Here is a 45,140-nt window from a genome sequence, read left to right on the forward strand (position 1 = left end):
TTCGGTCACGATCAACCCGGCGGTCACCTGGGAACCGGCCGTGGGCCTGTATCTCAACGGGGTTTATATCGCCAAGGCGCAAGGCTCGATCTTTGACGTGGCGGATCTGGAGCGGGTCGAAATCCTGCGTGGCCCGCAAGGCACGCTCTATGGTCGCAACGCGCTGGCCGGCGCGGTGAACCTCGTGCCCAAGATGCCCAGCGGCAAACTGGGCCTGAAGGCTGAGGCGACGTATGGCAACTACACTACTGGAAGGGCAAGGTGGTACTCGATCTGCCCGCTTTCGGCCCGTTTTCGCTGAAGCTGTCGGGTCAGGTGCAAAAGCGTGACGGTTTCATCAAGGTCGTCCCCAACCCCTATCCGCAGGCGTTTCTGGCAGGGCCTCCGTCGGGCGACCGGACCAACGATCTCGATGGCAAGAGCGCGATGGTGCAGTTGCGCTTCCACCCCGAAGGCAGCGCCTTTACCGCTGATTACATGTTCGATTACAGCAAGTTCGATCAGCGGCCGGACTATGCCCAATTGGTGCGGGTGAACAAGAACGGGTTGCCGCAGGACATCTTCGACCCCAATTCGCCCGGTTATGCGTTCGGCGGCGCGTTCTTCCCGCTCAACCTCTACGTGAACCCGCAAAGGCAGTCGTCCGCGTCGATCGACGGCAATCCGCTTTACGAACGGTCGCGGACGTATGGCCACGCGCTGACGATGGCGCTGGATCTGGGTGACGCCACGATCAAGTCGATCACGGCCTACCGCAACCTGAAATGGAGCGACCGGCTCGATCTCGACGGTTCTCCGCTGCCGGTTGCCTATACCGGACGCGATACCAGCTTCTACAGCTGGAGCCAGGAACTGCAGGCGACGGGCAAGGCGCTGGACAACAAGCTGAACTATGTCACCGGCCTGTTCTATTATAAGGAAAAGGCCGAAACGCTTGGGCCGCAAAGCTTTTTCGGCGGTGGTTCGGCATTCCAGTCGGACTATGGCTCGCACACCGAGGCATTCGCCGCCTATGCACAGGTCGATTACAACCTGACCGACGCCTTCAAGGTTACCGTCGGGGCGCGGTACACGCATGAAAAGAAGGATGTCCGCCGCTATCTGCAGGTGTTGAACAACCCGGCTACCCCGGCGGTCAACCTGCCTTATGGCTCGGTGCCCGATGCGAAGTACAACAACTTCAGCCCGGCGCTGACATTGGCCTATCAGGCGACGCGCGACATCAACTTTTACGCGCGGTTCGCGCAGGGCTTCAAGTCGGGCGGTTTCAATGGCGAAACCAACGATTTCCGCGCGCCGACCGCCGCCTGTCCCACCGGTGCGATCGAACTGTGCAATCCCTATCGCCCGGAAAAGGTCGACAGTTACGAGATCGGCCTCAAGACCAAGTTCGCCGATGGTCGGGTCATCCTGAACTTTGCGGCGTTCTGGGACGAGCACAAGGACATCCAGCTTTCGGTGTTCACGGCCAATGGCGCGGCCTCCTCGATCGTGAAGAACGCGGCCAAAGCGCGCATGCGCGGTCTGGAAATCGAAACCGTGCTGCACCCGGTCGATGCCCTGACGATCAACGGCTCGCTCGCCTTCCTCGACCCCAAATACAAGAGCTATATCGAGGCGGTGAACGGCGTTGACACCAACGTGGCCGACAACCGCGCCTTCCCGCATACGCCCAAGACCACCGCGTCGGTCGGCGCGGACTTGCGCGTGGCGCGCGGTGACTGGGGGCGCCTCAACCTCAATGGCGATCTGAGCTATGTCGCCAGTTACTACACGTTCCCTTATGCGCTGGTGACGGCCAATCCGTCGGACCAGAATGCCAACAACACCCGGTCGAAGGGGCGCACGATCGTGAACCTGCGTGCGGCGGTATCCGATGTTCCGCTGGGCGGGACCAAGGCCGAGTTCGCGTTGTGGGTCAAGAACCTGACCAAGGAAAGCAATCCCACCAACTTCATCGACTTCGGTCCCGGCTTTGGTGGTCTGACCGTCGGCTATTTCCCCGATCCGCGTACGTACGGCGTCACGGTCGGCGTCAAGTTCTGACCGAAATCGTCCGGCTGCCTCGTCCTGGTGGGATGAGGCAGCCTGACCCATCACGATAAAACAAGCGGGAGAGGTCGATGTTGTTTGAAGGCAAGAAGGTTCTCATCACCGGCGCCGCATCGGGCATCGGACGCGCCACGGCCATCCGCTTTGCAGCCGAAGGAGCCAGCATCACGATCGGCGACCGCAACGTTGCCGGGCTTGAGGAAACGGCGGCGTTGATGGCTTCTGCACCCCGGATCCAGCCGTTCGATGCGCTTGATACCACATCCTGCCGGACGCTTGTCGACGTTGCCGCAAGCGACGGGCTTGACGTCCTGTGCAATATTTCCGGCGTTCTCAAATGGGGCAAATCCGAAGACTTCTCCGTCGAGGACTTCGAGATGGTCATGCAGGTGAACACGGTTTCGGTGTTCGCGCTATGCCAGGCGGCCTTGCCGCACCTCGTCGCCAGCCGCGGCAACATCGTCAACACGGCGTCGACGGCGGCGCTTCAGGGCATCGCCTACACGGTTGCCTATGCGGCATCGAAGCATGCGGTGGCGGCCATCACCAAGAGCTTGGCGATCGAGTTCGCCTCGCGCGGGGTGCGGATCAATGCGATCTGCCCCGGCCACGTCAATACCCCGATGACCACGCAGACCGCTCCGCCCGAAGGCGTGGACTGGGCGCTGGTCATGCGCAACGTGCCCAAGCTGCTCGACGGCGTTTGCGACCCCGAGGACATTGCCGAGATGTTCGCGTTCCTTGCCAGCGACAAGGCGCGCAAGATCACGGGCGCACTGTTCACCGTTGATGGTGGATTGCTCGCGGGGTGACGCGCTGCCGGATCATGACGCCCTGCCAAGCAACAGGCGTGCGGCCTCTGTGCCGTCGAGCAGGGCGTTGGCGCGATGGGTGACACGCCAGCCTTGAGGCGTGCGCCGCAAAGACCAGCGATTGGCCGAAACCCGATGGGCGGCAAACCCTTCTCCATCATGCCGGAACACAACCGAGTGGCCGCGCGCCTCGGCCTCGTCACCATGCAGCGCTATGCTGACCGGGCCGAGCAGGTGGGCGCAGCCATCGGCCATCAGCGCCTGATGAACCGGGCCATCGATCAGGCCGGCAATTTCGGCATGTCCAACCGCCTTGGAAAATCCGACGATCTCATAAATGCCATCTTCGGTCCAAAGTGCAGCCAGTTCGTTTGCCATGCCGGCATCGGCAAGCGGGCCATAGCGGGCGATCAGTTCGCGGATCGCCTCGCGATCTTCCAGTTGGCGCAAGCGTCGATCAAGAATTTCCAATTCGCTCAAGGTTCTTTCCGATCTTACCAAGTCATTGAAGGAAAACGGCCATGACCACCGATTCGCAGCATCTCGATCATGTCTGGCGCAAGTTTTGTGCAGCGCTTGCCGAATGTGGCGAGATCCTGGCCCGGCCGGAAACGCCGACCACACCGCTCGATCAGGCGGAGGGGTTGCGGTACCTCAGCAGGCTGACCCGAACCGCGCTCAACATGCTGGTCGATAGCGCTGATCCGGATTTCCCGAGGCTGTTCCTGCTGTGTGATGACAAGATCAAGATCGGCGCCGACAACCCCGACAACCTTTACCAGCAATGCGTGATCAGCCCCCAGCGCGAATACCGCATTACCGGCAAGCGCAACAGCGTCCCGTATTTCTCGATCGGCAGCAAGGCCAACCGCTATGCCATCGACGGCACGATGGCCTCGACCGGCGAAATCGAATTCGCACAGATGGAATTTGGCCCCGACGGCGCGTTCGAGATTATCGTCAGCCGCCAGCCGAAGCCCGGCAACTGGCTGCCATTGGCCGACGATTCCTCGTTGCTGATCGTGCGGCAGACCTTCGATGACAAGCGCACGCAAGTCGCCGCTGACGTCGCGATAGAGCGGATCGGCGATGGACCGGCGGTACCCGCCTTGCTGACGCCCGAGACGATCGAGCGGCAATTGCTGTCCGCTGCGCAGTGGGTGCGGGGCACCACCGGCACGTTCGCCAACTGGTCGCAATGGTTCAAGGCAACGCCAAACCGCTTCCATGAAGCCGACCAGTCGACCTGGTACCGCGCGGGGGGCGATCCAAACATCTGGTATGCGCACCTTTACTATGAACTGCAGCCCGGCGAGGCGCTGGTGATCGAATCGCCCGTTCCCGAATGCCGCATGTGGAATTTCCAGATCGACAACTGGTGGATGGAATCGCTCGATCACGTTCATCAGAAAGTTTGGATCAACAACAGCCAGGCGCGGTACGAGCCCGATGGCAGCGTCGTGGTAGTGTGTGCCGATACCGATCCGGGGTTCGGGAACTGGGTCGATCTTGCCGGACATCGCGCGGGTACGGCCTTGTGGCGCTGGATCGGCGCGGAAAGCACGCCGACGCCAAACATTCGCGTGGTCTCGCTTTAGTTTGTAGAGCTGATGCGCGGCAGGCACAGGGGTGATGCTTGCCGCACGACCCATCAAAGTTCGACGACCGACAGGATGTGGCTGGCCGCCCCCGGGAACACGTAGTCCAGTTCGAAAACCATGCTCTCGCCAAGCTGGCCTGCGCGGACCAGATCGGTCTCGACGAATGCCTGCACGCCATTGCTGCCATAGGCATAGCGGCTGCAACTGCCGTACACCGGCGAGGCGTCAAGCCGGGCGTCGATTGCGGCATCGCCGCGCCGGGCGCGGTTCAGGCCGATATTGAGCCGTCCCTTGAACGCAGGATCGTTGTCGTTCAGGTCACGCAGGCGCAGGACCACACGCTCCAGTTCATCGAGAGATTCGAGCAGGAAGCCGAAGTGAAAGCTTGCCTCGAAATCGGTCGCCATCATCGCGCGGTAGGCTTTGACCGCATCGTCTTCGAGAGCGGTGCCGACCTTGAGCGCGGCATGGATCGCTTCGATCAGTTTCACCTGCGGTTCGGGCAGGGCCGACAGATAGACGATCCCGTCACCCCGCGCGAAATGGCCGGAATTGACGACAAAGCGATAGAAGTTGCCATTCGGCAGTGGCAGGACTTGCGTTTGCTCCAGTCCCAGCTCCAGCAGCAGCCGCGCGGCCGCCGGCCCGTCTTCTGCCTGGCCATAGTGAAGGGCAAGGTGTCCCATGCTGAGTTCGGCACCTGAAGCATTGGTCATATCGCGGGTTCCTGTCCCATCAATGGCGCCGGCGTTGCGTGACGATCACCTGCCGGTTTCGGGCGCAAGTCTATCAGCGGGCGTGGGTCGGAACAATAGAGTTAGTGAACACTTACAAGAAAATCACCCATCTTGCGTAAAATTTTAAGCAGGTCTGGACGCAATGGTGGGGGAAAGGGTAAAGTGCATAAAATTTTGCGCAATGACCGCTTTGCCGCAGATTGCGGCTGGGCTAGGCACGTCGGATCATGCAACGCCTTGCCCTCGACCACATCACCGCAATTGACAGCGACCCTTTCGCCCTCACACTTGCGGCCCGTGCTGCGGGCTGCGATGCTGTTTGCCTGTTCATGCAGCCGATGGACGTGCTGCCCTTGATGCCCACGTTCGACATATACAAGGATTTGGCGGCCCGTCGGGATTTGCAAAGGCGCATGGACGACCAAGGCGTGGTGCTGGACGTGGCCTATCCGTTCACGCTGGCCGGGCGCACCGAGGTGCAGGACTTCTGCGTGGCCATGGAATGTGCCGCCGATCTGGATGCCATGCTGCTCAACGTGCTGGTTTATGACCGCGATCCGGCACGCCGGGTCGATCGGTTCGGTGCGTTCTGCGATCTGGCGGCCAGCTTCGGACACAAGGTCGGTGTTGAGTTCTATCCGCCTTCGCAGGTCGGATCACTGGCGTCGGCGCTCGAACTGGTCCAGACGATCAATCGCCCCGGCGAGGTGGGTATCAACGCCGATCTGCTTCACCTGATGCGCGCGGGGGAGCGCGTCTCCGATCTGGCAGCGGCGCCAAAAGGGACGATCCTTTATGGCCAGTTAGCCGATGGTCCGGCACTGGCACCGGCCAACCTTGACTATGAGGCATCGTCCGAACGTCTGCTGGCCGGGGAAGGCGGCTTCGACCTTGTCGGGTTTGTCCGCGCGCTGCCCCCAGACTGTCCGCTGAGCGTCGAAATTCCGCGCGATCGCGCGGTAACTGCCGGCGTGTCGCGGGCCGAGCGCGTTGCACTTGCTGTCGATAGTGTACGTCGCGCAATGGGTTGGAGCACCACGCACGCTTAAAATGGCGGAGAAGACAGTGTCTTCTCCGCCATGATCCCTCGCCCGACTGGTGGCGATCAGGCTGCGCGCAACTCGGAGAGTTCCGCTTCGGTCAGTTTGAGCGCCGCTGCTTTCACACTGCCTTCAATCTGCTCGACGCTCGATCCGCCAAAGATCGGGACTGTCGCATTGGGCTGGCACAGCAGGTATGCGAGCACGACTTCATTGATCGACACACCGTGCTTTTCGGCCAGCGCCTTGGCAGCAGCGAACCGCTTTTCATTGGCGGGGTTGCCATACCGTGCCGCAAGCTGCTCGTTCACGTCGCCCCTTGCCAACTTGGTGAAATAGCCACCGCTTTGCGCGGCATAGGCGATGATCGGCAGGCCCGAGGCATGGAGCGCTTCGTATTCGCCTTCGTAGTAGTGCTGGTAGCCTTGCGCTGCTGCCGCGGCCACGTCGGGCTTGGCCAGCCCCCAAAACGTCTCGGATGCGACAAAGCCGGGCTTGCCGATGGTCGCAGCATAGGCATTGGCAGCGATTATGCGGTCGGCCGCCCAGTTCGATGCGGCGAAATGGCGGATTCGCCCGGCTTCCTGATGGCCGACAAGCGCGTCGATCAGCGTTTCGACCGCAATCTCGGGATTGTCCATGTGCAGGAAATACAAGTCGATGGTGTCGATGCCGAGGTGATCGAGGCTTTGAGCCAAATCCTGCGTCACGTCCTCTGGCGTGCAGCGATTGCGATAATCACCGACCCGCATGTCAAAGAAGCCGCCCTTGGTGGCTATGACCACATCGGCGCGGTTGCGCGTCTTCAGCCAGGCCCCGATTGCACGCTCACTGGCGCCAATGGGGCCATCGGGAATCCAGTCGCCATACGAACGGGCAGTATCGATGAAATTGCCGCCGAGTTCCGAGAACCGATCGAGGATGGCGTTGGACTTTCCCTGATCGAGCATCCAGCCCAGCATGTTCGTGCCATAGCACAGCTGACTGACCGAAAGGTCGGTGCCAGCAAGGTTCAGTTTGGAAAGCATCGGACGAATTCTCCACGGTTTGGGCAGGCAACGACCGGGGCGGTCGTCATTCGTCCCAATGGATCAGATGGCTGATATCGGTGCGTTCGTCGGGCTTGCGCCCGGTCGTGGCGAGCCGTTGCACGCTGACCCGGCCATTGGTCAGACTGAACTTGGTCAGCACCTCGATCACGCGGTCATAATGCGTCGACGCGATCTTCCAGGCTCCGCCTTCGCGACGATAGGTGTCGGTGTAGATTGCCGTGCCGAAGGTGTGATCGTCCTTTTCAAGGTCGATGAACACGTCCTGCAGATACCAGATGCCGGTGGCCGAATTGTCGCCGGTGATGGCGATCTCGGGCATCAGGCCGACGTGCATCGCTGCGGCGCCCGAATGGAACGAATTGGCGATGAATTCGAGCATCGCCTCGCGCCCTGCCAACGACACCCGGTAGGTGCCTCCGTCGTAAACAACCGCCACATCCTCGGTGAACAGACCGCCAAGCAGCGCCATGTCCGCCGTGTCGATGCCACGGAAATAGCGATGCTTGAGTACCTTGATCTCTTCGATGTCGGACAGGTTTTGCAGTGTATAAGCCATCGTTTCAGGCTCCCTTTTCGGCGGCAAACAGCGCTTCGGACCGGGCCTTGAGAGCATGGGCGCTGTCATCGAAGGCGCGCTTGACCCACGGCCCGGCAAATCGGAACACGTGGATGCCGTTGGCGCCAAGGAAAGCATCGGTCGAGAAATAGCGGCACGATGCGGGTCCGGTCGCCTCGATCACCTGATCGCGCCGCGCCGGGTAGGGCCAGAAGTCGCTATGCACCATTTCCCATGAAATCAGGCGCTCGGGCTCGATCGCGCAGATGAACTCGCAGTTGGGAACCAGCGAGCCGGGAACGGCATAGTTCATCAGTGTCATGTTGACCGCTGCGCCCAATTCAAGCGTCGATTCCGCGCGCACGCAGAACGGGTTCCATTCGTTGTAGCGCGGCATGTCGGTCAGTACCTGCCAGACCACGCGGGCGGGGGCAGCGATCTCGACAGTCTGGCTGACGGTCACCGCATCGGGATCGAAGCCTGAAACCGGGTCTTGCGCCAGGGAGGGTGCGGTTTTCATCCATTCGAGCAGCACGGCTTTGTCCCCTTTCTGTGGGTATGGGCAGGTTATCAGGCGGCGGCTTTGCGGCCTGCCTGTCGGCCGAAGAACGTGCAGTCGGCAAGGCTCATGCCCGACGAATAGCCATGCCCCCAAGCGGGCAGGCCCGAGGTGCAGCGCCCTGCTGCAAACAGGCCGGAGATAGGCTGCCCGGCGCGGTTCAACACTTCGCCATCGGTCGATGTCTTCAAGCCACCCAGCGTGAAGAAGCTGAAATAGCTCGTCTCGAAATTGAGTTCGAGCGCCACGAACGGTGCCTGATCGAGCGGTTTCAGGATCGGCGGCTGCTTGTCGAACAGCGGATCGCTGCCGTTGCGGGCGTGCGCGTTGTAGACCGCCATGGTGGCGGACAACGTGCCTGCGGGCATTTCAAGCTCCGCCTCGACTTCTTCCCACGTCGCGCCGGTTGCGGCGATGGTGATTCCGGCCAGATCGAGCGGCTGAACGAAGTGCGCGACGTCAAGCAGCAGGTAGACTTTGCCGCCCGGCTGGTCGACCGCGCAACGGCTGACGCGACCGTGATAGCAGTCCTCGTTGATGAACCGCTGGCCTTGCACGTTGACGAAAACGCCATAGGCGTGGCTTTCGGGCATGGTCCAGGGGCAGGTGGTGAAGAACTGGTCCATGTGGATGGCATCGCCGCCCACCGAAACGCCCAGTTCGATGCCGATACCGTCATCCTTGTCGCCGATCGGGCTGTTCACCCGGAAGCTGTCGGGGCAGTACTTTCGCCGCATCGCCTCGTTGAACACGAAGCCACCGGTGGCCAGCACCACGCCCTTTTCCGCCTTCACGAAGCGGTTCTGGTTGTCGATGCGCACAATCGCACCGACGATCCGGTCACCGTCGGTGATCAGCGCCGTGGCGCGGGCATCGATGTGGATGTCGGTGCCAAGATCGCGCGCGCGCGCCTCCAGAATATCGACCAGCGGTCGCCCACCGCCCCAGCCCATGTGCTGGATCACATGGCCGCGCGGTGCCGGTTTGGCCTTGTGGCAGAACGGTGCTGCGGCTTCGCTGCCTGAAAAGATCAGGGTTGAATCATCGGTCGGCTCGATGTGCTTTCCGGGCAGGAAGTTGCCGCGATAGGGCACGCCCTGATCCTTGAGCCACTGGTAGTGGTTGAGGGCCTCCCGGCCATAAAGCTCGCATTTGGCATCATCTGCGCAAGGTCCACCGGCCAGCTTGAGGTATGTGGTGAAATCTTCGACGGTATCGTCGAAACCGGCGGCCTTCTGTACGTCGGTGCCCCCGCCGACATAGATCTCGCCACCGGAAAGGGCCGACGCGCCACCGCTGCCCGAACTGCGTTCGAACAGCATGACCCGCGCGCCGGCATTGCGCGCCTCGATCGCGGCGCAGGCCCCCGTCGCCCCGAAGCCGATCACGGCGACATCGGTCTCGAAGTCCCAGCCCGGCACTTCAGCAACGGGGAAGGGGTGGTAAAGCGACACCTCGGTCATGCAAATGCTCTCCTGCGGCGCCGCCCTGTCGTTTGCGGGGCTGGCGCGAAATCGTCGGGTCAGGCCTGTTGCGCTTTCAGCATGTCCAACGCGACGTCCACGATCATGTCTTCCTGTCCGCCGACCATCTTGCGACGGCCAAGCTCGACAAGGATGGTGCGGGTATCGAGCCCATAAGTCTCCGCCGCCTTTTCGGCATGGCGCAGGAAGCTGGAGTAGACCCCGGCATAGCCCAGCGCGAGCGTTTCGCGGTCGACGCGGACCGGACGATCCTGCAGCGGGCGCACCAGATCTTCGGCGGCATCCATCAGCGCCATCACGTCGCACCCGTGGTTCCAGCCTTTGCGGTCGGCGGCGGCGATGAACACTTCAAGCGGAGCATTGCCCGCGCCTGCACCCATGCCGGTAAGGCTGGCGTCGATCCGTACGGCGCCGCATTGCGCCGCGACGATGGAGTTGGCCACGCCCAGCGCCAGGTTGTGGTGCGCGTGCATGCCGCGCTGGGTTTCGGGCTTGAGCACCCGGTCATAGGCTTCAAGCCGCGCCCGCACGCCGTCCATGTCCAATGCGCCGCCGCTGTCGGTCACATAGACGCACTGCGCGCCATAGCTTTCCATCAGTAGCGCCTGCTGCGCCAGCAGTTCGGGCTCGATCATGTGGCTCATCATCAGGAAGCCCGCCACGTCCATCCCCAGATCGCGGGCGATGCCGATGTGCTGGCGCGAAACGTCGGCTTCGGTGCAGTGGGTCGCGACCCGCACCGATCGAACCCCGATGTCATAGGCGCGGCGCAGTTCCTCGACCGTGCCCAGACCCGGCAGGATAAGCGTTGTCAGCACGCTGTTTTCCAGCACTTCGGCAACCGCTTCCAGCCATTCCCAGTCGGTGTGTGCGCCAAAGCCGTAGTTGAAGCTGGTACCCGACAAGCCATCGCCGTGGGCCACCTCGATCGCGTCCACGCCCGCCTTGTCGAGCGCAGCGGCGATCGCCTTGACGTGATCGATCCCGTACATGTGACGGATGGCGTGCATGCCATCGCGCAAGGTGACGTCCTGAATGTAAAGCTTGTCGCCCGCTTCCACGTTGAAGGTCGAGGTCATTGTGCGGTCTCCACGGCGGCGGCCATGCGGCGTGCGGCAAGCAGTTCGCCGGTCGCCTTGGCGGCAGCGGTCATGATGTCGAGATTGCCCGAATAGCTGGGCAGGTAATCACCCGCGCCTTCGACTTCGAGCAGGATCATGGTCTTGATCCCGGTGAATTCGCCTTGCCCCGGAATCTTCAGCTTGGTGTTGTCGCCATAGCGCTCAAACTGCACTTCCTGTTTCAGGCGATAGCCGGGGACATAGGCCTGCACTTTGGCGACCATGTCCTTGACCGACTGGCGAATGGCGTCCTCGTCAGCGCCTTCGGACAGGGTGAACACCGTATCGCGCATGATCATCGGTGGTTCGGCCGGGTTGAGGATGATGATCGCCTTGCCGCGCGTTGCGCCGCCGACCTGCTCGATGGCGCGCGCCGTGGTGCGGGTGAATTCGTCGATGTTGGCACGGGTGCCGGGGCCCGCCGAGCGCGACGAGACCGAAGCCACGATCTCGGCATAGTGGACCTTGGCCACCTGGCTGACGGCGGCGACCATCGGGATCGTCGCCTGTCCGCCGCACGTCACCATGTTGACATTGGATGCGCCAAGATTGGCTTCCATGTTGACCGGCGGCACGATGAACGGACCGATCGCGGCCGGGGTCAGGTCGACAACCTGAATGCCGTCGGCGCGCAAGGCCGCATCGTGGACTTTGTGCGCATAAGCCGACGTGGCGTCGAAGGCGATGCCGATTTCGGGATAGAGCGGATGGGCGCGCAGCCCTTCGAGCCCTTCGTGCGTCGTGGCGATGCCATGTTCGCGGGCCATGGCCAGACCCTCGGAGGCGGGATCGATCCCGACCACGATCGCCAGTTCCATGTTCTGGGGGTATTTGATCATCTTCATCATGAGATCGGTGCCGATATTGCCCGATCCGATGATTGCGGCCTTTATGCGTGCCATTGCAGCAGTCCTTACACGAAGTTGGCGACGCACGTGCCCAACGGGCCGGTATCGTCGCTCAAGGTCATTTCGAAGCGATCGCCCTTTGCCGCCGGGGCCAGCGGAACGAGACTGCCCGACAGGATCACGTCCCCGGCATCGAGCGTCACGCCATAGGCGCCGAGCGTGTTGGCGAGCCACGCCACTGCCTGCGCAGGATCACCCTGAACGGCGTGGCCGTATCCTTCGGACAAGGGCTCGCCATTCCTGGTCACCGCGACGTGCAGGTTGGGCAGGTCCAGTCCGGCCGGATCGAGACGCTCTTTGCCGACCACGTACACACCGCAGGACGCATTGTCGGACACTGTGTCGACGATGCCGATCTTCCAGTCGGCGATACGGCTGTCGACGATCTCGAAACAGGGAGCAATGGAGGCGGTGGCCGCCAGCACATCGGCTGCGGTCACACCCGGACCGTTGAGGCTGCTTTTCAGGATGAAGGCGATCTCCGCCTCGGCGCGCGGCGCGATCAGCGCCTTGCCGTCGATATCGATATCGCCGTCAACCTGCATCCAGTCGGTCAGGAAACCGAAATCGGGTTGGTGCACCCCGAGCATGTCCTGCACCGCCTTGCTGGTGACGCCGATCTTCTTGCCGACGATCCGTTCGCCATCGGCCAGGCGACGCGACAGGAAGTTCAGGCTGATTGCATAGGCATCATCGATGGTGAGCGCCGGGTCCTGCTGGATCAGCGGTTGCAACGTATGCCGTTGGCGCAGTGCGCGATACAAGGCGCCACCAAAATCTTCGGCTTTGCTCACAGATAGGCCCCGTCCTGATAGATGAGTGGCGCAACGGTCTCGCTGACTTGCGCCTCAAGCACGCGCGCGATCACGATGCTGTGGGTGCCATAGGCCAGCATCGCATCGACCACGCAGCGCAAGTTGGCCTGTGCCTCATCCAGCAAGGGCAAGCCATTGAGCCCGGTGCTCCACGTGCCGACCTTGAAGCGTTCGCTGCGCGGAACGCCGCCGCCAAAGGCTGCCGATACGGCCTGCTGGTGGCGGGACAGCAAGTTGACCGACAGCGGTGCCGTCGGTTCGAGCAGGGCATGCAGGCTGGTCGCGCGGTTGACGCAGACCAGCACGGCCGGCGGATCGACGGTCAGCGAGGTGATCGAAGTCGCAGCCATCCCGACCGGACCGTCCGCACCTTGCGCGACCACGATTGCGACCGACGCTGCCAGCCGGCGCATCGCCGCGCGAAACACCGCTGGCAGGGTATCAGGGTTAAGCGGATACCCTTCAGCCATTGAGAAAATCGATCGCATAAGCGTTGAATTCGGCTGCGCGCTCCACCTGCACCCAGTGGCCGGTGCGGCCAAACGTGACGGTACGCACATCGCTGCAGTGATCGAGGAACAGCCGTGAATGTGCTTCAGGACAGAATTCGTCGTTCAGACCCCACAACACGAAGATCGGCTTGTCGATTTCGCCAAGACGCGGCGAAAGATCGGGCGTGCGCATCCGTACCAGCACGTCCTTGGGCTGGGTGCGCGCAACGGCAAAGCGTTCCTCGACCAAAGCATCGGTGACGTTGGGCGCGAAGTCCGGGTGCACCAGATTGGACACCAGCCGCTTCTGTTCGGCCAGATTGAAGTCCGGTCCGCCGAAGTTGGACACCATCTTGGCGATGCCGGGCATGACGAAATAGCTTTCGCGTTCGGCCACGCAGCCCGGCGCCATCAGCACCAGTTTGTCGGAAAATTCGGGATGGTCCAGCGTCAGCAACAAGGCGATCCCGCCGCCCAGCGAATTGCCGACCAGATGCGCCTTGCTCACGCCGTGCTGGCGCAGGGCATCGTAAACCGTATTGGTGAACAATTGCAGCGTGTAATCAATGCCTTCCGGCTTTGATGACGCGCCATAACCGATCAGGTCGGGCAGGATCACGCGGTATCCGGCTTGTGCGAATGCCGCGATGTTGCCGCGGAAGTTCGATGCGCCCGATGCCCCCGGCCCGCTGCCGTGCAGGAATACAACCGCCGGGCCTGCCGGATCGCCAGCCTCGCTCACATGGATGTCGTAGCCGCCCGCAACACGATAGGTTGCCTGCCGAAGTTCAGTCATGCCTCAGACCTCATCAAAGGAACGTGAAGGTTGGCGCCTGACCCAGTATCCCGCCGACCAGATCGGTCGTGCGGTTGTTCGGATCGTTAGCCACGTGCGCACGACCGGCGTTGAGATCGAGCCAGGGCTGGATGATCGCGCTGGAGGTGTAGATCGCCCGACCGCCCAGCAACTGCACCATGTCATCGACAAGATCGGCCATGCGGCGCACGACGGTGGCGGAATTGTAGGCAAACAGCGTGCGCTTCTCCATCGGGATCGGTTCCCCCCGGTTCGCATAAGCCATCAGGTCGTCAAAGGTCAGACGCAGGGTCTGCTCCATCTCGACCACTTGCGCGTGCGCCTTCGAGATCGCCGCGAGCAGGAAGGGATCGCTTTTCGACGCCTTGCCGGTGTTCGTCGAAACGCGGCTTTGCGCGATGTCGATGGCGGCATTGATCGCCGCGCGTGCGCCCCCGAATGCGGCGGTCGAGACCGAGCGCATGAACACTTGCGCCCAAGGCAGCGTGTACAGCGCGCCGGTATTGGTCTGCTGGCCGGGGTTCCGGCAGAGGAAACCATCGATCGAGCGGTGCGTGCGATGGGCAGGCACGAACACGTCGTCCACGATCACGTCGTGGCTGCCGGTGCCTTGCAGGCCAAAGACATGCCAACTGTCGAAGTCGATCGTATAATCGCTGCGCGGCAGCAGAAACGCCCGCATATCGGGTGCACCACCCTGTTCAGCAGGCGGGACCAGCGCGCCGAGCACGACCCATTGGCAATGGACCGAGCCGGTGGAAAAGCCCCAGCGGCCCGACAGGCGGAAGCCGCCATCCACCACCGTCACCTTGCCGACCGGCTGATAGCTTGAGGATACCAGGGTCGAGGCATCGTCACCCCAGACTTCGGCCTGCGCTTCTTCATGGAACAGCGCGATCTCGTAAGGGTGGCAGCCGACCACGCCGTACATCCAGCCGGTGGACATGCAGCCTTCGGCCAAAGCCTTCTGCACATCGTAAAAGGCGTTGGGATGCATTTCATAGCCGCCCCAGCGCTTGGGCTGGAGGATCCTGAAGAAGCCCGCCTCCTGCATCTCGGCGATAGACTCGGCCGGAACATCGCGCTCGGCCACGCATTTGCGGGCTCGCTCCTTGAGCGTGGGGACCATCGCGCGGGCGCGATCAAGCAACTGCCCGGGGGTGGGGATGCTGATCTCCGCAACTGGCAAAGTGGCTGCGCTGGCCATCTTCGTTTTCTCTCCCTCGGTCGAATCATTTTGCAGCAAAATCTTGCTGCTCGCGTAATTTGAATTGCCATGTGGTACGCAAATCGTCAATTGAAAAGCTATACGGCTTTCGATATGTGCAAATTCGAATCCGCTGCGGAATGAATTTCAAGTGCGGCGATGGTGGGAGAACGGGCCCCGTGACGGGCATAGGAAACACGGATATGTCGATTGACCTTGCGGGGCGGGTGGCCATCGTCACCGGCGGCACCCGCGGGCTTGGCGCGCGCATCGCGCTGGCGCTGGTCCAGGCCGGGGCGCGCGTGATCGTGTGCGGTCGCAATCGTCCCGACGACCTGCCGGCGGGTATGGACTTTCATGCCGTCGACGTGCGCGATGCCGAACAGGCCAAGGCCTTTGTCGACGCGGTGGCGCGCGATCACGGGCGGCTGGACATTCTGGTGAACAATGCGGGTGGTTCACCACAAGCCGCCGCCGCCACGGCCTCGCCACGCTTCTTCGACGCGATCCTGAAGCTGAACCTGCATTCGGCGATGTATCTGTCACAGGCTGCATATCCGCACTTGCTGGCAGCAGGCGGCGCAAGCATCGTCAACATCGCCAGCGTTTCGGGCATCCGCCCCTCGCCGATGACCGCCGCTTATGGTGCGGCCAAGGCCGGGCTGCTCAGCCTGACGCAAAGCCTCGCCCAGGAATGGGGACCGGACGGCATCCGCGTCAACGCGATCATCGTCGGGCTGATGCAGACCGAGACCAGCGACGAGACTTATGGCGACGAGGCCGCGCAGGCCGCCGTTGCGCGTTCGCTGCCGCTGCAGCGCATGGGGCGCGGCGACGATGTAGCCGGGGCCGTGCTGTGGCTGTGTTCGGGTCTTGCGTCATGGGTAAGCGGTGCGCGCATCAACGTCGATGGCGGCGGCGAGCGACCCTACTTCCTCGATCTTGTGAAAGGAAACTGAAGGCCATGGGCATCAAGGCTCTCGGCTATGTCGTGATCACGACGGCCAAACAGGCGGAATGGGACCGCTTTTTGACGCAAGTCGTCGGCGTGATGGCCGCCGGCCACACCCCGGATGGCGCGGCACTGTACCGGATCGACGACCGGCCGTTCCGCTTTCGGATCGAAGCTGGAGCCGACGAGCGGCTGTTTGCCGCCGCTTACGAAGTGGACGACGCTGCCGAACTTGAGGCGCTGCGCGCGCAGATCGTCGCGCTGGGCCGACCGGTCGTGGCTGGAACCGCCGACGAGGCCGCGGGGCGCGGCGTTGCTGCGTTCTTCCGCACGAGCGACCCGGCGGGCAATGGGCTTGAGTTCTTCCACGGTGATCGCCGCGATGATGTCGCGTTCGTCTCGCCAGCGGGGGTAAGCGGTTTCGTCACCGGCGAAATGGGCATGGGCCACGCGGTGTTCGCCGCGCCCAACTTCGACGAGACTTATGCCTTCTACAAGGCCATCGGATTTGGCGACACCGACGTGCCGCGCTTCCATTTCAGCGATGATCCGAACGATCCGGGCATGGGCTTTGCCTTCATGCACGCGCGCAATGGCCGGCATCATTCGGTCGCGCTCGGGCAGATGCCGGTTCCACCTTCGGGCTGCGTCCATCTGATGCTCGAGATGAAGACGCAGAGCGACGTGGGCAAATGCCATGACCGCATGCGGTTGAACAAAGTGCCGGAAAGCGCCTCGATCGGTCGGCATGTCAATGACCAGACGTTCGGCTTCTACATGCAGACCCCGTCGGGTTTCGACCTTGAGATCGGTGCCGATCCGCTGGTCATCGATCCGGTGACATGGGTGCCGACCGCCCATCTTCAGCCGAGCGAGTGGGGGCATGTCTGGGCTTGGCAGAAAGCCATGGAAGAACAGGCGGCGCAGCAAGAACAAGCCTCACAAGGAGAAAAGGCGTGACACTCGACAAGCGGATGAGCGCGGCCGAGGTCGTCGCGCAATTGTCCGACGGCATGACACTCGGCATTGGCGGGTGGGGGCCGCGGCGCAAGCCGATGGCGCTGGTGCGCGAAATCCTGCGGTCCGATCTGAAGGATCTGACGATTGTGGCCTATGGCGGCGCGGATGTCGGCATGCTGTGCGCGGCGGGAAAAGTGCGCAAGGTGGTGTTCGCCTTCGTGTCGCTGGATGCGATCCCGCTTGAGCCATGGTTCCGCAAGGCCCGCGAGACTGGCCAGATCGACGTCCTCGAACTGGACGAGGGCATGTTCCAATGGGGCCTGAAGGCGGCTGCGTTCCAGTTGCCGTTCCTGCCGACGCGGGTCGGGCTGGGCACCGACCTTGCCGAACTTGGCGGGCTCAAAACGGTGCAAAGCCCCTATGCCGATGGCGAAACCCTGATCGCCATGCCCGCGCTGCGGCTCGATGCGGCGCTGATTCACGTCAACCGCAGCGACTGGCGCGGTAACGTGCAGGTGTTCGGGCCAGACGTCTATTACGACGAATGGTTCGCCCGAGCCGCCACCAAGTCCTTCGTCAGTTGCGAGGAACTGGTCGACCGGATGGAAGACCATTATCCCGACAATGCGCAGGCCAACCTGTTCGAGCGCTGCTTCGTTTCGGGTGTGGTCGAACTGCCGTCCGGCGCCCATCCCAGCTCGATGCCGCCGCACTATGGCTGGGACATGAAGGCGTTCAAGGCTTACGCCGACGCCGCGCGCGATCCGGGCGACTGGAATGCGGTCAAGGACCGCTTCGTCGGGGCGACCGAGGCCGATTATCTTGCAACTTTTGGCGGAAAGGAGGCGGTCGCGGCTTTGCCGCTGCCGATTTTCTGATGAGCGACATCACCCTTGCAGAGCTGTGCATATTCGCGTGTTCGGAAGCGTTTCGCGGCAATGGCGAAATCGTGGCGACCGGGGTTGGCCCCGTGCCGCGCCTTGCCGCTGGCCTTGCCAAGCTGACCCACAGCCCCGAACTGATGATGACCGATGGCGAATGCTATCTGGTCGAACAGCCGGTGCCACTGGGCCCGCGCCGGTACGATGACCGTAAGCCTGCGGGCTACCTGCCGTTCTCGCGCTTCTTCGATGCGGCGGTCTGGTCGGGACGGCGCCATGCGATGGTCACGCCTACCCAGATCGACCGGTTCGGCCAGATCAACCTGTCGTACATGGGCGGCACGTATCGCCAGCCCAAGACCCAGATGCTGGGCGTGCGCGGCTTTCCGGGCAACACCATCCATCACCCCAATTCGTTCTTTTTCCCCGCACATGGGCCGCGCGTGTTCGTGCCCGGTGAAGTCGACATGATTTCGGGCGTCGGTTACAATCCGGCCAAGCGCGTGGCTGGCGGCAATTATTCCGCCGTCAACTTGCGCACCATCGTCACCAACTTGTGCGTGATGGATTTTCAGGGGCCGCAGAACGCCATCCGCGTCGTTTCGCTGCACCCCGGAGTCACGTTCGAGGACGTGCAGGCGGCCACCGGATTTGCGCTCCATCGCGCCGACACTCTGCCCGAAACGCCTCTGCCCGACGCCGAGGCTCTGGCGATCATTGCCAGCCTTGATCCGCACAACATCCGGTCCGGTGTCATCAAGGACAATCCCGTGGCCCGGCCCAGCGAGGTGACGTCATGAACGATCTTGTCGAACCCAAAGCCGTGGACATCGCCTACGAAACCGACAGCCCCGTTCTTTACGAGGTGGACGGCGCAGTGGCGTGGATCACCATGAACCGCCCGGCGTTCAACAATGCCCAGAACGGCCAGATGACCTATGCGCTGGACGATGCGTTCAACCGCGCGGTTCAGGACGATGCGGTCAAGGCGATCGTGCTGGCCGGCAATGGCAAGCATTTTTCCGCCGGGCACGACATCGGCACACCCGGCCGCGACCTGCACCACGAATTCGACAAGCGGCTGATGCTGCCTCCGCACACCAACAAGCCGGGCGCAGAGCTGCTCTATACGCGTGAGCAGGAGCAGTATCTGGGCATGTGTCGCCGCTGGCGCGACATTTCCAAGCCGACCATTGCCATGGTGCAGGGTGCCTGCGTTGCCGGAGGGCTGATGCTGGCGTGGGCCTGCGACCTGATCGTGGCGAGCGAGGACGCCTTCTTTCAGGATCCGGTGAACCCGCTGATGGGGATTCCCGGCGTCGAATACTTTGCCCATGCGTTTGAACTGCCGCCGCGTGTGGCCAAGGAATTCCTGCTGTTGGGCGAACGCATGCCAGCGTCGCGGGCCTACAGCTTTGGCATGGTCAACAAGATCGTGCCCCGCACCGAACTGCGCGCCGCGACCGAGGCCTGGGCCACAAAGCTCGCCGGGCAGGGGCGATTGGGCAACTGGCTGACCAAACAGGCGGTCAACCATGTCGAGGAACTGCGCGGAAAGCGCGCGGCAATGGATGCGGTGTTCCACATGCATCACTTCGCCCATGCCCAGAACGATCTGGTTACCGGAAACTCGATCGCCGGGGTCAGCGGGGCGTCTGCCGCCGCCGCCAACAAGCGGGAATCGGGCGCAAGTTGATGGCCGATCCGCTGCATACGATACTGGTGGAACGGCTCGGTTGCGCCGTCCCGATCATCCAGACCGCGATGGGCTGGGTGGCGGAGCCGAGCCTTGTCATCGCCAGCAGCAATGCCGGGGCCTTTGGCTTCCTTGGCGCGGCGGTGATGACGCCCGATGAATGCCGCGAGAAGCTGCTGGCCGTGCGCCGGGGTACGGACAAGCCGTTCGGGGTGAACTTCCATTCGTTCCAGCCCGGCGCCGACCAGATCGTCGACCTGATCCTGGCCAACAGCGAACAGGTTCGCGCGGTCAGTTTCGGTCGTGGCCCGAACGCCAAGATGATCGGGCGGTTCAAGGACGCCGGTATCCTGTGCATCCCGACCGTCGGCGCGGTCAAACACGCGCAGAAGATGGTCGAACTGGGCGTCGACATGGTGACCGTGCAGGGTGGTGAAGGTGGTGGTCACACCGGTTCGGTGCCGACCACGATCCTGTTGCCTCAGGTGCTCGACGCGGTGCAGGTTCCCGTAATTGCGAGTGGCGGTTTCGCCGACGGGCGCGGGCTTGTCGCCGCGCTGGCCTATGGCGCGGTGGGTATCGCGATGGGCACGCGCTTCTTGCTGACGCGCGAAAGTCCGGTGCCCGACAGCGCCAAGGCCGTCTATCTCAAGGCGAGCACAGACGGCATCGTGGTCACGACCAAGCTTGACGGAATTCCGCAGCGCATGGTGCGCACCGCGCTGCTCGACCGGATCGAGAAGTCGGGCACGATCGGCATGTGGCTGCGCGCGTTCGAGGCGGGGCGCGAGATGAAGCGCCAGACCGGCGCGTCTTGGCTGCATTTCATCAAGGCCGCGCGCGGCATGACCGGCCACGGCGATGTGCCGCTTCGGCAGGCGATCATGGCGGCGACGATGCCCATGCTGATCCAGAAAGCGGTGGTCGATGGCGACATCGAACACGGCGTGATGGCCACGGGCGTCGTTGGCGGACGGATCACCGAAGTGCCGACCTGTCAGGAACTGGTCGATCGTATCATGGCCGAAGCGCGCGACCGGCTGGCCGCGCTGCGCGTCGGCGAAGATTCAAGGATTGCAGACCCATGCCGATAACGCTCACCGTCAACAACCGCATCGCCGAAATCGTGTTCGACGTGCCGCCGGTCAATGCATTCGACAGCGAGACGTGGATGTCCTTGCCAGCGATCATCGCCGCCGCTGCCACCGATCCCGCTGCCAATCTGGTGCTGATCCGCGCTGCCGAGACGTCGCGCGGCTTCTGCGGCGGCGTCGACATCAAGGAGATGCAGGCGCACCCAGAGCGGATCACCGTGCTCAATCGCGGCAACTACCTGACCTTCAAGGCGATCCGCGATGCCGAGATCCCGGTGGTCGTGGCCGCGCACAAGTTCGTGATCGGCGGCGGCATCGGCATCTGCGGCGCGGCTGACGTGATCCTTGCGGCAGACGATGCGTTCTTTTCGCTGCCCGAGGTCGATCGCGGCGCAATGGGCGGCGCCAGCCATCTTTCGCGCATGTTGCCGCTGCACAAGGTGCGCGCCGCCTTCTTTACCGGGGGGACCATTCCGGCGGCAGAGGCATGGCGGCTGGGGGCGATCGAAAAGGTCGTTCCGCGCGCCGATCTGGTGGCCGAGGCACATGCATTCTGCGCGGTCATCGCCGCCAAGAGCCGCAAGGCGCTGGTTATCGCCAAGGAGGCGCTGAACGGCCTTGAACCGCGCGATGTCGATCGCGGTTATCGCTGGGAACAGGGCTTCACGCTGGAAATGTACATGCACGAGGACAGCCAGCGCGCGCGCGACGCCTTTGTCGAGACGGGCAAGGCGGCCAAGTTCTGATGCGGCTGGAATACACTCCCGAACAGCAGGCTTTCCGCGCCGAAGTGCGCGCGTGGCTGGAAGCTCATGTTCCGGCGCATCCGCTTGAGCATTACGACGCCACCCGCGCCGGCTTTGAAGCGCACCGCGCGTGGGAAGCCACGCTCAAAAGCGGCGACTGGGGCATGGTGACCTGGCCCAAGGAATACGGTGGGCGCGGGCTCGACCTGATCCAGTGGTTGATCTTCGAGGAAGAATACTACCGTTCGGGAGCGCCCGGGCGGGTCAACCAGAACGGCGTGTTCCTGCTTGGCCCCACGCTGATGGAATTCGGGACGCACGAACAGAAGCAGCGGTTCCTCCCGCCGATGGCCAGCGGCGAGGAAATCTGGGCGCAGGCTTGGTCGGAACCGCAGGCGGGCAGCGATCTGGCCGGGGTGCGCGCCACTGCCACGCGGGACGGCGACGATTATGTCCTGAACGGACACAAGATCTGGTCCAGCCGCGCGGCCTTTGCCGACTGGGCGTTCGGCTTGTTCCGCGAACCGGGCAGCGAGCGGCACAAGGGGATGAGCCTGATCTTCTTCCGCCTCGATCAGCCGGGCGTCACCCGCAATCCGATCCGCAAGATCAACGGTCACGTCGGTTTTGCCGAAATCTTCCTTGAGGACGTGCGCGTGCCCGCCTTCAACCTGTTGGGCGAGGAAGGGCAGGGCTGGCACATCTGCATGGCGACCGCCGGGTTCGAGCGGGGCCTGATGCTGCGCTCGCCTGCGCGCTATCAGGTGGCGGCGGCGGCATTGGCGGACCTTTGGCAGAGCCGCAAGGAAACGTCCGGAGGTGCGGGGGCCGATCCCGCGCTGGAAGCCGATGTCGTGCGCGCGTTCATGAATGCCGAGGCCTATGCCCTGAACATCTACCAGACGGCTTCGCGCCTGATGGCCGGAGCAAAAATCGGGCCGGAGGCAAGCACCAACAAGATCTTTTGGTCCGAGATGGACATCCATCTGCACCAGACCGCGCTCGCCATTCTGGGCCCCGATGCAGAACTGCTGCCAGAACCCGGCGCGCATGAATGGCTCGACGATTACATCTTCTCGCTGGCCGGGCCGATCTACGCCGGTTCGAACGAGATCCAGCGCAACATCATCGCCGAGCGCATGCTCGGTCTGCCGCGCTGATCGGGGAGGGAGACGACCGATGGACTTCACCCTGACCGACGAACAGCAGATGTTCGCGCAAACCGCCGCAACCTTGTTCGGCGATACCTGCACGCCGGACCACTGGCGCAAGATGATGGAACAGGGGGTGGCGTTCGCTGCCGACCGCTGGGCGCAAATCGTCGAGAACGGATTTACCTTGCTGATGCTGCCCGAAAGCGAGGGTGGCCTTGGCCTGACCGAACTGGACTTTGCCCTGATCGCGCAAGCCGCCGGGTATGTCGCCCTGCCCGAACCGCTGGTCGAAAGTGCCGGAATTGCAGCGCCGATGCTCGCGGCTCTGTCCCCCGGCCACGCGCTGCTGGCCGATCCTGCCGCGATCATCGCCATAGCCCCTGCCGCCAATCCGGTGGTGGCGAGCGCCGATGTTGCTAGCGCCATCCTTTTCGAAAGGGATGGTCGGGCCTACCTCGCGCGGGCGGATGCGGTCTTTCTGACGCCTGCGAGCACTATCGATCCGCTCCGCCGGGTGTTCCGCGTGGCGTGGAACCCCGCCGACGCCGAGGATCTGGGACCGGCTGACTGGACTTTGGCGACAGATCGCGCCGCAGTGTTCGCCGCCGCACAAGGCATCGGGCTTGCCCAGCGCGCGGTCGATCTGGCCGTCGCCTATGCCAGGGATCGCCAGCAGTTCGGCAAGCCGATCGGCAGCTACCAGGCGGTCAAACACCACCTCGCCTCGGCCCAGACCGCGATCGAGTTCGCGCGGCCGGTGGTGACCGCGGCAGCGGCGTCGGTGGACCAGCGCGACGTCTATTCGCGTGCCCGTGCCAGTCACGCCAGACTTGTCGCGCTCGAAGCTGCCGATCAAGCAGCCCGCGCCGCGATCCAGGTGCACGGCGCGATGGGGTATTCGTGGGAAGTGGACGTGCACTTGTTCCTCAAGCGAGCGCTTGCCCTGACCGGAAGCTGGGGCACCCCGGCCTTCCACCGCGCCCGCGTGGCGCACCGCCTGTTCAACCGGCCTGTCGGGCCGGACCAGACTTTTGCCAGAGAGGCCTGACATGCCCGAAGCCTATATCGTCGATGCCGTGCGCACGCCCATCGGGCGCAAGAAGGGCAGCCTTGCCGCTGTTCACCCCGCAGACCTTGGTGCGCACCCGATCAAGGCGCTGGTCGCGCGGACCGGGATCGACCCCAATCTGGTCGATGACGTGGTGTGGGGGTGCTGCGACACGATCGGCCCGCAGGCGGGTGACATCGGTCGCACCGTGTGGCTGTGCGCAGGGCTGCCGCAGCACGTTCCGGGCACGACGGTGGACCGTCAATGCGGGTCATCGCAACAGGCTCTGCATTTCGCCGCGCAAGGCGTGATGAGCGGGACGCAGGATCTGGTCATCGCCGGCGGCAGTCAGGCGATGAACGCCATCCCCATTTCCGCTGCGATGTTCGCCGGGCAACCGTATGGTTTCGGCGACCCTTTCACCGGATCGCCCGCATGGCGCGCGCGCTATGGCGACGGGCTGCTCAACCAGATCGCGTCGGCCGAGATGATCGCCGACAAGTGGGGGATCAGCCGCGCCGATATGGAGGCGTTTGCACTGACCAGCCACCAGCGCGCGCAGGCGGCCACCGATGCCGGCTGGTTCAAGGGCGAAATCGCTTCGCTTGCCGGGCTTGAGGACGATGAAACGATCCGCCCGGCGACCACGCTCGAAGGGCTCGCCGCGCTCAAGCCGGTGCAGGAAGGCGGGGCAGTCACCGCAGGCGTGGCCAGCCAGAATTGCGACGGCGCGGCCGCCTTGCTGATCGCCAGCGAGCGCGCGGTCAAGGAGCATGGGCTGAAACCCCGCGCGCGGGTGCACCACCTCTCGGTCCGCGCCGACGATCCGGTATGGATGCTGACCGCACCGATTTCGGCCACCCAGCACGCGCTGCGCAAGGCGGGGATGACGGTGGCCGACATCGACCTGTTCGAATGCAACGAGGCGTTCGCCTCGGTCCCGCTGGCATGGATGAAGGAGCTTGGCATCCCGCATGACAAGGTGAACGTGCAGGGCGGCGCTATCGCCTTGGGCCACCCGCTGGGCGCCACCGGCGCGCGGCTGATGACCACGCTGCTTGGCGCGCTAGAGCGGACCGGGGGCCGCTATGGCCTGCAGACGATGTGCGAAGGTGGCGGGCAGGCCAACGTCACCATCATCGAGCGGCTTTAGGGCGGCCAAGGCATGAGCCCGGAAACCCATATCGCCAATCTGCTCTACCGGTATGCCGAACTGATGGACGCCGGAGAACTGGAGCACGTTGCCGCCATGTTCGACAAGGCGCGGGTCATGCTTGCCGATGGTCATGAGGTTGCAGGCGCAGCGGCAATGCTGGCCCAGTGGCGCGCGTTTGTCCGCATCCACCCTTGCGGCACGCCGCGCACCAAGCATGTGATCACCAATCCGATCATCATGGTCGACGACGTTGCGGGCACGGCGATTTGCCGTTCGCTCTATACCGTGTTCCAGCAAACGCCCGCGTTGCCGCTCCAGGCGATCTGTGCGGGACGCTATCATGACAGTTTTGTGCGCGAAAATGACGCGTGGCGGTTCGCTACGCGCGACTATTCGCTGATCGATTTCGTTGGCGACCTGTCGCAGCACTTGTTGCTGCCGGTCGCGGCGCAAGCATCCTGAAGGAGAGCATCGTGGGTATCTGCGACAACCGTACCGTCATCATCACCGGTGCAGCCGGCGGCCTTGGTCGCGCTTATGCGCTGGCGTTCGCGGCGGAAGGCGCCAACGTCGTGGTCAATGACATCGGCACGTCATTGGGCGGGGAAGGGCGTGATACCAGCGCCGCCGATGGGGTCGTGGCCCAGATCGTTGCCGCAGGGGGCAAGGCGATTGCCAATTATGAAGACATCACCGACTGGGATGCGGCCAAGCGCATCGTCGATGCCGCGCTAGACGCCTTCGGTGACCTGCACGTGGTGGTGAACAATGCCGGGATCGTGCGCGATCGCATGTTCGTTTCGGCCACGCTAGAGGAATGGGACGCCACCATGCACGTGCATCTGCGCGGGCACTTTTGCATCGCGCGGCATGCCGTGAACTATTGGCGCGCCAAACAGAAGGACGGTCGCGATCCCGATGCGCGGATCATCAACACCTCGTCGGGCGCTGGGCTGCAGGGCAGCATCGCGCAGGCGGCCTACTCCACGGCCAAGGGCGGCATCGCCGCACTGACACTGGTGCAGGCGGCCGAACTGGGGCGTTATGGCATCACCGCCAACGCGCTGGCGCCGTCGGCCCGCACCCGCATGACCGAGCAGGCCTTTGCCGACAAGATGGCCACGCAAGCGGCCGCATTCGATGCCATGGACCCGGCGAATGTCGCACCGACCGTCGTCTGGCTCGGCAGTGCGCATAGCGCACACGTGACCGGCTGCGTGTTCGAACTCGAAGGTGGCAAGATCATGCTGGAAGATGGCTGGCGCGAAGGTCCGTCCGTCGATCAGCAAGCGCGCTGGGAACCGGCACAAGTGGGTGACGTGGTCGACCGCTTGCTCGATCAGCGGGTGGCACCGCGCAAGGTATGGGGCACAGCGTAACATGGAGTTCGCCTTCACCGAAGAGCAGGCCATGATCGCGGATACCGTCCGCGCCTTCTTTGCCGAAAACGCGACCAGCGCGCGCACCCGTGCCGCCATGAAGGCGACGGGTGCCGACGCGGGGTTCGACCGGGCGTTGTGGCATGCGTTCGCCAGCGAACTCGGCCTTGCAGGCGTCGGCCTGCCCGAGGACCATGGCGGTGCCGGGCTGGGCATTCTGGAACTTGCGCTGGTTGCCGAAGCTGCCGGGGCTCATGTTGCGGCCATGCCGTTACTGGGGCTGGCCATGGTCGGCCGTGCCATCGCGGCAGGCGGATCAGATGTGCAGAAGTCCGAATGGCTGCCCGGCCTTGCCAATGGCGACGTGATCGCTGCTGCGGCATGGGGCGAGGGACTGCACGCCTCTGGCGGTCTGCTGAGCGGAACGCTGTCGTTCGTGCCGCACGGTGGCGCTGCGGATATCCTGCTGGTCTATACCGGCGATGATGCCTGGCTCGTCGACTTGCGCGGCGAAGGCGTGGTCGCGACCAACCATGTCACGATGGACCAGACGCGACCGCTCGCCACCATCGTCCTGACCGAAGTTGGCGCCGAGCCGCTGGCGGACGGAACCGCCGCGATGGCAGCGGCGTTGGCGGCCGGGTGGCTGTGTCTTGCCGCCGAAGCGCTGGGCGGCGCGCAGGCCGCGCTGGACCGCACCGTCGCCTATTCGCGCGAACGGGTGCAGTTCGGCCGTCCGATCGGCTCGTTTCAGGCATACAAGCACCGTCTGGCCGACATGATGATCGAGATCGAACAGGCGCGCTCGGCGGTCTATTGGGCGGCCTGCGCGATCGACGAGGGTAGCGATGAGGCGACACTGGCCTTGCATGCGGCCAAGGCGTTCTGCGCCGATACCTATCACATGTGCGCCGGCAACATGATCCAGCTGCACGGCGGCATCGGCTTTACGTGGGAGCATGATGCGCACCTCTACTTCAAGCGTGCGCGCTCGATCATGAGCATGCTGGGCGACAGCCAGTGGCACCGCGAACAAGTGGCGCGATTGATTTTGGGAGCAGTGGCATGAAGCTTGGCTTTTCAAGCGCCGACGAGGCATTCCGCAGCGAATGTGCAGGCTGGCTGCAAGAGCAGATGACCGGGCCTTTTGCCGACATCCGGGGCATTCCCAACCTTGGCGATGCCATCCCCCGGCGCAAGGAGTGGGAACAGCAGCTGGCGGCGCACCGCTGGTCGTGCATCGGCTGGCCCAGCGCATGGGGCGGTCGGGACGCGACTTTGGCGCAACAGGTGATCTTTGCCGAGGAATACGCGCGTGCCGGAGCGCCCAACCGCATCAACCACATCGGGGTCGAACTGGCCGGGCCGACGATCCTGACCTTCGGTTCCGACGCGCAGAAGGCGAAGTACCTGCCCGGTATCGCGGCGGGTACGCAGATCTGGTGTCAGGGGTATTCCGAGCCCAATGCCGGGTCCGATCTGGCCAACGTCAAGACCAGGGCACGGCTCGAAGGCGGCGAATGGATCGTCAACGGGCAGAAGGTCTGGACCAGTCTGGCGCATTACTCGGACATGATCTTTGTCGTCGCGCGGAGCGAGGAAGGCTCGAAAGGGCCGAAGGGCATCTCGTTTCTGCTGATGGAGGTGGACCAGCCCGGCATCGAGATCCGGCCGATCGGCCAGATGAACGGCGAGGCCGAGTTCAATGAGACGTTCCTGACCGACGCGCGCTGCCCAGCCGATTCCATGCTGGGGGCGCCGGGCGATGGCTGGAAGGTGGCGATGGCGCTGCTGGCTTTCGAACGCGGTGTGTCGACGCTCGGCCAGCAGATGCAGTTCCGCAATGAACTCGATGCCGTGATCGATGCGGCGCAGGCCAACGGCAAGGCGCGCGATCCGGTGATCCGGCAGCGGCTGGCGCAGGCGGAAATCGGCTTGCGGCTGATGCGGTACGGCGCGCTGCGGATGCTGTCTCAGGGCGATCCTTCGGCCATCGATGGCGCCGCGCTTACCTACAAGATCCAGTGGGCCACCTGGCGGCGCAATCTCGGTGAACTGGCGATGGACGTGCTCGGGCAGGGCGCCGAAGTGGCCGATGGGGATCACTACGCCTGGTCGACATTGCCGAACATGTACCTCTTCAGCCGCGCTGACACCATTTACGGCGGCACCAACCAGATCCAGCGCAACCTGATCGCCGAGCGCGGTCTTGGCCTGCCGCGTGAACCGCGCGGTGCGCAGTGATCCTGCCGGAATTTCCCCGAACCATGCCCCGAGGTGCCCTGTGAGCGTTCCTGTCCCCGCCTATCCCACGCCGCTTGGCCTGCTGAAGGGCAAGACCGTGGTCATCACCGCCGCTGCCGGCACCGGTATCGGCTTTGCCGTGGCCAAGCGCGCCGCCGAAGAGGGCGCACGCGTGCTGATCAGTGATTTTCATGAGCGCCGTTTGGGAGAGGCGGCCGACCGCATCGCGTCCGAAGTCGGCTGCGAGCGACCCGCCACGTTCGTGTGCGATGTTACCAGCGAAACCGCCGTGCAGGGTCTGCGTGATGCCGCCGTCGCCGCGCTGGGCAAAGTGGACGTGCTGATCAACAACGCCGGGCTGGGGGGCGAGGTCGATGTTGTCGATATGACCGACGATCAGTGGAGCCGCGTGCTCGATGTCACGCTGACCAGCTTGTTCCGCATGACCCGCGCGTTCCTGCCGATCATGTATGCGGCAAGGTCGGGTGTCATGGTCAACAACGCTTCGGTGCTGGGTTGGCGGGCGCAGAAGGGGCAGGCGCACTATGCGGCGGCCAAGGCTGGCGTCATGGCTTTCACCCGCTGCAGCGCGCTGGAGGCGGCCGATCACGGCGTGCGGATCAATGCGGTGGCGCCCAGCCTTGCGATGCACCCGTTCCTTGCCAAAGTGACCACCGAGGAGCGGCTGGCAGAACTGGTCAAGACCGAGGCCTATGGCCGCCCGGCCGAAGTGTGGGAGGTGGCCAACGTCATGGTGTTCCTCGCCAGCGACCTTTCCTCCTACATGACCGGCGAGATCGTGCCGGTTTCCAGCCAGAGGGCATGACGATGACGGAAGTATTCGCACGCCCGGCCGATCTGGTCGGCAAGGAAGGCACGCAGTTGGGGCCGACCGACTGGCTGGCGATCGGGCAGGACCGAGTGGATGGGTTCGCCGAAGTGACCGGCGATCACCAGTGGATCCATGTGGACGTCGACCGGGCAAAGGACGGACCGTTCGGCGGGACCATCGCCCACGGGTACCTGACGCTCAGTCTGGTCAACCACTTCCTGCCCCAACTGATCGAGGTACGCGGCTTTGCCCATGCGGTGAATGTCGGCGCAGATCGGCTGCGGTTCCTCAACCCGGTCAAGGTCGGCAGCCGCATTCGCGCCACCGGCGAAATCGTTTCGGTCGAGGAAGTGAAGGGCGCGATCCAGTCGGTCGTGCGCGTGACCGTCGGCATCGAGGGTCAGGACAAGCCGGCCTGCGTACTGGACACGATCAGCCGCTATTTTCCGGCGCCAGATAACCATGGAGCCGCTTGAGCGCCTGCCGACAAACCGCCTGCCGGCCAAGGGCCTGCCGAAAAACGGCCTGCCGAAAAAAGGAGAGAGAACGATGCCTGATCCAGCGAAGATGGAAGCCGCCGTCCATGAATACGTCGCCGCGTTCGAGGTCGGCAGTGCCGACCGGGTGACGGCGCTGTTTGCTGCCGACGCCACGGTCGAAGATCCGATCGGCACGCCGATCCAGCACGGTCGTGAGGCTATCCATGCGTTCTACGCCGGGTCCATGCAGACCGGCGCCAAGCTCAAGCTGGAGGGTCCGGTTCGCGTGGCTGGCGCTTATGCGGCGTTCCCCTTTTCGGTGCATCTGCATTGGGAAGGATCGCACCGGCAGATCGACGTGATCGATACCTTCAAGTTCAACGAAGACAACGAAGTCATCGAAATGCGGGCCTTCTGGGGCCCGGCCAACATGCACGGCTTTGCCTGAGAGGATTTTGATATGCGTGAAGCTGCCATCGTTTCCACCGCGCGAACTGGCGTCGGCAAAGCCTATCGCGGTGCCTTCAACGATACCGAGGCGCCGGTCCTGTCGGCCCATGTGGTCAATGCCGCGCTCGATCGGGCGGGGATCGACCCGGCGCGGGTGGATGACGTCTATCTGGGCGTCGGCAACCATTGGAACACGCAGAGCTACAATCTGGGCAGGTTGACGGTCCATGCGTCCAACCTGCCCGACACGACCGGTGGCTTCACGCTCGATCGCAAGTGTTCATCGGGTCTCAACGCCATTGCGCTCGCCGCGCGGGGCATCATGTGCAACGAAATCGACGTGGCCGTGGCAGGGGGCATGGAAAGCATCTCGCTGACCCTCAACCGCCACGCGCCCGCGTTCCGCAACCGCTCCGAATTCGTCAAGGCGCATGACCCCTATGCCTACATGGCCATGATCGAGACGGCCGAGATCGTCGCCGAACGCTATGGTGTCAGTCGTGAGGAGCAAGACCGGTTTGCCGCCCTGTCGCAACAGCGCGCATCCGCCGCGCAGGCAGCGGGCAAGTTCGACGACGAGATCGTGCCGGTCACCGTCACCAAGGCGCTGTTCGACAAGGAAGGCAACGAAACCGGCAAGGAAGAGGTCACGCTGGCCAAGGACGAAGGCGTTCGCGCGGGAACGACGTACGAGGCGTTGGCGGGGCTCAAGCCGGTGTTCAAGAACGGTCAGGTCGTTGCAGAGGGCAGCCACGTGACGGCAGGCAATGCCAGCCAGTTGTCGGATGGCGCCTCGGCCCAAGTGCTGATGGACCTTGCAACCGCGCGGGCTGAAGGGCGCCCGGTGCTGGGCATCTATCGCGGGTTTCAGGTGGCGGGTTGCGGCGCGGACGAAATGGGCATCGGCCCGGTCTTCGCCATCCCCAAGCTGCTCGATCGCGCAGGGGTGAAGCTCGATGACATCGGCCTGTTCGAGATCAACGAGGCGTTCGCATCGCAGGCGGTCTATTGCCAGCAGAAGTTGGGCATCGATCCCGAGCGGCTCAACGTCAACGGCGGTGCCATCGCCATCGGCCACCCGTTCGGGATGACCGGTTCGCGTCTCGTCGGCCATGCGCTGATCGAGGGCAAGCGGCGGGGGCTCCAGTACGTCGTCGTGTCGATGTGCGTGGCGGGGGGCATGGGGGCTGCCGGACTGTTCGAAGTCGCCTGAGACGGCTCCACAGGGGATCTGAGAGACACATGAGCGACGCGATGGGCAAATGGCCTGCAACCATTCCGGGAGCAGCGCGGGCTGCTGCCGAACAATGGCCCGATGCGCCCGGCCTGATCGTGGGGCAGCGGACATGGACCTTTGCCGAAGTGTGGGCCGATGCCCGCGCTGCGGCTTCGGCCATGCTGGCCAGCGGTGTGGGCCATGGCGATCGGGTGGCGATCTGGGCACCCAACTCTCGCGAGTGGATGCTTGCCGCGCTTGGGGCGCAGATCGTCGGGGCGGCCATCGTTCCTCTGAACACCCGGTTCAAGGGAGCCGAGGCGGACGACATCCTGCGCCGGTCGCGGGTCAAGCTGCTGTTTGCCCCCGCTGACTTCCTGAATCAGGACTATGCCACGCTGATCGCGGGTGAAGCCCTGCCGGACTTGCGGGAAACCGTGCACATCGACACGGCGTGGGAGGCGTTCGTTGCGCGTGGGAGCGGCGCCGACGACGCAGCGGTCGCAGCCGCGTTCGCGCGCCTTTCGCCCGACGATATCGCCGATATCATCTTCACTTCGGGCACCACCGGCCGGCCGAAAGGCGCGCTGACCGCGCATCGGCAGGTGACGCAGACGTTCGGCGATTGGGCAACCCGCGTCGATCTGCGGGCGGGCGATCGCTACCTGATCGTCAATCCGTTCTTCCATACTTTCGGCTACAAGGCGGGCTGGGCGGCCTGCCTGTTGCGCGGCGCGACAATCGTGCCGATGCCCACGTTCGACGTGGCGCAGATGGTGCGACAGATCGAGGAGAACCGGATCACCTTCATTCCGGGGCCGCCGACCATCTATCAGATGCTGTTGCAGGAACTGGCGGGCGATAAACCGCGCGACTTCTCGTCGCTGCGGGTTGCCGTGACCGGCGCGGCCCCGGTGCCGCCCGCATTGGTGGAACGGATGCGCCGTGAACTGGGCATGTCCAACATCGTCAACGGCTATGGCATGACCGAATGCGGAGCCATTGCCATGACCCGGCAGGGCGATGATGCGCACACGGTTGCCAACACGTGCGGCTATCCGCTGCCCGGGATCGCGGTGCGGTGCGTCGATGATGCCGGAAACGACCAGCCAGCCGGCACTCCGGGCGAGTTGCTGGTGCGCGGTCATGCCGTCATGCGCGGCTACCTCGATGATCCGCAGGCAACAGCCGAGGCGATCGATGCCGACGGCTGGCTGCACACCGGCGATATCGGCACCATCGATGCGCATGGCTATCTTGCCATAACCGACCGCAAGAAGGACTTGTTCATCTCAGGCGGGTTCAACGTCTATCCGGCCGAAGTCGAGAAACTGCTGACCGCGAACCCCGTCATCGGTGTGGTTGCGGTCGTTGGCGTGCCCGATGAGCGCATGGGTGAGGTGGGCAAGGCTTTCGTCGTTCTTCGGCCGGGAACGCATGCAACCGAACCTGAACTGGCAACTTGGGCGAAGGCCAACATGGCCAACTACAAGGTGCCGCGCCGCTTCGTGATCGTTGACGACCTGCCGCGCAATGCCGCAGGCAAAGTGCTCAAGACCGAACTGCGTGACTAGGCGGCGTGGACAAATTCCTTGCCGAAACAGGGGAGTGCGCTGGTGGGGGCGCTGACATCAAAGCCTACACACAAAACGCCGACTGCAGGCAGCGCGACCATGCGCAACCTGCGCTCTGGTTGGCGCTCCTCGCTGTTGGTTGCTGGCCTGCTATCCGGCCTTGCGCGTCGGGTAGGCGTCATCGCGCAAAGTCTGGGCGGGGTCACCCTCGCCATCGGCATCGGCAAGGTAGCGCGCAATCGCTTCTTCGGTGAAGCCCAGCCCCCGGCTGCAAAACCAGACGGCGTCATTGACGAGCTGCGCCTTGTCGCCTGAGTAAGGAGAAGGCTGCGAGGTCATTTTCGCAAGGGTATTCATCATCGTTCCGATATGCTCGGTAAACATCGAGGTGTTTCGCGCATCGAGCACTTTGCCCACGATGTCGCCGCACGCGTGTGCCTGGACCAGTGCCTGATGCACCCGCTCGTTCATCATTCGGTTCGCACGGCGATAGATCAGGCTGGCGAAGCTGGCATCTCCGGCGACACTCGCCAGCAACAGGCGAAAGCCCTCCGTGACATGTTCCGGGCCGCCGCCAACCACAATCTGGAAGTAGGTCCGCAAGTTGGTTATCAAGCCGCGCGGGGTGATGTTGCGCAGTCCCACCATTTCGTGGTTTGCATTCTGGTCGCGGATCGTGCGGCGCAACACGGCGCGATATAGCGCCTGCTTTGTGGGAAAATGGCGATAGACCAGTGCTTCGGACACTTGCGCTGCACGCGCGATATCCTGAGTGCGCGCGGCTTCAAATCCATGTTTCGAAAAGATGCGACGCGCCTCGTCCAAAATCAAGGACTTGCGTTCTATGCCGGATATTCGCCTACGCTTCATGCCGACAGACTAGGATGGCGAGGCCGGGTTGCGCAAGTGCAACCCGGCCAAACCAACATTTGTCCGGATCAGCGATGGAGGGTGTAGCTCCCTTCCGCAGGGCCTCGGGTCTCGTTGAAGAAATCCACAAGGCGCCATGGCCACGACAGGAAAACGCGACCCTTTGAGTTGTTATAGTAGCTGTTGGCCTTGGGATGAGTCCAGATCATCTCCGGCATCCGCGCCTCGACCTTGCGGTTCCAGGCATCGAATGCGTCCTGCGTCACTTCGAACGCCTTGGCCTGCTGACTCACGGTTCGATCCAGCGCTTCGATGATCCAGTTGACCTGACATTCCGAAATCAGGTTCTGCCCGGCGGCGTGGTTGGGGGCGCTGTTGGGGCCAACCGTATGGAAATAGTTTGGATAACCCGGAATGCACATGCCCATGTAGGAACGCGGATCGTCTTCACCCCACTCCTCGCCCAAATCGCGACCGCCTATGCCCTTTATCACGAGGTTGCCGGTCATTTTCGCAACATTGAAGCCAGTCGCGCAGACGATCGCGTCGCATTCAAACACCGTGCCGTCCTTCGCCTCGATGCCGTTCGGGAGGATCCGGGCGATGCCATTGGTTTCGAGGTGTACATTCTCTCGCCGCAGGGCGTCGAACCAGCCATTGTCGAGAATGATCCGCTTCGAAAAGATCGGAAAGTCCGGAGTCAGCTTTTCGATCAGGTCGGGGCGGTCGGCGAACTTCTGCCGGATGTAGGACAACGCATACTGGCGCGTGCCTTCGTTCAACTCGGAAACGGCCAGATCGTTGCCCTCCCAAGCTGGGTCTTTCAGGACGTTAGCAAACAGACCATCGGCTGCACCCCAGTAGACCCGGAAGCGGAACCATTCCTTGAAAGTCGGGATATTGGCAAGCGCCCACTTCATGCCTTGATTCACTTCATGGGCGATTTCAGGGTTGTGAAGCACCCAATGCTTGGTCCGCTGGTACACCGTTAGTGCGGCCACTTTGGGGGCGATCGCCCCAACAAGCTGTGCTGAACTCGCGCCAGTGCCAATCACGGCGACGCGCTTGCCCGAAACGTCCAGATCGCTTGACCAGGCCGCAGTATGCACTACCGGGCCGCTGAAGCCATCAAGACCTGGAATATCCGGGAACTTGAGGCGGTTAACCGGCCCGTGGCCGTTGATCACCGCGTTTGCGACAAGGTTTTCGGTCGATCCGTCCGCCTTGCTTACGCGCACATTCCACGTTCCAGACGTTTCGTCGTAAGTCAGTCGATCGACGCGGGTATTGAACCGCATGTTGCGGCGCAGATCATATTTTGCGGCAACCTCAAGCAGATAGTTCTGCATATCGGCACCTTGGGGGTGATAATGCTGCCAGTCTGGCCAGATCTCCCAGCTGAAGCTGTAGAAGTGGCTTGGCGTATCCACGCCCACGCCCGGGTAGCGATTTTCGTACCAGGTCCCACCGACATCGGCGTTCTTCTCGATCACGACATAATCGTAGCCTGCTTCGCGCAGCTTGGTCGCCGCAGCCATGCCGGTCAGTCCAGCGCCAATCACGATGACTTTGAACCCGACCGGTGGGATCGGGCGATCTGCAACCTGTGAACGATCGATCCACGGTTTGAACCCGCACTGATCTTCGACCAGTTCGAGGAACTCATCCTCCACGGTTTCACCGACCGTCACGCTCATGATTTGCTGAATGAGCGCGTCCGTCGGCGGCGCCGATGCAAGGCCTTCACGAGTCGTCAGCACGCGCCGCATTCTCGCGCGAAGTACGTCGGCCAGGGCTGCGGGAATGTCCGTCGGCGGATGGGAGTAGGCAGGTCGGATATGCTGCGCAAAAAGCTCAAGGAAAGCCGCATCTTGCGTCAGGTGGGCATACGCCGCCAGCAACGTTGGAACGTTCGCTTCGGCAAGGGCGCGAGCGAGCTCGGGCGAATCCGGCACAGCCGATCGCAGTGCGTGTTCCGCTGAAATCCGGGTCGTCATGAGTTGGCTGTCTCCCAAGAGTTGTGTTTGTGAGTGATTGCTTACAACCAGATGGTGCGAATGGCTAGTGCCCAAATTCTACGCATATACGGGACTCTGTGCGGTAAAATGGCAACAATCGAACAGGAGTGACTGATTTTTTGCGTGGTGCGCTGATCGTTCATTGACCGCTGCCGGTGCAGTGGGTAAGTTCAAACTAACTTACATCTCGAGGTCAATCGAGCCAAAGTTTGGGAGTCGAGGCATGGACGGCGTCGCTGCGCGGCAAGCTCTTTCCGATATTCTGCGTCCGGCTTCTCCGCCGGTGGAGGTGCGTGATCCCTTCACCGAAGACCAGCGCGAACGCCTGCTGGATGTCGTGCGCACCGCAGGGCCGTGGAAGCTGATTATCGCGCAGCATTTTGCCAACATCGATGAATTGATTGCCACCATGTCCGGTGCCTTGCCGGACGGCGTCACTCCATCGCTGGACAGCTTCGTCACGCCGACGTTCCGCGGTTTTTACGGCAATTATTCCACGGCGTTGTTTCCCGAGATCAGCGACTGCTTCTATAATCAAGCGTTTATCGATCATGCCAAGGCGTATTGGGGTGCCCAGTATGCCAAGCCGCAGATGATGCTGTTCAATATCAACGGGCCTTGCGGCAACTATGATCCGGGGCACCTCGACTCTCCAAGTTTCCGCGGTGTTCGCTACGAAAACTCGCCGACTTGGCTCTGCTCCGTCATGGGCAAATCGGGTCTCTTTCGCGATTACCTGATCAAGATGGCGCAAGTGATCACGTGGTTCAGCAAGGATCCGACGAGCGGCTTCACGTATTGGCCTGACGGCCCCGCCAAGGCGCCACGGCGCCTGCAGCCGCCGGTTTGGAACCGCGGCGTCTTGGTCCAGAACGAAATGATGTATCACCGCGGCGAGGCGAATGGCCTATTCGATCGTCAGCGTCCCGAGGGATTGAGGTTCGAGACGGTCTTCGCAGGTGACCCGTCCGACAAGAACAATTGGCGACTGATGAACGGCAGCGATGTCATCCAGAATGTCCACACGGATCAGCTGCGCTTTTTGGTGCATTGGTCGGGGGAAGTGTTCGAGGATTTTGCCGAGCTCAAAAAGAACATGGATGGTTCGGATGACCTGACACTCGATCGGGTTTTTGAGACGTTGCTCAAGGATATGCGCGCGCGCGGCATACAGGTGGAGACGCCGACCAATCCACTTCAAGATCCGGTTTTCATCCGCGCGCTGGTGGCAGCCTATGACTTCGGCACGCCGCTGATCTACCCGGATGAGGCGCCAGTAACGAAGTTTCAACTCGCGGCCGCCTGACCCGGATGAGCATGAGCTATCTTGGAATTTGAACGATTCAGCGTGGCCAGATGTATCAAAAAAGGGGAGGAATACTTTGAAATCCATTCATTCCACACGTGCTTTGCTGCTATGCTGCAGCATTGCTGCACTCACCGTGCCGACCTTTGCGCATGCAGATGCGGCTGACGCTGCGGCGGCTGAAGCATCTGCCGATGCTGGTACCCCAAGCGTGCCCGACATTGTCGTTACTGCAACGCGTGATTCGCGCAGTTTCAAGGACGTACCGCTCAGCGTTGATGTCGTCTCCGGCGAAAAGCTGCAGAAGTTCAATCTGTTTGACGCCAAGGACATTTCGAAGCTCGCCCCGGGCCTTGAACTGACCAACACCAGCGGTCGCAACAACACCACAACCCTGCGTGGTATAGCCTTCGACCCGGATTCGGGCACGGCTCCATCGGTTCAGGTCTATTTCAACGAAGCGCCAAGTGACGCTCAGCTTGTTTACACTGCGCTTTACGACTTGCAGGCAATCGAAGTGCTGCGCGGCCCGCAGGGCCTGTTTCGCGGCCTGACCTCGCCTGCCGGTGCAATCACGATCGCGACCCGCAAACCCAGCTTCTCCGACACCGATGGGTATGTGCAGGGAACTGCGACCGATCGCGACGGTTACAATCTTCAAGGCGGTATTTCGATCCCGCTTTCCGACAAGTTTGCGGTTCGCGTCGCGGGCCTGCTCGATGGCAATCGCGGCAATGGCGTGACAAACGTCACGCGGAACGAACGTTCGCGCAGCCGCACCGAAAGCGGGCGTATCACGCTGGGTTGGCGGCCAAGCTCGAACTTCACCGCTTACGCGACCTACCAGTTCTTGCATGCCGACAACATTCAGAACCAACAAGTCTTCGGGCCCGGTGCAATTCCGGCGACGGTAGCTCCGTTTGTCGTCGGTTCTGCGCCAATTGCGCCGGGCTTCAGTGTTCCGATTGCAATCTTGCTGCCGTCCGGCAGCACGGTTCGCTCTGGACCGCCAGCGGAAGTTTCGGACTACCTTGCTGTCTCGACCGGGCAAAACCGCTTCAAGAATACCTTCCATTACATGAACCTCAATCTCGATTGGGATCTTGGTCCGGTTACGGCGTCGGTGATCGCAGCGCATCAGTTTGCGCTTCTTGATAGCGTTCGCGACCTTGATTCGGGCAATGCGGTTGTCGAGCCCATTGGAACCTCGACGGTGCGGGTGCCAAACTACCTGACATCGTTTGAAGCGCGGGTCCGTTCGAACAACACCGAAGGTCTTACCTATAGCGCTGGTGCGTTCTATTCAAAGCGCACGGGCACAGTCTTCGATACGGAAACCAACAATAGCTATGCAGCCGCAGCTCCGCTCTCGGCAGGACTGTTCCTTCCTATCCATACCGAAGTCTCAGTGCCGGTCTTTACCGAGACACTGTCCTTCAATGCTGGAGCAGGATACAAGTCCGGACCGTTCTCGGTCGAGGCCGGTGTCCGTTACACCCATATCAAGGCGATCCAGACAACCGATATCACGGCTAGTTCGCCCGGTGGACAAGTGCTGGTCCCTGTCGGCGGGGGCGCCAATCTGATTTTCCCGGTTGCGCCGTTCACGCAAAGCATTGTCGGCGTTCCGCCCGAACTTTCGCAGACTGTCGGCAAGCCAATCACGGGCGGAGCGACCATCAGCTATCAGATCACGCCTGAACTCACGACTTATGTCGCCTATGGCCATTCGTTCCGGCTTGGCAGCACCGGCGTCGCCACGCCTGTCGGCATTAGCGCCGACCTGATCCAGACAAAGCCTGAAAAGACCGACTCCTTTGAAGTTGGCCTCAAGGGGTCGGCACTTGATCGCCGTGTCAGTTTCGCGATTTCTGCCTATTATCAGAAGATCGACAACTATCTCGCACGGTTCGATGGCATCTATTACAATTGCCCGGACACCAATGGTGTTTGCGGCGCCGCTGGCTCGGCCCCCATCAACAATGCCACTCAGGCGCCTGATGCGGCTTTCTCGTTCAACGCGAACGGCAAGGCAACGATCAAGGGGGTTGAACTGACCCTGGATGCGCGCCCCACCAACGATTGGGACATCGGCATCAATGCTGCCTACAACAAGGCGCGCTATGATAACGCCCGTCTGCCGTGCAATGACTTTGCCGGCACCGGCGTGCCAAATCAGACCGGGCCTGCGAAAATCACGGGCACTGGAAATACCAGCTACTGCATTTCGAATGGACGTCTCGCCGATGCTCCCGATTTCAGCCTGACGGCGTCGTCGGAAATTCGGTTCCCGCTTGGCAAGGTTACGCCGTTCCTGTCGGCTCTTTACACCTACCGTCCGAGCGTGTTTTCAACCAAGGTCAACTTCGCCTATCAGGCCCGCAATCTGCTGGACCTGCACCTTGGCGTGCGGTCCGAGGATCGCAATTGGGAAGCCCGGATTTTCGCAAAGAACGTGCTGAATGAGAAAAAGATCACGAACATCTCGCTCGGCAATGCGCTGACCGGCCCGTATGACTCCGGCTATCGCACGGTCAACGTGACCAATCCGCGTGAGTTTGGCGCCACGATCAGCCACAAGTTTTGATCGGTGCCGTTATCGGGCGTATCATGATGCGCGCCCGATCCTGCTGAGTACGATGACCGCCGCGTGCATTCGCGGCGGTCATTCCCGTTTCGAACCAACCTGCCTCCATGCCGACCGGAGATCGTCGATGACCAGCAAGAAAACGATTTTCCTTACCGGTGGAACAGGAAACATGGGCAGCGCCACACTGGCCGAACTGCTCGGACGGAGCGACCGATTTCAGGTTCGTGCGCTGGTTCGCCCTGAAGAAAAAGCACACCCGGTGGTCAAACGCTTCGATGGCACAGCCGGGCTTGAATGGGTGTGGGGCGACCTTACCCGATATGAGGATGTGCTCGCAGGTGTGAAGGGCGCCGATCAGGTTCTGCATATTGGGGGCCTGGTTTCGCCTATGGCCGATCACGTTCCCGAACTTACCATGAAGGTGAACGTCGGAGGGGCCCGCAATATCGTCGAGGCCATCAAGGCGACGGGGCAGTCGGATGCGACGGCGCTGGTCTATATCGGAACCGTTGCGCAGACGGGACACCGCAATGCGCCGGTGCATTGGGGGCGCACGGGTGATCCGATCAAGATCAGCCGGTTCGATCAATACGCGGTCAGCAAAACCCAGGCCGAGGCCATCGTCGCTCAGTCTGGTGTCGCCAAGTGGGTTTCCCTGCGACAAACCGGAATACTCTATCCCACCATGTGGAAGACGCACGATCCGATCATCTTTCACAATCCCTTTAACGGTGTGTTCGAGTGGGTCACTGTCGGAGACTCTGCCCGACTTGCCGCCAATACTTGTGAGGATGCCGTGCCCGCGGCGTTCTGGCGCGGTTTTTATAACATCGGTGGTGGCAAAGACATGCGCCTGGTCAACCATGAGTTCGCAAAGTTGACCAGCCATGCACTCGGTGTTGCCAACGCGTTTGGCAGTTCTCGCCCGAACTGGTCGGCAACGCGAAATTTTCACGGTCAGTGGTATGCCGATTCCGATAAACTGCAATCACTGGTGCCGTTCCGCCGCGAAACGATGGACGATTTTGCACGGGGCGTGGCCAAGTCCATGCCTGCATTCATCAAGCTGTTGGCGCGGCTTTTTCCGGGGGCAGGGTTCAAGCGCATGGAAAAGTTGGCGCGTGGGCCTGGTGGAACGCTCAACTGGATCGAGAACGACGATCGCGCCCACATTGATGCCTACTTTGGCTCCCGCGAAGCGTGGGAAAAACTGCCGACAGACTGGAAAGACTTTGCGTTTGCTCAGCCATCGCGTGAGGTTTCGCTGCTTGATCATGGATATGATTCCTGCGCTGACATCGGTGACCTGACTGCTGTCGATCTGTCTGCAGCGGCAGCATTTCGCGGTGGTAGGTTTGCTGGTGCTACTGCGCCGGAACCGGACGGGGCGACCCAGTGGCGCTGTGCAAGGGGGCATGATTTCACGATGTCCCCGCGCCTTTACCTGCAAGGCGGCCATTGGTGTCCGACATGCCAATTCGACCAAGACAGCTATGGCGAGAATGCGGCCCGCAATCCGTTCTTCGCACAAGTCTGGCCCGACAACGATTGAGCAAAGATCTGCAATTGCTTGATGGAGGGACGTGAACCGCCTCGGGAATGGCGGAGACCGCCGGGGTCAAACGTACCGCGGAATTGGTCCCCACTGCGGCGTCTGATCGGGCAGGTCGATTTCTCTTTCGTCGACATAGCACCAGCCCCAGCCTTCTGGAGGATCGTAGCCTTCGATGATCGGATGATGTGTCTGATGAAAATGCGCGGTTGCATGGCGATGGGGTGACTGGTCGCAACAGCCGACATGGCCGCAACTGCGACAAATTCGAAGATGCACCCAGGGGCTACCGATCTTGAGGCATTCCTCGCAGCCCGGTGCGCTGGGACGAACTTCGTTGATGCTGCTGCTGTGGGAACAGGTTGTCATACTATCTCCTTCGCGGCGGGCTCGGCCAGCTTGGCGTGAATCTGGGAAACGACCGCCGCGCCTTCGCCAACCGCAGCCGCAACGCGTTTGGTCGAGCCGGCGCGCACATCGCCAATCGCGAAGACGCCCGAGACGCTGGTTTCCAGCGACAGCCCTCGCTGTCCGGTAATGACGAAACCCTTCGCATCGATATCGACGCAATCGCGGACCCAATCGGCATTGGGGTCGGCTCCGATGAGGAGGAACAAGTGACGTACCGCGCGATGGACGCGGGCACCGCTGTCCAGATTGTGGAAAGTCACGCCGGACAGACCGCTGGTGCGGTCGCCTTCCAGCTCCGCAATCTCGCTGCCGACATGCAATTCTACATTGGGCAGCGCTGAAATGCGATCGATCAGATAGCGGGACATGGTTTGCGCAAGTTCGCGCCGCACGACCAGGTGCAGGCGTTTGACATAGGGGGCGAGAAAGACGACCGCTTGCCCTGCCGAATTGCCGCCGCCGACTAATGCGATTTCCTCGCCAACACACAACCGCGCCTCGATTGGCGAAGCCCAATAGGAGATGCCGGCGCCTTCGAATGCGGCGAGGCCCGGCACTTCGGGCCGACGGTAGCGCGCGCCGGTGGCAATGACCACTGATCGCGCGCGCAGTCTGTGGCCGCCAGCAAGGTCCAACGCCAGTTCGGGCCCGGAACAGTCGAGGCTTTCGACGCGAATGGGAATGGCGATCTCGGCGCCGAATTTGAGCGCCTGATTGAAGGCGCGCCCGGCGAGTGCCTGCCCGGAGATGCCGGTTGGAAAGCCGAGATAATTCTCGATCCGCGCGGACGCGCCAGCCTGCCCCCCTATTGCCTGCGCATCGAGCACAATGACCGACAGGCCCTCGGATGCCGCATAGACGGCTGTCGCCAGCCCTGAAGGACCGGCACCCACCACGGCGACGTCATAAATGGTCGCGGGGTCGAGCGTCGGAATGGTGCCAAGGCACGCAGCAAGTTCGGCGTTGCTGGGGCGCCTGAGAACAGGACCGGTCGGGCAGACGACCAACGGCAGTTGTTCGGGCAGGACGCCCGTCCGCTCCACAAGGTCTTTGCCTTCGCCTTCCGCGTGCGCATCAAGGACAAGATTGGGGTATCCGCTCCGGGTCAAAAACCCTTGCAACCGGACGACGTCGGCACTCCCCGGCACGCCGATCAGGATCGTGCCCGCTCCGCCTTGTGCAATCAGGCTTACACGGCGCAGGATCAGCGCGCGCATGACAATTTCGCCAACCTCAGCGGTTCCGACCATCAGCGCCCGCAGATGCGCGGGATCGAACGGGAGTGCCCTGCAGCCTTGTGTTCCGGCGCGGCCACCGGCGATCGACGGCCTTCCTGCAAGCTGGTTCACCTCGCCACTGAACTGTCCGGCATGATGCGTCACGATCGGCGCTTCACCGTTCAGGCCATCGCGCCGGACGACCTCGATCGCACCGTCGAGCACAAGCCATGCCGGGACATCCGAAGCCCCGATCGCATAGACAGTTTCGCCCGGAGCGAAGTCTGTTTCGGGCCCACTGGCGAAGCGCCGGGCGGTCGCGATCTGCATAGGATCGAGTGTCGGGAAACGTTGATGGTCGCGATCGTCGGCGCTTTTCATTGATTCCTCCGTTTGGAAAAAGCGGCGGCAGAGGCGTATCTGCCGCTCGCTTCGTGCTCAGCTCCGGATGAACGCGAGAAGATCGGGGTTGATGACGTCGGCTTGGGTCGTCAGCATCCCGTGTGGATAGCCCGGATAGATTTTCAGCGTGCCGTTAACCAGCAACTTGATCTGAAGCAGCGCGGCATCGGTATATGGCACGATTTGGTCGTCGTCGCCCTGTATCACCAGGGTGGGGACAGTGATCGCTTTCAGGTCTTCGGTCTGGTCGGTCTCGGAGAAGGCCTTGATGCCCTTGTAGTGCGCCAACGCGCTGCCCATCATACCCTGACGCCACCAGTTGTTGATCACGCCTTCCAAGACCGTCTGGCCGGGTCGGTTGAAGCCGTAAAACGGTCCCGAAGCGACATTGAGGAAGAAGGCGGCGCGGTTGTCCGCCAGCGCCTTGCGGAAGCCGTCGAACACCGCAACGGGCGTGCCTCCCGGATTGGCCTCGGTCTGGGCCATCAGCGGCGGGACCGCGCTTACCAGCACCGCCTTGGCCACACGGCCCTGAGGTTGCCCGAACTTTGCGACATAGCGGGCAACCTCGCCGCCGCCGGTCGAATGGCCGACATGAACGACATTGCGAAGATCGAGATGCTCGACCACGGCGAAAGCATCGGCGGCATAATGGTCCATGTCATGACCGGTATCGATCTGCGACGAGCGGCCATGCCCGCGGCGGTCATGCGCCACCACGCGATAGCCATTGGCGAGGAAGAACAGCATCTGGGCATCCCAATCGTCGGCCGACAGCGGCCAGCCGTGATGGAACATGACCGGTTGAGCGTCCTTGGGGCCCCAGTCCTTGTAGTAGATCTCCGCGCCGTCAGCAGTGGTGAGGTAGGCCATGATTGTCCTCCATTGGACGGACGCAACGCTTGTGTGTCCGATGCACCGATTATCGGGGGAACTTCGGCATCCGGGTATCATACGCAGGTTTCGGGTCAGTCCGGCTTACCCCAAACCTGTGTATGATGTTGTGGCAGGACATGAGCGGCAACAATGATGATCATGTGTCGTGATCAGCCGGCGAAATATCCGATCTACTTGCCGCTAATCGGAATATCGTTAAGCATTTCCGCCTTGTGGCGATCATACTGGTCGCTGTCGGAGGCGTGGATGCGGGGCGATCCGGAAGCGAGACGACTGGCGGCAAAAGTACATACGGCTACCGCAATCGTGGTGGCGCTTGGCATATTTGCGCTCGATATCCTCAGTCCGTTACAGGGCGCCGTTGCGGTTCTCTACACGACGGTCATATTGATCGCTGCGCGCGGCCACGCCGGAAAACCGGTCTACGCGTCGGCTGCGGTTTGCACCTTTCTTGCGATTGTCGCCTATGCCATCTCCCATGGCGGCGAGCCGATCGCGTCCCCGGCCATGCGCCTTGGCGTCAGCCTGGTCGCCATCAGCATCACCACCGCTTTGATGGTCCGTCAGATCAGCACTGCCGCTGCGCATGAGCGGGCAAGCGAGCGCTATCGTATGATCTTCAATGCCGCTGGTTTTCCGTAAGCGGTGTTTTCAGACCACGGGCGTCCAGGGCACGAGCTCGCCAACAACGTTGGCTGGGTGACCGCCGGCTAACTTCGTGAGCGTGTCGGTCAACCAGACGTGTGGGTTGATGCCGGTCAGCT

At 62.5% G+C, this 45,140-nt stretch carries 46 protein-coding genes (1 of these 46 only partly in view); 28 read left to right on the forward strand and 18 right to left on the reverse strand.

All coding sequences use genetic code 11. From position 1 onward, the window contains the following. From LDN95_RS05260 to LDN95_RS05270, 3 genes are all read left to right on the forward strand, one after another. Positions 1-301 carry the 3' portion of a TonB-dependent receptor gene (locus tag LDN95_RS05260; RefSeq protein WP_226016593.1) on the forward strand. It extends 311 nt beyond the left edge of the window, so only the last 301 of its 612 coding nucleotides appear in the window; its start codon lies beyond the left edge, outside the window; its stop codon occupies positions 299-301. Continuing rightward, on the forward strand, positions 262-2,046 hold the full coding sequence (locus LDN95_RS05265; protein ID WP_226016594.1) for a TonB-dependent receptor: 1,785 nt from the start codon (positions 262-264) through the stop codon (positions 2,044-2,046). Before LDN95_RS05260 ends, LDN95_RS05265 begins: the two co-directional genes overlap by 40 nt. Positions 2,047-2,123: 77 nt before the next feature. Further along, positions 2,124-2,864: an SDR family NAD(P)-dependent oxidoreductase gene (locus LDN95_RS05270; RefSeq protein ID WP_226016595.1), complete on the forward strand. Its 741-nt coding sequence runs from the start codon at positions 2,124-2,126 to the stop codon at positions 2,862-2,864. Between the two features lie 12 nt (positions 2,865-2,876). Here the strand turns inward: LDN95_RS05270 and LDN95_RS05275 are convergent, their stop codons facing one another. Beyond that, positions 2,877-3,344 (reverse strand): nuclear transport factor 2 family protein, encoded by a 468-nt coding sequence (locus tag LDN95_RS05275; RefSeq protein WP_226016596.1) that lies wholly within the window; start codon positions 3,342-3,344, stop codon positions 2,877-2,879. A gap of 41 nt (positions 3,345-3,385) precedes the next feature. Here LDN95_RS05275 and LDN95_RS05280 point away from each other — a divergent pair, with 41 nt between their 5' ends. Beyond that, complete coding sequence (locus tag LDN95_RS05280; protein WP_226016597.1) at positions 3,386-4,462, forward strand: DUF1214 domain-containing protein; 1,077 nt, start codon at positions 3,386-3,388, stop codon at positions 4,460-4,462. Positions 4,463-4,515: 53 nt separating this feature from the next. Here LDN95_RS05280 and LDN95_RS05285 read toward each other — a convergent pair whose 3' ends face one another. After that, positions 4,516-5,181: a hypothetical protein gene (locus tag LDN95_RS05285; protein WP_226016598.1), complete on the reverse strand. Its 666-nt coding sequence runs from the start codon at positions 5,179-5,181 to the stop codon at positions 4,516-4,518. A 248-nt stretch (positions 5,182-5,429) separates the two neighbouring features. Between LDN95_RS05285 and LDN95_RS05290 the strand changes: the two genes are divergently transcribed. Then, positions 5,430-6,251 (forward strand): sugar phosphate isomerase/epimerase, encoded by an 822-nt coding sequence (locus LDN95_RS05290; protein ID WP_226016599.1) that lies wholly within the window; start codon positions 5,430-5,432, stop codon positions 6,249-6,251. Between the two features lie 56 nt (positions 6,252-6,307). On the opposite strand, the gene LDN95_RS05295 is transcribed toward LDN95_RS05290, so the two are convergent. The 10 genes from LDN95_RS05295 to LDN95_RS05340 are packed head-to-tail and all read right to left on the reverse strand — an operon-like array spanning position 6,308 to position 15,252. Then, a complete protein-coding gene (locus LDN95_RS05295; RefSeq protein ID WP_226016600.1) occupies positions 6,308-7,270 on the reverse strand; it encodes an aldo/keto reductase in 963 nt (320 codons plus the stop codon). Positions 7,271-7,316: 46 nt separating this feature from the next. Continuing rightward, a complete protein-coding gene (locus tag LDN95_RS05300) occupies positions 7,317-7,850 on the reverse strand; it encodes a nuclear transport factor 2 family protein (RefSeq protein WP_226016601.1) in 534 nt (177 codons plus the stop codon). 4 nt (positions 7,851-7,854) lie between these two features. Then, positions 7,855-8,385 (reverse strand): SRPBCC domain-containing protein, encoded by a 531-nt coding sequence (locus LDN95_RS05305; protein ID WP_226016602.1) that lies wholly within the window; start codon positions 8,383-8,385, stop codon positions 7,855-7,857. A gap of 35 nt (positions 8,386-8,420) precedes the next feature. Then, complete coding sequence (locus tag LDN95_RS05310; RefSeq protein ID WP_226016603.1) at positions 8,421-9,872, reverse strand: FAD-dependent oxidoreductase; 1,452 nt, start codon at positions 9,870-9,872, stop codon at positions 8,421-8,423. Positions 9,873-9,931: 59 nt separating this feature from the next. After that, on the reverse strand, positions 9,932-10,972 hold the full coding sequence (dmpG, locus tag LDN95_RS05315) for a 4-hydroxy-2-oxovalerate aldolase (RefSeq protein ID WP_226016604.1): 1,041 nt from the start codon (positions 10,970-10,972) through the stop codon (positions 9,932-9,934). Continuing rightward, a complete protein-coding gene (locus LDN95_RS05320) occupies positions 10,969-11,916 on the reverse strand; it encodes an acetaldehyde dehydrogenase (acetylating) (protein ID WP_226016605.1) in 948 nt (315 codons plus the stop codon). The genes dmpG and LDN95_RS05320 overlap by 4 nt, the downstream gene beginning before the upstream one ends. Positions 11,917-11,927: 11 nt before the next feature. Beyond that, on the reverse strand, positions 11,928-12,716 hold the full coding sequence (locus LDN95_RS05325) for a fumarylacetoacetate hydrolase family protein (protein ID WP_226016606.1): 789 nt from the start codon (positions 12,714-12,716) through the stop codon (positions 11,928-11,930). Continuing rightward, positions 12,713-13,207: a flavin reductase family protein gene (locus tag LDN95_RS05330; RefSeq protein ID WP_226016607.1), complete on the reverse strand. Its 495-nt coding sequence runs from the start codon at positions 13,205-13,207 to the stop codon at positions 12,713-12,715. Before LDN95_RS05330 ends, LDN95_RS05325 begins: the two co-directional genes overlap by 4 nt. Continuing rightward, positions 13,200-14,024 (reverse strand): alpha/beta fold hydrolase, encoded by an 825-nt coding sequence (locus LDN95_RS05335; protein WP_226016608.1) that lies wholly within the window; start codon positions 14,022-14,024, stop codon positions 13,200-13,202. Before LDN95_RS05335 ends, LDN95_RS05330 begins: the two co-directional genes overlap by 8 nt. Before the next feature lie 13 nt (positions 14,025-14,037). Then, positions 14,038-15,252 carry an acyl-CoA dehydrogenase family protein gene (locus LDN95_RS05340; RefSeq protein ID WP_226016609.1) on the reverse strand — a complete coding sequence of 405 codons (1,215 nt, stop codon included), beginning with the start codon at positions 15,250-15,252 and terminating at the stop codon, positions 14,038-14,040. Positions 15,253-15,455: 203 nt separating this feature from the next. On the opposite strand from LDN95_RS05340, the gene LDN95_RS05345 reads away from it, so the two are divergent. The 19 genes from LDN95_RS05345 (at position 15,456) to LDN95_RS05435 (ending at position 33,113) form a co-directional block, all read left to right on the forward strand. Then, positions 15,456-16,211: an SDR family oxidoreductase gene (locus LDN95_RS05345; RefSeq protein ID WP_226016610.1), complete on the forward strand. Its 756-nt coding sequence runs from the start codon at positions 15,456-15,458 to the stop codon at positions 16,209-16,211. 5 nt (positions 16,212-16,216) lie between these two features. Then, complete coding sequence (locus LDN95_RS05350; RefSeq protein WP_226016611.1) at positions 16,217-17,164, forward strand: VOC family protein; 948 nt, start codon at positions 16,217-16,219, stop codon at positions 17,162-17,164. Next, complete coding sequence (locus LDN95_RS05355) at positions 17,161-18,042, forward strand: CoA transferase subunit A (RefSeq protein ID WP_370631651.1); 882 nt, start codon at positions 17,161-17,163, stop codon at positions 18,040-18,042. The genes LDN95_RS05350 and LDN95_RS05355 overlap by 4 nt, the downstream gene beginning before the upstream one ends. Next, on the forward strand, positions 18,042-18,845 hold the full coding sequence (locus LDN95_RS05360) for a CoA-transferase subunit beta (protein WP_226016612.1): 804 nt from the start codon (positions 18,042-18,044) through the stop codon (positions 18,843-18,845). Before LDN95_RS05355 ends, LDN95_RS05360 begins: the two co-directional genes overlap by 1 nt. Further along, complete coding sequence (locus LDN95_RS05365) at positions 18,842-19,741, forward strand: enoyl-CoA hydratase (protein WP_226016613.1); 900 nt, start codon at positions 18,842-18,844, stop codon at positions 19,739-19,741. The genes LDN95_RS05360 and LDN95_RS05365 overlap by 4 nt, the downstream gene beginning before the upstream one ends. Then, positions 19,741-20,835: a nitronate monooxygenase family protein gene (locus tag LDN95_RS05370; protein WP_226016614.1), complete on the forward strand. Its 1,095-nt coding sequence runs from the start codon at positions 19,741-19,743 to the stop codon at positions 20,833-20,835. Before LDN95_RS05365 ends, LDN95_RS05370 begins: the two co-directional genes overlap by 1 nt. After that, the gene (locus LDN95_RS05375; protein ID WP_226016615.1) at positions 20,826-21,581 is read left to right on the forward strand and encodes an enoyl-CoA hydratase family protein; all 756 of its coding nucleotides are present in this window, start codon (positions 20,826-20,828) and stop codon (positions 21,579-21,581) included. The genes LDN95_RS05370 and LDN95_RS05375 overlap by 10 nt, the downstream gene beginning before the upstream one ends. Further along, positions 21,581-22,741, forward strand: coding sequence for an acyl-CoA dehydrogenase (locus LDN95_RS05380; protein ID WP_226016616.1), 1,161 nt, complete (start codon positions 21,581-21,583; stop codon positions 22,739-22,741). Before LDN95_RS05375 ends, LDN95_RS05380 begins: the two co-directional genes overlap by 1 nt. 19 nt (positions 22,742-22,760) lie before the next feature. After that, entirely contained in the window at positions 22,761-23,783 is a 1,023-nt protein-coding gene (locus LDN95_RS05385) for an acyl-CoA dehydrogenase family protein (RefSeq protein WP_226016617.1), read from the forward strand. A 1-nt stretch (position 23,784) separates the two neighbouring features. Continuing rightward, complete coding sequence (locus LDN95_RS05390; protein WP_226016618.1) at positions 23,785-24,936, forward strand: acetyl-CoA C-acetyltransferase; 1,152 nt, start codon at positions 23,785-23,787, stop codon at positions 24,934-24,936. A gap of 12 nt (positions 24,937-24,948) precedes the next feature. After that, positions 24,949-25,401 carry a nuclear transport factor 2 family protein gene (locus LDN95_RS05395; RefSeq protein WP_226016619.1) on the forward strand — a complete coding sequence of 151 codons (453 nt, stop codon included), beginning with the start codon at positions 24,949-24,951 and terminating at the stop codon, positions 25,399-25,401. Between the two features lie 11 nt (positions 25,402-25,412). Next, a complete protein-coding gene (locus tag LDN95_RS05400; protein WP_226016620.1) occupies positions 25,413-26,318 on the forward strand; it encodes an SDR family oxidoreductase in 906 nt (301 codons plus the stop codon). 1 nt (position 26,319) lies between these two features. Further along, complete coding sequence (locus LDN95_RS05405; protein WP_226016621.1) at positions 26,320-27,387, forward strand: acyl-CoA dehydrogenase family protein; 1,068 nt, start codon at positions 26,320-26,322, stop codon at positions 27,385-27,387. Beyond that, positions 27,384-28,562, forward strand: coding sequence for an acyl-CoA dehydrogenase family protein (locus tag LDN95_RS05410; RefSeq protein WP_226016622.1), 1,179 nt, complete (start codon positions 27,384-27,386; stop codon positions 28,560-28,562). Before LDN95_RS05405 ends, LDN95_RS05410 begins: the two co-directional genes overlap by 4 nt. Positions 28,563-28,602: 40 nt before the next feature. Next, positions 28,603-29,388, forward strand: a complete 786-nt coding sequence (locus tag LDN95_RS05415) for an SDR family oxidoreductase (RefSeq protein WP_226016623.1) — start codon at positions 28,603-28,605, stop codon at positions 29,386-29,388. A gap of 2 nt (positions 29,389-29,390) precedes the next feature. Beyond that, the gene (locus LDN95_RS05420) at positions 29,391-29,870 is read left to right on the forward strand and encodes a MaoC family dehydratase (protein ID WP_226016624.1); all 480 of its coding nucleotides are present in this window, start codon (positions 29,391-29,393) and stop codon (positions 29,868-29,870) included. A gap of 73 nt (positions 29,871-29,943) precedes the next feature. Continuing rightward, positions 29,944-30,321 carry a steroid Delta-isomerase gene (locus tag LDN95_RS05425; protein ID WP_226016625.1) on the forward strand — a complete coding sequence of 126 codons (378 nt, stop codon included), beginning with the start codon at positions 29,944-29,946 and terminating at the stop codon, positions 30,319-30,321. Between the two features lie 12 nt (positions 30,322-30,333). After that, positions 30,334-31,536, forward strand: a complete 1,203-nt coding sequence (locus LDN95_RS05430) for an acetyl-CoA C-acyltransferase (RefSeq protein ID WP_226016626.1) — start codon at positions 30,334-30,336, stop codon at positions 31,534-31,536. 29 nt (positions 31,537-31,565) lie between these two features. After that, entirely contained in the window at positions 31,566-33,113 is a 1,548-nt protein-coding gene (locus tag LDN95_RS05435) for a FadD3 family acyl-CoA ligase (protein ID WP_226016627.1), read from the forward strand. A gap of 150 nt (positions 33,114-33,263) precedes the next feature. On the opposite strand, the gene LDN95_RS05440 is transcribed toward LDN95_RS05435, so the two are convergent. Next, on the reverse strand, positions 33,264-33,983 hold the full coding sequence (locus LDN95_RS05440) for a TetR/AcrR family transcriptional regulator (RefSeq protein WP_226016628.1): 720 nt from the start codon (positions 33,981-33,983) through the stop codon (positions 33,264-33,266). Positions 33,984-34,051: 68 nt separating this feature from the next. Next, the gene (locus LDN95_RS05445; protein ID WP_226016629.1) at positions 34,052-35,980 is read right to left on the reverse strand and encodes an NAD(P)/FAD-dependent oxidoreductase; all 1,929 of its coding nucleotides are present in this window, start codon (positions 35,978-35,980) and stop codon (positions 34,052-34,054) included. Positions 35,981-36,224: 244 nt separating this feature from the next. Here LDN95_RS05445 and LDN95_RS05450 point away from each other — a divergent pair, with 244 nt between their 5' ends. The 3 genes from LDN95_RS05450 to LDN95_RS05460 all read left to right on the forward strand — a co-directional run bounded on the left by LDN95_RS05450 (position 36,225) and on the right by LDN95_RS05460 (position 41,449). After that, entirely contained in the window at positions 36,225-37,307 is a 1,083-nt protein-coding gene (locus LDN95_RS05450) for a hypothetical protein (RefSeq protein WP_226016630.1), read from the forward strand. Between the two features lie 28 nt (positions 37,308-37,335). Beyond that, positions 37,336-39,894, forward strand: a complete 2,559-nt coding sequence (locus LDN95_RS05455; protein WP_226016631.1) for a TonB-dependent receptor — start codon at positions 37,336-37,338, stop codon at positions 39,892-39,894. 127 nt (positions 39,895-40,021) lie between these two features. After that, a complete protein-coding gene (locus LDN95_RS05460) occupies positions 40,022-41,449 on the forward strand; it encodes an NAD(P)-dependent oxidoreductase (protein WP_226016632.1) in 1,428 nt (475 codons plus the stop codon). Positions 41,450-41,515: 66 nt separating this feature from the next. Here LDN95_RS05460 and LDN95_RS05465 read toward each other — a convergent pair whose 3' ends face one another. The 3 genes from LDN95_RS05465 to LDN95_RS05475 are packed head-to-tail and all read right to left on the reverse strand — an operon-like array spanning position 41,516 to position 44,352. Next, the gene (locus LDN95_RS05465; protein WP_226016633.1) at positions 41,516-41,818 is read right to left on the reverse strand and encodes a UBP-type zinc finger domain-containing protein; all 303 of its coding nucleotides are present in this window, start codon (positions 41,816-41,818) and stop codon (positions 41,516-41,518) included. Continuing rightward, positions 41,815-43,458: an FAD-dependent oxidoreductase gene (locus LDN95_RS05470; protein ID WP_226016634.1), complete on the reverse strand. Its 1,644-nt coding sequence runs from the start codon at positions 43,456-43,458 to the stop codon at positions 41,815-41,817. The genes LDN95_RS05465 and LDN95_RS05470 overlap by 4 nt, the downstream gene beginning before the upstream one ends. 57 nt (positions 43,459-43,515) lie before the next feature. Then, positions 43,516-44,352, reverse strand: coding sequence for an alpha/beta fold hydrolase (locus LDN95_RS05475; RefSeq protein WP_226016635.1), 837 nt, complete (start codon positions 44,350-44,352; stop codon positions 43,516-43,518). Between the two features lie 153 nt (positions 44,353-44,505). On the opposite strand from LDN95_RS05475, the gene LDN95_RS05480 reads away from it, so the two are divergent. Next, complete coding sequence (locus tag LDN95_RS05480; protein ID WP_226016636.1) at positions 44,506-45,018, forward strand: hypothetical protein; 513 nt, start codon at positions 44,506-44,508, stop codon at positions 45,016-45,018. Positions 45,019-45,027: 9 nt separating this feature from the next. Here LDN95_RS05480 and LDN95_RS05485 read toward each other — a convergent pair whose 3' ends face one another. Further along, positions 45,028-45,138 carry a transposase domain-containing protein gene (locus LDN95_RS05485; RefSeq protein ID WP_226016645.1) on the reverse strand — a complete coding sequence of 37 codons (111 nt, stop codon included), beginning with the start codon at positions 45,136-45,138 and terminating at the stop codon, positions 45,028-45,030. Positions 45,139-45,140 lie beyond the last annotated feature (2 nt).

Origin of the sequence: Novosphingobium sp. FKTRR1 (genome assembly GCF_020404405.1) — a bacterium.
Taxonomy (GTDB): Bacteria; Pseudomonadota; Alphaproteobacteria; order Sphingomonadales; family Sphingomonadaceae; genus Novosphingobium.

Bases quoted from the DNA above. Each gene is read 5' to 3' on its own strand.
- LDN95_RS05270 (WP_226016595.1), top strand. From the start codon at position 2,124: ATGTTGTTTGAAGGCAAGAAGGTTCTCATCACCGGCGCCGCATCGGGC.
- LDN95_RS05280 (WP_226016597.1), top strand. From the start codon at position 3,386: ATGACCACCGATTCGCAGCATCTCGATCATGTCTGGCGCAAGTTTTGT.
- LDN95_RS05285 (WP_226016598.1), bottom strand. From the start codon at position 5,181: ATGACCAATGCTTCAGGTGCCGAACTCAGCATGGGACACCTTGCCCTT.
- LDN95_RS05290 (WP_226016599.1), top strand. From the start codon at position 5,430: ATGCAACGCCTTGCCCTCGACCACATCACCGCAATTGACAGCGACCCT.
- LDN95_RS05295 (WP_226016600.1), bottom strand. From the start codon at position 7,270: ATGCTTTCCAAACTGAACCTTGCTGGCACCGACCTTTCGGTCAGTCAG.
- LDN95_RS05300 (WP_226016601.1), bottom strand. From the start codon at position 7,850: ATGGCTTATACACTGCAAAACCTGTCCGACATCGAAGAGATCAAGGTA.
- LDN95_RS05310 (WP_226016603.1), bottom strand. From the start codon at position 9,872: ATGACCGAGGTGTCGCTTTACCACCCCTTCCCCGTTGCTGAAGTGCCG.
- dmpG (WP_226016604.1), bottom strand. From the start codon at position 10,972: ATGACCTCGACCTTCAACGTGGAAGCGGGCGACAAGCTTTACATTCAG.
- LDN95_RS05320 (WP_226016605.1), bottom strand. From the start codon at position 11,916: ATGGCACGCATAAAGGCCGCAATCATCGGATCGGGCAATATCGGCACC.
- LDN95_RS05330 (WP_226016607.1), bottom strand. From the start codon at position 13,207: ATGGCTGAAGGGTATCCGCTTAACCCTGATACCCTGCCAGCGGTGTTT.
- LDN95_RS05335 (WP_226016608.1), bottom strand. From the start codon at position 14,024: ATGACTGAACTTCGGCAGGCAACCTATCGTGTTGCGGGCGGCTACGAC.
- LDN95_RS05340 (WP_226016609.1), bottom strand. From the start codon at position 15,252: ATGGCCAGCGCAGCCACTTTGCCAGTTGCGGAGATCAGCATCCCCACC.
- LDN95_RS05345 (WP_226016610.1), top strand. From the start codon at position 15,456: ATGTCGATTGACCTTGCGGGGCGGGTGGCCATCGTCACCGGCGGCACC.
- LDN95_RS05350 (WP_226016611.1), top strand. From the start codon at position 16,217: ATGGGCATCAAGGCTCTCGGCTATGTCGTGATCACGACGGCCAAACAG.
- LDN95_RS05360 (WP_226016612.1), top strand. From the start codon at position 18,042: ATGAGCGACATCACCCTTGCAGAGCTGTGCATATTCGCGTGTTCGGAA.
- LDN95_RS05365 (WP_226016613.1), top strand. From the start codon at position 18,842: ATGAACGATCTTGTCGAACCCAAAGCCGTGGACATCGCCTACGAAACC.
- LDN95_RS05370 (WP_226016614.1), top strand. From the start codon at position 19,741: ATGGCCGATCCGCTGCATACGATACTGGTGGAACGGCTCGGTTGCGCC.
- LDN95_RS05375 (WP_226016615.1), top strand. From the start codon at position 20,826: ATGCCGATAACGCTCACCGTCAACAACCGCATCGCCGAAATCGTGTTC.
- LDN95_RS05380 (WP_226016616.1), top strand. From the start codon at position 21,581: ATGCGGCTGGAATACACTCCCGAACAGCAGGCTTTCCGCGCCGAAGTG.
- LDN95_RS05385 (WP_226016617.1), top strand. From the start codon at position 22,761: ATGGACTTCACCCTGACCGACGAACAGCAGATGTTCGCGCAAACCGCC.
- LDN95_RS05390 (WP_226016618.1), top strand. From the start codon at position 23,785: ATGCCCGAAGCCTATATCGTCGATGCCGTGCGCACGCCCATCGGGCGC.
- LDN95_RS05395 (WP_226016619.1), top strand. From the start codon at position 24,949: ATGAGCCCGGAAACCCATATCGCCAATCTGCTCTACCGGTATGCCGAA.
- LDN95_RS05405 (WP_226016621.1), top strand. From the start codon at position 26,320: ATGGAGTTCGCCTTCACCGAAGAGCAGGCCATGATCGCGGATACCGTC.
- LDN95_RS05410 (WP_226016622.1), top strand. From the start codon at position 27,384: ATGAAGCTTGGCTTTTCAAGCGCCGACGAGGCATTCCGCAGCGAATGT.
- LDN95_RS05420 (WP_226016624.1), top strand. From the start codon at position 29,391: ATGACGGAAGTATTCGCACGCCCGGCCGATCTGGTCGGCAAGGAAGGC.
- LDN95_RS05425 (WP_226016625.1), top strand. From the start codon at position 29,944: ATGCCTGATCCAGCGAAGATGGAAGCCGCCGTCCATGAATACGTCGCC.
- LDN95_RS05430 (WP_226016626.1), top strand. From the start codon at position 30,334: ATGCGTGAAGCTGCCATCGTTTCCACCGCGCGAACTGGCGTCGGCAAA.
- LDN95_RS05435 (WP_226016627.1), top strand. From the start codon at position 31,566: ATGAGCGACGCGATGGGCAAATGGCCTGCAACCATTCCGGGAGCAGCG.
- LDN95_RS05440 (WP_226016628.1), bottom strand. From the start codon at position 33,983: ATGAAGCGTAGGCGAATATCCGGCATAGAACGCAAGTCCTTGATTTTG.
- LDN95_RS05445 (WP_226016629.1), bottom strand. From the start codon at position 35,980: ATGACGACCCGGATTTCAGCGGAACACGCACTGCGATCGGCTGTGCCG.
- LDN95_RS05450 (WP_226016630.1), top strand. From the start codon at position 36,225: ATGGACGGCGTCGCTGCGCGGCAAGCTCTTTCCGATATTCTGCGTCCG.
- LDN95_RS05460 (WP_226016632.1), top strand. From the start codon at position 40,022: ATGACCAGCAAGAAAACGATTTTCCTTACCGGTGGAACAGGAAACATG.
- LDN95_RS05465 (WP_226016633.1), bottom strand. From the start codon at position 41,818: ATGACAACCTGTTCCCACAGCAGCAGCATCAACGAAGTTCGTCCCAGC.
- LDN95_RS05470 (WP_226016634.1), bottom strand. From the start codon at position 43,458: ATGAAAAGCGCCGACGATCGCGACCATCAACGTTTCCCGACACTCGAT.
- LDN95_RS05475 (WP_226016635.1), bottom strand. From the start codon at position 44,352: ATGGCCTACCTCACCACTGCTGACGGCGCGGAGATCTACTACAAGGAC.
- LDN95_RS05480 (WP_226016636.1), top strand. From the start codon at position 44,506: ATGATGATCATGTGTCGTGATCAGCCGGCGAAATATCCGATCTACTTG.